The sequence below is a fragment of the Priestia endophytica genome, from assembly GCF_026790145.1.
Taxonomy (GTDB): Bacteria; Bacillota; Bacilli; order Bacillales; family Bacillaceae_H; genus Bacillus_I; species Bacillus_I endophytica_A.
This window is the reverse complement of sequence record NZ_JALAMS010000054.1, coordinates 65,747-123,417: the sequence shown is the minus strand read 5'-3', so window position 1 is coordinate 123,417 and position 57,671 is coordinate 65,747. Positions and strand designations below refer to the sequence as shown.

The following is a 57,671-nucleotide window of genomic DNA, read 5'->3' as shown; positions in this document are numbered from 1 at the left end:
AGGCTTTTCAGCGGAGCATTCGAACATTTGGAGATGTTTTCGTTCCTATTATCCCTGTATTAGTTGCTACAGGATTGTTTATGGGACTACGAGGATTGCTTACTCAAGACGAAATCCTCTCATGGTTTGGGGCAACACCTAAAGATATTCCGCCAAACTTCCTTCTATATACGCAAGTCTTAACAGATACAGCCTTTGCCTTTTTACCTGCTCTTGTTGCATGGTCTGCGTTCCGCGTTTTCGGAGGTAGCCCTATACTTGGAATTGTTCTCGGACTTATGTTAGTAAACCCTGCCCTACCAAATGCTTATACTGTTGCAGAAGGTACTGAGAAAGCGTTAACAATGTTCGGATTTATTCCAGTTGTCGGCTATCAAGGCTCTGTTTTGCCTGCTTTCTTTATCGGTTTAATTGGAGCAAAATTTGAAAAATCATTAAGAAAGCGCATACCTGAAGCATTAGATCTTATTTTAACTCCTTTTATTACACTAGCCGTTATGATTACATTAGGACTTTTTGCGATTGGTCCTATCTTCCATTCACTAGAAGAATGGGTGTTAACAGGCACAACAGCTGTTCTGAACTTGCCATACGGTATTGCAGGACTTGTAATTGGTTTCTTTCATCAAATTATCGTTGTAACAGGTGTTCATCATATCTTTAATTTCTTAGAAATCCAACTTCTCGAGAAGTATGGAAACAATCCGTTTAACGCAGTTATTACGGCTGCAATGGCTGCCCAAGGTGCTGCTTGTTTAGCAGTCGGACTAAAAACAAAAAATAAAAAGCTAAAAGCACTAGCCCTCCCTTCTTCGTTCTCAGCCTTTTTAGGAATTACAGAACCAGCTATTTTCGGAGTTAACTTACGCTTTATGAAGCCTTTTATTATGGGGTTAATTGGTGGTGCTGTTGGAGGATTCCTTGCTTCTTTCTTCGACTTAGCTGGAACAGGTATGGCCGTAACCGTAATTCCTGGTACGCTCTTATACTTGAATGATCAACTTTTTCTTTATATTTTAACAAACGTTGTAGCAATGGCCGTAGCATTCACTCTCACATGGTTATTCGGATATAAAGATGCACCTCAAGAAAGCTCTCTAAACAAACAGATGAAAGCAGAGGAAAAAATCAATAAAATAAACAACTCGCTAACATCACTAGAAATCCCTTCTCCAATTAAAGGAGAAGTTATTAAACTAGAAGAGGTTCCAGACCCTGTTTTTGCTCAAAAACAAATGGGAGAAGGAATGGCTATTCAACCATCAGAAGGAAAAGTCTATGCTCCATTTGACGGTTCAGTAGGTCTTGTAGCTGAAACCAAACATGCTATTTTCCTAGAACATGAAAGCGGTACCCAACTATTAATTCATATAGGAATTGATACAGTCAACTTAAAAGGCAAAGGATTTACGTCCTATATCAAAACAGGAGATACGGTCAAAGCTGGTCAACTGATTATGGAATTTGATTTAGACGTCATTGAACAAGCAGGTCTTTCATCCATTACACCTGTTATTATTCCTTCTGGCCTTCCATCAGTCAAAGAAGTATTACCAAAAAGAAAACATAGTGAAGAAACGGTACTCGCTGTTCAATTTGGTTAGCCTCTTCAAACAAAAAGAGTAGATATTGTTATCTACTCTTTTTGTTATAAAAATATTTAAAATACTTGTTGAAGTTTAAAAACTAGGAAGAAAAACAAAAACAATTTTTTGAATAATAGTAAGAACAACAAATCCTAGTATGAAAGATGATAGTCCTCCCCATACGATAATATTAAGGTCTTTCAATACATCCATATTGTAAACCCCCATATCATTTTTACTTACTGTTCTTCTCGTAGAGTTTTTAAAAGTCACTCTACATCATAAGGCTAATAAGCATAAAGAAGATGAATCTATTGGGCACCTATGCAATACTATAAACTTATCATGATTTAGCCTTACTTTTATTATATTTTGCAAATCGTCCCTAAATTCCTGCTCATTCTACATCATATTCTAAATTATGCTATCCTGTTCTTTGATTTTTAGGGAACGTAATTTCAAATTTTGTTCCTTCTCCTAGTTTGCTTGTTACCTTCACTTTCCCATAGTGTTTATCGATGATCCAACGAGCAATAGAAAGACCAAGTCCTGCCCCACCTTCATCTGATCGTGCTTTATCCACTTGATAAAATCGGTCGAAAATTTTTGGGATTTCTTCTTCCCGTAAGCCGATTCCATTGTCTTTTACTTCTATATTGATAGAAGAAGGTGTTTCACGGCAAGACACTTCAATGCATCCATCAATATTTGTGAATTTCAATGCATTGTCTACTAAAATAATCATTAGTTGATGAATTCGTTCTTTATCTCCTTTAAAATGAACAGAGTCCTCTACCCTCATCGTAATAGATTTGCCTTGATAAGATACAATTTCTTCATAATATTCATGAAGCTCTTCTAGCAAAATGCTTAATGAAAAGGTCTCTTTCTCCATTTCTAAACTTCCAGAATCAGACCGTGCAAGCATTAGTAAGTTGCCAACAAGTTTAGACAAACGCCGACTTTCCTTTGAAATCAGCGAGATATCCACTGCTTTTTCTTGAATGGTGGCAGACGGAGATTTCCAAAGTAAATCTGTTCGTGATTGGATAACGGCAAGCGGTGTTCTTAATTCATGAGAAGCATCTGAAACAAAGTCTTGCTGTTTTTGCCAAGCCGCTTTAATGGGGACAAGCGCTCGTCCTGCTAGTAGAAATCCTGCTCCAACTGCACAGATACTGCCAATAATCCCTCCTACAAGGAGAAGCAGAAAAAGAGTATGAAGCATTTCTTGCTCAGACGTTACATTTCGGACAAACTGAACAGTTACAGTCTCTTTGCCCATTTCTGTTTGAACAGAAAGAGCGCGAAATGAGAACTCCTCTGCCTCAATTTCTTGAAACTCGCCTATTTTTGTTGGAGCGAACTCTTTTTCATTTTCTGCAAAAATAGGCGATAATCTATCTAACTGATTAATGATTTCATTTTCATCATTCCAAATGAGAACAATCATACGAGGGTCTTTTTCAATTCGAGGAGTCTCTTCTCCCCTTACGTCTGTGAAGCGTTGAGCAGAATGTTGCAAGTCATTATTAACATCCCGATTTAATCGAGAATCAGCATAAGAGTAAATAATAATTGCAAGAATCCCCATCAAAATAATAAAGACGAGAGAGTTTACAATCGTAAGTTTAAGCCTAGTTTTGTGAAACATAAATCCCCCCCTATTATTCCTTCAACATATAACCAATGCCCCGTACAGTTTGTACGTCCTTATGATATCCAAAAGGTTCCATTTTCTTTCTAAGATGATGAACAAACACTTCAACAATAGCAATTGTTGTATCAGAGTCAAAGCCCCATACACGATCATAAAGTTGCTCTTTTGTTAGAATAGCTCCTTTATTTTGGATAATGTATTCAAGCATCTCGTATTGTTTAAATGTTAATCTAACAGGAGTTTCATCTATCATTACTTCCTTTTCTTTGCCAAACAATTCTATCCCTTTATAACGGATTGTTTGACTTCTCGTTAAACTCCCGCTTCGACGCAAAAGAGCACGAATTCGAGCTTGCAGCTCAGGAGCTTGAAATGGCTTAACAAGGTAATCATCGCCCCCAAAATCAAGTCCTTTCACACGGTCTTCTAAAGAATCTTTCGCTGTTAGAAATAAAACAGGGGTCCGAATATCTGCTTCTCTTATATGTTGAATCACTTCAAATCCGTCCATTTCAGGCAGCATAACGTCTAAAACAATCAAATCATATATATTTTGACGAGCAAGAAACAATCCATCTTCCCCATTCTCTGCTCCATCAACTTCAAATTCATTTGATAAAATACTTTTAATCGACTCAAGAAGTGATCGATTATCTTCTACAACAAGTATGCGCACTACAGTTCTCTGCTACTAAAAATATAGACAAATGTACATATTCTTAGAGTTTTCCTGCTTCTACGAACCCGACCTCGCCAATTGCTCGCTATTATCGTTTGTATAGCTCTCCGCAGGCGTAAATTCCGATGTAGCCCACCGTACATATATACGTTCTATTTAAGTTAAAATCATATATTCTTTCGCTTGTAAAAGATTGATTGAGGCATTTAACTCCCTATCCATTGTATGTCCACATTGACATCTATACACTCGGTCAGACAGTTTTAAATCCACTTTTTTATGTCCACAACATGAACACCATTTAGAAGAAGGATAAAACCTGTCTACTTGGCGTAATTCGATGTTGTGTTCTTTGCATTTAGCTATTAACCATGTTTTAAATGTATAAAAACATGGTTGCGCAACTGCTCTGGATAGGTATTTATTCTTCATCATTCCTCTTACATTCAAGTCCTCAATTGTAATATATGTTGGTTTGGTTTTCACCACGTCATTTACAACCGATTTCACATACTCTAATCGTATATTTGCCAACCGAGCATGTAAATTTTGAATTCTAAGAATGTTTTTGTTTATATTCACTCTTTTATTAGTAGCAGATTCACCCCTCTTTCGTTTCGAGTTTTCATATTTACGTGACAAAGAGCGTTGTTCACGTTTTAGTTTCTTTTCTAACTTTCTTACTTTTGTTGTTTTATTGATATTTTTGTAGACTTCTTCATCACTACAAGTAGCGAAATCTTTAATACCTACATCAATCCCTAAACCTGTTTTTCCTAATTCAGTCGTATGTTTCGCAGTATCTCCTTCACACAAGACCGATACATAATAACGACCCGCTTTTTGCGAAATAGTTCCACTTTTAACTACAGCATTCTTCGGAATGTAGCCATATTCTTTTAATCTCATCCACCCAATAGTAGGAATTTTGATTCGATGGCGTTCTACAGTCCAGTCCGTTTTGTTGTTCTTTGGAAAATAGCACCTTACATCTTGATTCTTCTTTTTCTTAAATCTGGGAAATTTGCTTAACCCTTTAAAAAACCTTTTGAAAGCTTTATCTCCATTCATAATCGCTTTCTTAACGGCTTTACTAGACACTTCTTTAATCCATTTGTTATGTTCTTTTATATGAACATTGTTAAGCCATTTAGAAAAATCATAGCCACTCATGAATTTCTTTTCTTTTTCATATAGTTCTTTGTTTTTAGACAAGTAGAGATTATAAACATATCTACACACTCCGATAGTTTGATGAATTTTAGTTATTTGTTCCGTTGTTGGTTTTATTTCAATGAAATATGCTTTCTTCATAACTCTTTGTCCTCCGACACTTTCTTTTTGTATTTTCTTAATCCATATATTCTGCAACTGAATACATGGATAATAGATACTAAGTCTTGAACAAGTTCTTCTTGGGGAGACAATTTCTCATTATCGACAACCATGATTTCTGTTCCCATCTCGCAAAGAACCCTTTAAACCAATCATAACCAAAACAAACAAATCTATCTTTGTGTGCAATGATAGTACTTGAAATTTTGCCTTCGATACAATGTTCAATCAACTTATTCCATTGTTTTCAATTGTAGTTCAATCCACTACCCATATCAGTCATACTTTCATCTACAGTGATTCCTCTTGAATTGGTAAATGTTTTTAAAAACCCAATTTGATTTTCTAAACCATTTTTTATCCTGGATTAGATACTCTCGTGTAAATAACAGTTTTACCTACTTTATTTTCTTCTTAAATACCCATATATTCTCTATACTGTTTATCAGTATAATACCTTCTTCCTTTCGAGTTTGGGTAAGCTATTAATACACCTTCGTTATCCCATCTTGACAATGTTCGAACAGCTACATTAATCATTTCTGAAAATTCTTTTGGTTTATATTGTTTCATATCCACGTTTTACTCCATTTATCTACTTATGTCTATATTTTTATTTACTGTAAATATCTCCTTTACTATTTATCATCATACCAAAACAAAGCGGTCGCAGTATATACGATCGCTTTGTTTTTCATTCATATCGCAGAGCTTGAATCGGATCTAGTTTTGAGGCTTTGTTCGCTGGAAAAACCCCAAAAACAACTCCAATAAAGAGCGAGAAACCAAATGACATGAGAATAACGGGAATAGAATAAGAGACAGCTGTTCCTGTCGCAACTGTGAACGCTTCTGCACTTACTAATCCCAATCCAACACCAATCAATCCTCCAAAAGAACTTAAAATTATAGCCTCAATTAAAAATTGAAGTAGAATATTTCCTCTTTTAGCTCCAATTGCTTTTCGAATTCCAATCTCTTTTGTTCGTTCAGAAACAGATACAAGCATAATATTCATAATCCCGATTCCACCAACAATAAGAGAAATAGCAGCACTTCCTCCAAGTAGAAGAGTTAAAGTATTATCAACAGAGTCTGCTGTTTCCATTAAATCTTCCTGACTTGATACACTATAGCTGTCTTCATCTCCAATGATCCCCCTCATTGTTTGTTCAAGTCTGTTCGTAATAAAGTTTATATTTTCTTCATCACGAACTTTCACATATACAGACTCAATGCTTGTTGTTGAAGCTAAACGTTGGCCTGTGCTTAATGGAACGATAACCGTACTGTCTCCACTTGTTCCTAATGAGCTACCAACAGATTGAAGAACTCCAATCACTTTATACGATGAACCATTAATCCCTATAGATTGTCCAACTGCATTTCCTAATCCAAAGAGCGTCTGTGCTGTGTCTGAACCAAGAACAGCTACTTTGGAATGGTTATCTTGATCAAGGGCTGCAATAAAGCGACCAGATTGAAGCTCTAAATCTCGGACATCTAGATAAGAAGATGTTGTCCCTGTCATGGACACTTGGGTATTTGTTTCTCCGTTCTTCGCTGTTACACGTCCTGAAACAGTTGGAGCTGTAGCATCTACTCCGTTTACTGTTTCGAGCTCTTGTGCATCATCTTCTTTAAAAGTCACATCTGATCCTGTAATGCTTACAGTCAAAACATCTTTACCTAAACTACCAATTTGGCTTTGTACTTCTTGAGTTGAACCTTGACCAATGGCAACCATTACAATCACAGACGAAACACCAATAATAATACCTAGCATTGTTAAAAACGCCCTTATCTTGTTCCCTTTAATGCTTTTCCATGCCATGGAGATGGAGTTCACGTTTATCCCCCCTTTCTTCATAAAGCTCACCATCATAAATATGTACAATCCTGCTTGCTTTTTTGGCTACTTCTAAATCATGGGTGATTAAGATAATTGTGTGCCCTTGCTCATGTAAGTCCTTCACAATTTTTAAGATATCTCCACTTGTTTTGTGATCTAACGCTCCTGTTGGCTCATCAGCTAAAAGGAGCGGAGGATCTCCAGCAAGGGCTCGAGCAATAGCAACACGCTGTTGCTGACCGCCTGAAAGCTGAGAAGGAAGATGATTCCATCTATCGCCAAGTCCTACCTTTTTTAAAGCTTGCAAAGCTTTTTCTCTTCTTTCTGCAACTTTTACTCCACGATACACAAGAGGAAGCTCAACATTTTCAATAGCTGTTAATTTTGATAAAAGATTAAAGTTTTGAAAAATAAATCCAATCTTCTCATTGCGAATAGAAGCTAACTGGGAGCTTTTCATTTTTCCAACATTTTCACCGTCCAATAAATACTCTCCAGCATCTGGACGATCAAGGCAGCCAATCATGTTCATAAATGTGGATTTTCCAGAACCTGATGAGCCAATAATCGAAACAAAGTCCCCTTTTTCAACTGTAAGCGAAACTTCTTTTAGGGCTGTAACAGTTTCGTCCCCAAGCTTATACGTCTTCTTCATTAAACGAACATCAATAAGAGGCTCTATCATCTTTATTGCCCACCTCCTTGTCCACGTCCACCAGCAGAAGAAGGTCCTCCATTTGGTGCCTGTCCTGGATTTCCTGACATTCCTCCACCAGATTCGTCTCCAAAGCCACCTTTCATCATTGCTTTCTCATCTTGAGAGGAAGTTTGATTTGAACTAACCTTTGGAATTTGAACTGTAGCTCCTTCGGATAACCCTTTTGTAATTTCAACGCTTGTATCGTTAGAAATTCCTGTTTCAACTGTTACTTTCTTTGTTGATTGAGAAGAGTCACTTGAACTTGTTGGGACAAGAACATATTTCTCGTCTCCACTTTCGTAAACGGCTTCAACAGGTATATATAGAGCTCCTTGTTTACTTTCAACTTCAATGCTTGCTTCTGTTGACATGCCTACTTTTAAATTTTTTGGATCTGTAATTTGCACTGTAACATCAAATGTCGATACTCCATTTGATGATGTCCCTTCTGAAGCAACCTCTGTTACCGTTCCTTCAAATTTTTCATCAGGAAATGCACTTGCTGTAACTTCTACACTCTGTCCTTCTTTAATGTCTGTAATATCAAGTTCATCAACGCTTATTGTTGTCTCAAGAGCCGTATAATCAGTAATATGAGCAACCGTTGCTGAACTTTGAACAGAGTCTCCACTGTCCACAGCAAGACTTGTAATCATCCCTTTTGCTGGCGCTTGTAAAACACTTCCGTCTGTGAAGGTCATAAGTGTAGCTCCTTTATTTACAGTCTGCCCTTCTTTCACATTCACCGTATCAACAATAAGACCACTTCCTCCTGAACTATTTCCACCGCTTTGAGTAGTTGTTTCTCCTTCAATCGCTGAAGTTGTCTCAGTCGCTCCAACTGTAGCAGTATCTTGAGTTCCTGCTTCGTTTTGTGTTTCACTAGTTTGTGATGAACTATTTGCAGTTTCTGTTGTTGCTTCAGATGATGTTGTCTCAACGGTTGTTCCATTTCCTCTTGTAATAGGAGAAACAAAACCGTCTTCATTTTCAATTCGAAGGAGAATCGTTCCTTCAGATACACTGCTTGCACTTGTTACTTTAACAGCTGTAATTTCTCCATCAAATGGAGCTGTTATCGTTTCACCGTTTTCAAAGATTAATAGCGTATCTCCTTTACTCACACTTTCTCCTGATACAACACTTACGCTTTTTACACCTAATAAAGTATTCGCGGCTGTTACATCTTGATCTGTAATGGTTGTTACAGAACCAGATCCTGTAACATTTACTTCTAAGTCTCCTTTTCTTACTGTTGATGTTTGAACAGAAGCAGTTGCCATTTGAGGTTGCTCTTCGTTATGTAGGAAGAACCAACTTCCTCCTCCTACCGTTGCCACTAAGACAGAACCAATAATCCATTTTTTCATTTCTTTTTCTCCTCCAACTTTCTTTGTTCCGCTTAAAACGTTTGATTTTTTAATTCTTTTTACGATGTTTTTTTGGAATAAAGCTAGTATGCAGATGATTCCTTAAGATTTCCTTAAGAAATAAAGGAAATCTTTCAGAAAAATGTTTTTACTTATAAATAATGGAGAATATCGTCTTCTTAAAGACTATATTGAATATAGAGCTTTCTAAGATTCAGCCTTATTTCTCTATATTTCTTCATTTTTCTCCTTTTTTGCGCGAAATCTGTCTAAACGATAGTAGAGATGCTCTATTACATTCCTCTTTTGAACCTATTAAAATTAAAATATAAAACTAGATTTGGGGGAATGATGGATGACGTTAAAAAAGAAAATTTTATCTCTTTCTCTATCAAGTATGATGGCATTAGGAACCGTAACAGCTGTAGCTGTACCTGCTAGTGCGGTTGGAAATGGACCGAATGCTGGAAATGGATCTGTTCAGACGTCTATTTTACATACATACGAAAGTATGGTCAGTTATTTAAAAGAACAAGATAAAAAGCAATCTGCCATGGACCTTGAAGTAATTGGTCAAACGGTAAAAGATCGCGATATTTATATGGCAAAATATATATCAAATCCCGACAATCCCACGATTTTATTTTTAACGCAGCAGCATGGAAATGAACAACTTACAACAGAAGGCGCTTTAGATTTTATTAAACATTTAGGAACAGGCAAAACGAAAGGTGTATTAGACAATGTAAACATCCTTATCATTCCGATGTTAAATGCAGATGGAGCAATGGGTGATGTAAACTTCTCGCTTGAGGATTATATAGCAGATGGAGACCGGCATTTAACACGTTATAATGCAAACAATGTTGATCTAAATCGTGAACATGCAAAAGATATCGGGGAAATGGAACCAGAGGCCAAATTTTTATATGAGAATGTGCTAGAAAAATATCCGATCGATTATATGATTGATCTTCACCACCAAGGAACGCTTAGTGAGACAAACGGTGAACTTGTTTCAGGTTCTATTCTCTACCCAACAAATTCAGAAGTAGACGCTGAAGTTGTTGAAAAATCAAAAAAGCTAGGTTCTGTTGTCTACAACACACTTGAGCCTAAAGGATGGGGACACATTGGGCAATATAACGGTGGCTCTGGAGCTAATATTGGCCGAAATGGAATCGCCCTCCGCTACGGCGTTGCTACCCTTTTGTTTGAAATGCGTGGTATGTCTGACCACTATATTGAATCTTATGCCCTTGGCCAAAAAAGCAACGGCTACCTTATTAAACAAACCGTTTCAACATTAGATGCGACTGTTCGAGCAATTGCAGACCGCTCAATTGAAAAAGAGGATACAAGTTTTTGGGATACGCTACCAACACAAACAAATCGTCAAAATGATGAATAGTCCTCTCGTCCAAAAGAAACCGAAAATTCTTTTTTCGGTTTCTTTCAATATGGCAATTTTAAAAGCCCTTTTCTTTCAATTTGAAAATTTTAAAAGCCTTTTTCCTTCTTTATCGAAAATAATCCCATTGACATCGTATTAAACATTTACTATGATAAGAAAATACGTAGAATAATAATTTCATAATGCAAAAGGCAATGAAAGGAACATTAGTAATTTTAATCTCCCTGTACTAGAGAGTTAACGGATGGTGAAAGTTAACACAAAGATTAGAAATGAAATTCACTCCTTGAGCTTCTTTCTCTATTAATATGAGCAAAGACGGGTAAAACTGTTAACATAAATGAAGAGGTAAATATTTATTTACAATTAGGGTGGTACCGCGATAATTTCGTCCCTGCTGAAAACTCAGCAGGGACTTTTTTATGAATTTATAACTTGGGAGGAAAGCATGAAAGAACACAACACGTCATCAACTCAACTTAAGAAACAACTATTGCCTCGTCACATTCGAATGATTGCAATTGGAGGTATGATTGGAACAGGCATTTTCAAAGGAAGTGCCGATACTGTTGGATTAGCTGGACCAGCCGTAATCTTTCCATATTTGTTTGCAGGATTACTTCTTCTTATTATTATGGGCGCCTTATCAGAAATGGCTATTGCTTATCCTGGTCACAACATGAAAGACTTAATTGAAAGAGCGTTTGGCACTCGTTTTTCGTTTATTGTTGGCTCTATTTACTGTTTCATGTGGCTATCTGTTTGTGTTATTGAAGTAATTGCAGCAGGTAGTTTCTTGCAATACTGGTTTACAACTATTCCACTATGGGTGTTATGTCTAATTTGTTCTCTTGTTTTAATTTTAATTAATGTAACAAGTGTAAAATCATTTGGAGAAATTGAGTTCTGGTTTGCAGGAATTAAAATTTTCGTTATTATTGCTTTCATTATTGTAGGAGGAGCCATTTTACTCGGATTGATTCCAAGTGATAACAGTGCTCAGCACTACTTACACAACTATACAGATTTCGTTCCAAATGGATGGACAGCTGTATTTGCGACACTTCTTGTTGTTCTTTTCTCATATGGTGGATCAGAGCTTATTGGTCTTACGATTACAGAAACAAAAGATGCAGAAAAAGTACTGCCTGGCGTTGTAAAAGGTGTGCTTGTGCGCGTTGTTTTATTTTATACTCTTCCAATCTTAATTATTTGTGGATTGATTCCGTGGAATGAGATCGATGCAAATGCAAGTCCATTTGTTCAAGTATTTGAAACGGTTGGGCTTCAGGGTGCATCACATATTATGAACTTTATTTTATTAACGGCTGTTCTTTCAGCCGCAAACTCTGGTATTTACGGTTGTACAAGAATGATGCACTCGCTTGCTCAAACAGGTGGTGCACCAAAACGTTTGTCATATGTAAATAAACAAGGTGTTCCTATTTTTAGCTTGTTGGTTACCGTTGTTGTCTTACTTTTTGGCACATATGTTGTTTATTTATTGTCTGATAAAGCATTCACATATCTTCTCGCACTTCCAGGTTTCACTGTTTCACTTGTTTGGATTTGTATTTGCTTAGCACAGCTAAAGCTTCGTCCATCATATAAGAATGAGCCTTATTTTAAACTGTGGGGCTTCCCTTATTTAACTATTTTCGCTGTCTTAGTGTTAAGCATTAGCTTTGTTACTTTCTTGTTTAGTGAAGCTAATCGTCTAAGTTCAATTGCTTGTGTAACATTCCTTATTTTAATGGTTATATGTTCATTCTTTGTCAAAAAAGAACGTCGTGCATAAAAAAAGAGGTTCCTATTATAGGAACCTCTTTTTTTATACTCCTTGCTTCTCAACGATCTTTAACCTCTTTATAATCTCATTTGTCACTTCTTCTGTTGTATAATTCCCGCCAACGTCAGGTGTTAAAATGCTGTCGTTTGTAACGCTTTCTACAACGTCTAATAACACGCTTCCTAATTCTTCTTCTCCAAAATGATCTAACATCATCTTAGCTGTCCAAATCTGTCCAATTGGATTAGCTATTCCTTTTCCAACGATATCAGGAGCTGACCCGTGTACAGGCTCAAACATGGAAGGGTATTTTCCGTTAACATTAATATTTGCCGCTGGAGCAACTCCAACGCTTCCCATAATACCAGCACCTAAGTCTGTTAAAATATCTCCAAATAGGTTACTAGCAACAATAACATCAAACTGATGTGGACGAGTAACGAAAAAAGCAGCGAGCGCATCAATATGTTGAGAATCTGTTTGAATTTCTGGATAATCTTTTGAAACATCTTCAAAAACGCTGTCCCAAAACGGCATAGAATAATAAATTCCGTTTGATTTTGTAGCGCTTGTGACATGTTTTTTTCTTTTAGACGCTAATTCAAAAGCAAAGCGCATCGCTCTTTCAGTCGCTTTTCTTGAAAAGATAGCGTTTTGAATTGCAATTTCGTCTTCTCCCTTATAAATGTTTCCGCCAACAGAGCTATACTCCCCTTCACTGTTTTCGCGCACAACAATTAAATCAAAATCTTTAGGGTTGAGGAGCGGGGAACGAATCCCTTTCAATACTTTAGCTGGTCTTATATTAATAACTTGTTCAAATTCACGGCGAATTTTAATCAACATTCCCCATAATGAAATATGATCTGGAACTAGTTTTAAATTTCCAACGGCTCCTAAAAAGATACTATCAAAATCTTGTAATCGCTCAAGTGCATCTTCTGGCATCATTTCTCCATGTTCTAAATAGTACTCACAGCTCCATGGAAAGTCTGTGAAATTAAGCTGTATCCCTCCGTGAATATCTGCAATCGTTTTCAAAACTTTGTTAGCTGCTGGAACAACCTCTTTTCCAATTCCGTCTCCTGGAATAGAAGCAATCTTGAATGTTTTCATTCTCTCTTCCCCTCTTTTAAATGAAGTACTCTTTCATAATGAAGATATTAATCAACACAGAATCCGGTCGACTGTATCTACTTCTATTTTATAGACGAATTTCCTTTCAAGCAACACTTTTCTTAATTTTTAGTTATCACAACTTAAAAAAAGAGCACGAATACATGCTCTTTTAGTTTTTTTTATATGTTTGAAACAGCTTTGTATTGTCAGGAACATTTTCGAGATAAGTGATTTTCCCATCCTCATCTAGCTTTGCGATATCTTTGCCTTCTTGTGTATAAACTTCCCCAGAAGCCCGCTTTCCACAAACGGCCCACCGTGTCTCATATGTACGCGTTTCATCTCCCTGAACTTTTTCCCATCCTTGATACATATGTTTGAGATCTTTATTTTCTGTATAAACCATCTTCACAAAATTGCGCCAGTTTTTAATCCCAGCCTGCTTGTAGCCATTTAGCACAAATTCCATATCATCTGTAAATAAATCAGCAAGCTGTTCAAATGCTTCCTCACTTGTTCTCGATTGATCAAATAGCATAAAGTACTTCTCTAAGTTTTCCATAATATCTCCTTTTTTCCTCCAGAGTTGTCTATATCTTTTCCCAAATAACAGCTTAGCATAATAAAAGAGGAAGAGGAAAAATATAAGCTTGTCGGAAAGTAAGATAAGTAAAAAGTTCACTTATCTTTATTACTTCTCGGAAAAGAGTAATCTCTCGATAATTTGGACATAATTTACAAGAGTTCAAAAATAAAATTTCTACTTAGAGTTTAATCCTAATTCCCGTAATTTATTGAATAAGGTGATAAATTGAAAAAGAAATTAATCTTAATTCTCAGTATAGCTTTTATAATTTTTATGACCGCTTTATTTATCTTTTATCTTATTAAAGGAGATTCTTCTCGTTGGGAAGTAGCGCTAGGAGGTATATTTGTAAGTGCATTACCGCTGTTATTGTTGTTTTCAAAAAACATCCCTTTTCCCGTTTTGATTATCATTGGTTATTATCTTTTTCTCTTCTGCACGTTATTTTTAGGTTCTATTGAAGAGTTTTATGGCCGTTTTAAATGGTGGGATGCGACTCTTCATTTTTATAAAGCGATCTTTATGGGCGCTGTAGCCATTTCACTTTATAAATTATGTATCCCTAAACAAACACGCGGCTATGTTTCTAAATGGATCCTCTTCCTTTTCGTGCTCTCTGTTTCAGTGAATTCTACAGCTTTATGGGAAATTTATGAGTTTGTAGGAGATTTAACTTTTACACGTACAATGCAATCAGGAGGCAATACAGATACTATGTATGACATGATTATAGGAATAGTAGGGGGTCTCCTCGTTGCAATTTATTCTATAGTACGAAGAAAAACACTATAAATAGATATGGAGGTGTAAAAATGAATCGCAAACTTGTTCTATTATTAAGTGTCGTTTATGTCATTTTCATGGGAAGTTTAGCTGTACTTCTTTATATAGATGATAAATCATTTAAAGCATTGGTTGCTATAGGAGGGGTTATCTGTGGTCTCATTCCTCTTCTGCTCGCTCTATTTACTAAGTTTACCTTTAATTTACCCCTTGTTATCTCTTACTTAATTTTCTTATTTTGCTCACAATATTTAGGTTCTATTTTAGGGTGGTATGGACTAGGTTGGTGGGATACATTTTTACATTTAATAAGTGGAGCTCTTATTGCTTTTCTTGCGATTGCTTTGTATGAAAGACTCATACATAGAAGTGCAGGGAAAAGCATATCCTCATGGTTTGTTTTTCTCTTTGTTTTTTCTTTTGCTGCTCTTGGGGGTATCCTATGGGAGATTTATGAATTTAGTTCAGATCAATTGTTTGGAATGACTCTTCAAGGAGGCGGAAATAAAGATACGATGGTTGATTTAGTTGCTGATACAGTTGGAGGGCTTATTATCGCAATATGGGCAGGAATACGAACAAAAGTGAAAAAGAATAAATTAAACTAACCCCCTTCACTTAAGATTTTACACCTAAAGAAATGACTACAGGAAGTTTATATTTGTAAAAGAAGACTTAAATAGATAAATGTCTAACCCTCTCCTTCAGTATTGCTGTAATATTAGAAAAGTAATATTACGACATCTTTATGGTGTGTAGCATGATATTTTCCAAACGTATACAGTTTATATTTCTTGTGGAAAAAAGCCTTCACTCAGAATCGTAAAGTTAAACATAGATAAAGAATATACACAATAGGAATCAAGACTTAAATGGTTGATATTCATTAAAAAATGGGGTTATAATGAAAGTAATAAAAGAGCGCTGGCTGCAACCAACGCTCTCTGTACAGTTTCACTGCTAGAAGAGCAGTGGTCCACATATCATATAAAGAGTACTGAAAAAGTAATAACTCCCTTTATACTTTAGTAGGGCTAAAGGGTGATATTACTTTTTTTTCGTGACAGCAATAATCGCAACAACAAGAGTAGATAACGAAATAGCAATTGTCATCGCTTCATACACAGTCAACATGCAGGGCACCACCCCCTTTACTCCGGGAGTACCGCTGCTCACCCTAAAAAACTGTACTCTATTATTATATCATATTGCTGTTCGTTATTTTATAAATGCGAACATATTTTCTGGTGAATATTTTTGTTTTTTAGCGGTGTTTCCTTCCTCTTAAATATTCATTTCATAGTGTTTCCACTGTGACTCTACTCCTCCCATTTTTGCGTATAGTTCTTGAGCCACAACATTATCTTTCGCTGTCTCCCATGTCATACCTGCATATTCATGTTCCTTAACATATGTAAAACATGCTTGAAAAAGCCGCTCGCCTACTTTTTTCCTCGATATGAAGGAGAAACATATAAATCATTCAAAATAGCGTTCTTTTGTAAACTAAGCGTGCTGAATGAAAAATAGAGAGTTGCAAAACCAATAAGCTCTCCTTTATGTTCGGCAACATATTGCACACCTTGACTTTGATGTGCTAATAAATATGTAAAATGTTGCTTAATTTTTTCAACTGACTGCTTTCTTTGATAAAAGTCAACAATATACTCCTTCATTAATGGAACCATTTTCAAAACATCTTCTTGAATTACTAAACGAATCGTAATAGAATTCATATAGTTTCCCTCCTAAAGCGTTAGCTTGATTTCTATAGCTCTTATTATAAAAATCCCTCTCTATCAACAAAAGACACAGTTTATAAAAATTATTTAGGTACAGAATAATGGAGGTTTTTACATTGGTTAATATAACTCCCTTTATAAAGAAAGATAGTGGTCCTTTATATGTTCAAGTATACGACGATTTAAGAACGAAAATTATAGAAGGAAAGATCCCTTTCGATAGTAAGCTTCCCTCAATTAGAGGACTTGCCAGACATTTGCATGTTAGCAACAATACCATTTCACTTGCTTATGATTTACTTGCTGATGAGGGCTTTATCGAGCGGAAACCACGAAGCGGGATATACGTTAAAAAACAAATAGAGGATGTTTTTCCTTTTTCACATTCCTCAAAAGATGATAGAAAAGTAGAATACAAACCTTCACCTCGCTATGATTTTCGCTATGGAACATTAGAATCTACTCTTTTCCCTTCTAAAACTTTTCATAACATCGCAAATGCCGTCTACAATGAGAGGCAACAAGAATTGTTTGCATATGGAGATGTTCAAGGAGAATTTGGTCTTCGCAAAGAGATTCATCACTACTTAATAAATTCAAGAGGTGTCAAGTTTGCTCCTGAACAAATTATTATCACCTCTGGAACACAACAAAGCCTAATTCTACTTTCTCAAATTTTAAATCTGCACGACAAGCGAATAGGATTTGAAGAACCTGGCTACAATGGAGCCCGAATTATATTTGAAAATTTGAATATAGATGTAGAACCTCTTCCTATAAAAAACGATGGACTTAGTATTGAAGAACTTTACAAGACTAATCCTTATGCTGTTTACGTTACACCGTCTCATCAGTTTCCAACAGGCGCCATTATGACGCAGAAAAAGCGTGAACAGCTACTTCAGTGGGCTAGGGACTATCATTCTTTTATTATAGAAGATGATTATGATAGTGAATTTAGATATGTAGGAAAACCTATTAAATCCATTCAAGGGATGGCTGAAGCGGAGAAAGTCATTTATCTTGGTACTTTTTCTAAGCTTTTTCTTCCATCAATGCGAATGAGCTACATCGTACTTCCTTCTCTTTTATTAAGTATCTATAAAGAGCGCTTCTCTCTTTATGAACAAACGGTTCCTCGCTTACAACAATGGATTATGGAAGCTTTTATGAAGACAGATTATTTAGATAAACATATTGCTAGAATGAGAAATGCTTACCAAAAAAAGCATACTACTCTTATATCAGAAATAAATAAAAGGTTTGATGCTCATAAATTTGAGATCTTAGGGGAATGTTCAGGGTTGCATATACTAGTGAAAGTGTACGGAAAGAGTGAAGAAGAACTCATTAAATTAGCCTTTTCAAAAGACGTTAAAGTTTACCCAACAAGTCCTTATTGGAAAAGAAAACCTCAATGTGAAACAGGGACTGTATTATTAGGCTTCGGATCGTTGTCTGAGGAAGAAATTCAACAAGGAGTTTCTATTTTGTCTGAGGTATGGATGTAAGATTTCTCCTATCCTTGAAAAGCCCCTATATCCTTAGCATATAGGGGCTTTATGAAATATTGTATCCTAGCTTTTTAGAAATCAAGTTTGCTCCTGAAGTGACTTTTTTAATAAGGATTGGGAGCCTTTCTGCTCCATATCTTCCTTCAATTCCAGCAATGCTAAGGCCTGCTATCACCTCTCCTTTATGATTAAAAACAGGAGCACTAACTGCTGTTGTATAATTCTCAAGTTCTGAAATGCTTACTGTGTAGCCTTCCCTTTTTGATTCCGCTAATATTTCTCTTAATTTTTCTTTATCTGTAATTGTCCCAATTCCAATTTGTTCTAGCTTTACGTGCTCTAGGTAGGCTTCTCGTTCTTCCTCTGGTAAATAAGCTAAAATAATACGAGAGCATGCTCCTGCATAAAGAGGAGATCGCCTTCCAACAGACGTGTATAGTCGAACAGGTTGAAGTGTATCTACTTTTTCGATATACATCGCTTCGTTTCCATCTTTAATAATTAAATTCACCGCTTCTTCTACATCATCTCGAAGCTGTTCCATAATGGGTTTTGCAATTATTCTTATATCTAATCGATTTGCAACAAGTTGTCCAAACTGTAAAAAAAGAAGCCCTAAAGAATAAAAGCCGTCTTTATCTTTTGTTAAAAATCCCATTTCTTCAAGTGAACGAATCATACGATGTAGCGATGTTTTTGGAATTTCTGAGTAAGTTAGCATTTCTGTAAAAGTAAGTTTAGAATGCTTAATAAAAAGATTTAAGATTTGCATAGATTTAATAACCGTTTTATTATTTGTTTGCATTTTCTCTTCTCCCTCATGTCCCTACTCTAACTTTTTTGAAGCTAACAAAATACCCGTCTTTAATTTATAAAGTTCTTGCTCCTTTTCCAAATAAAGCTTTTCTGCTTCTTTTAAAGATACATAGGTGAAAGTGACAGCTTCACTAGGCTTTTTCTGAGCAATGAGTGGCAAGTCAGTTGTAATGACTTGGGCAATTTTAGGGTATCCTCCTGTTGTTTGTCTATCTGCTAATAAAATAATGGGGTTTCCGTCAGGAGGAACTTGAATGGATCCTTGAGATACAGCTTCTGATAAAAGCTCTTTCTCCTCTTTTAATTGAAGGGAAGGCCCTTCCATTCTGTACCCCATGCGATCTGATTGTGTTGATACTTTAAAAGGCTTCTCTGTGAATTCTTGCTGACTTTTTGGAGAAAAAAAGTCAAATTGACTGCCATGTACGACTCGAATGCTATCATTATATGCTAGTGGAACAAACTTTTCATAGTGAACAGACCATTGAGACGTCACAGCCCCTTCTCCAATGTTTTGAGATAAAAAGGATGGTATTCCATTTAATACATGAGCAAAATGCAATTCATCCCCTTCCTTTAGAGCTCTTCCTTTGAATCCACCAATCTCACCGCGTAAATACGTACTTTTACTTTCTAAAACTTGCTCAAGTTTAAATCCTCCTTTAACCGTTAAATACGCTCGACAGCCTGTTTTACATTGACCGAATTTAATGGTACTCCCCTTCTCCACAAATATCGGTTTCCACATGGGAATAGCTTCATCATTGACAGTTGGCGACAAATCACCTCCTGTAATAGCAAGTACACAGTCTTTTTCTACTTGTAAAAGAGGACCCATTAACGTAATTTCCAGTCCTGCTTCATTCTCGCCATTCCCAACAAGCAAGTTTGCTATTCTAAGAGAGTAAGAATCCATTGCACCGCTTACAATAACTCCATATTTCTGAAAACCTCTTCTCCCAAGGTCCTGAACAGTTGTAAGTAATCCTTGCTTTATGACACGTAAGCTCATTTTTCTCCCTCTTTTCGCTTTATTTCTTCATATTCTTCTTGTGAGATAGAAACGAATTTCACTCTATCTCCTGCTTGAAGTAAGCTTGGTGGATTTTGATTTGGAAGAAAGAGCTGGATAGGAGTTTGACCGATAAGTTGCCATCCACCAGGGGTTGAAATTGGATAAACGCCTGTTTGCATTCCGGCAATTCCAACGCTTCCTGCTGGAATAGAGGCTCTTGGTGATGAATGTCTTGGTGTTGCGACTTTTTCAGACAAACCACCTAAAAAAGGAAAACCAGGTGCAAAACCAATCATATAAGCTAAGTATTCTCCATTCGAATGAATATGGATGACTTCTTCCTTCGTTAAATTATTATATTTGGCAACATGGTCAAGATCTGGTCCATAATCTCCTCCATAACAAACAGGAATTGACACTTGACGATGTTTTAAATCCCCTTGGTCAGACACTTCATTTAATTTTTCTTTTATAAGACTTGAAACGATTTCAAAAGGAGAGATAAAGTCTTTTATTCTACGTCCCTTATTTGCTTTTATAACTTGGAGTGGCTCGTAAAAAATCGTTACATTTGTAAATGCCGGCACACATTCAATAAATCCTTGAAATGGATGAGCTTCTAATGTATCCATAAACATTTTAATTTTCTTATGAATCTCATAGTCAATACGTTCTCCAAATGTAACAACAATAGCTGAGTCACCGAGTGGTGAAAGTGTTACTTGCTGAACTAAATCTGTTTTTGTTGAACTCATATTTTCACCTCTTTTTCTATAAAACGCCAAGCTTCTCATCGCGAATGTCTGTAATAAACATATGTCCTGGTGCATGCGTAATCATAATAAGTGGCTTTGTTTCCATTGCAACAGCTTGTGGAGTGACACCACATGCCCAAAATACCGGTGTTTCTCCTTCTTTAATTGTCACTGAATCTCCAAAATGAGGAGTATTAATATCTTGAATACCAATAACGTGTGGGTCTCCGATATGAATAGGTCCTCCATGAACAGAAGGAAAGCGTGATGTTACTTGTGCTGCTCTTACAACATCTTTGTGAGGAATAGGACGCATACTTGCTACCATATTCCCTCGGAAAATGCCCCCTTCAACACAGGGGATGTTTGTTTTATACATCGGAACATTGCACTCTTCCTCAATATGACGAACTGAAATATCGTTATTTAAAAGAGCATGTTCAAAGGTAAAGCTGCATCCAATTAAAAAACCAACCATATCGTCTTCCCAATACTCTGTAATATCTGTTACTTCCTCCGTAAGTTCTCCTTCTCTATAAATTCGATATTTTGGGATATCTGTGCGAATATCTCCTGAAGATGAAGCGAACTTTGGAAAAGGAGAGCCAACCTCTGTTACATCTAAAAGAGGACAAGATTTAGGATTACGTTGACAAAATAGAAGAAAATCAAAGGCATGTTCTTTTTTTAAGATTGCTAGATTAGCTTGAGCATATCCGTTTGCCATTCCTGCTGTTGGCTGCACAAGTTTACCTTCACGAATTAAATTCCGAATTTCTGATGGTGTTTTTTGAGATAAGTTTTCCACTAAAATCTCCTCCTAAAACAATAGTCGCCTACATATAGCAATAATCTTTACATGCAGGCGCTTAGCTTACTTAAATAGCTGTGGAATTTGATCAACTAGTGTATACCCACCCATTAAGGCCATGACAACAACAACAAAGATACCTGAAATTGTTAACCATAAAGGATGTTTATAGTCACCAACAATGCTCTTTTTGTACGCCGCAATGAGCAATGTTCCAAGGGCAATAGGAAGAATTAAACCATTGAGAGCCCCAACAAGAAGAAGTACTTTAACAGGTTTTCCAATTAGAACAAAGCAAACAGTAGAAATAATAATAAATCCGATAATAATCCAATTTGCATTTTTATCGAGTTTTTGGCTGAATGTTCTGATAAAAGAAACCGATGTATATGCTGCTCCGACTACAGATGTAATAGCCGCAGACCACATGACAATTCCAAAAATTTTGTAACCGATGTTTCCTGCTGCTAGTTGGAATACGGATGCTGGAGGATTCCCTGCATCAATTGGAAGTCCTTTTGCTACAACGCCCAGAACAGCTAAAAACAAAGCAATGCGCATAACAGACGTAATTAAAATTCCAGTAACCGAGCTTTTTGTTACTTGTGGTAATGCATCTACGCCTTTGACTCCTGCATCTAATAAACGGTGTCCACCAGCAAACGTAATATATCCTCCAACCGTTCCACCAACAAGTGTCACAATCGCTACAAAATCAATTTTGTCTGGTGCGAAAGTTTTTACGACTGCTTCTCCAACAGGTGGTGATGTTGTGAAAGCTACATAAATCATTAAACCAATCATGACAAATCCCGCAATTTGCGTAAACTTATCCATCGCTTTTCCAGCTTCTTTGACGACGAAAATTAAAACGGCAATAATAGCACTAATTGCGGCTCCTACTGTTGGTGAGATGCCAGTGATAGCATTTAACCCAAGACCTGCTCCAGCGATATTCCCAATATTAAAAGCAAGTCCACCAATAACAATTAACGCAGCTAATACGTATCCTAAACCTGGTAACACCATATTTGCGATGTCTTGTCCTCTTTTTTCAGAAACTGCAATAATTCTCCAAACATTTGTCTGAGCAAAAATATCGAGAATAATCGAGATTAAAATAACAAATCCAAAACTTGCTGCGAGTTTTTGTGTAAAAACCGTTGTTTGTGTTAAAAATCCTGGGCCAATTGCTGATGTGGCCATTAAGAATGCCGCTCCTAACATAAGTGACCAATTAACTTTTGGTGCAGCAGAAAGCTCTTTCTTTGGTGTATTTTTTTTCTTTGGCTCCAATTCCATTTCCCCCTATCTATACTTAGCTCGAAATCGCCTTCACTTCGATTTCAGAAGTTGTTAATGATCCTTGGATACGACGAGCAAATTCTAATGCATGTGCGCCATCTCCATGAATACAAATTGTATCTGCTTGCAGTGAAACATCAACGCCTTGCTGAGACTTCACTTTTCCTTCCTTCACCATCCGAACGACTTGTGCTAGGGCTTCATCGTCATTTTCAATAAGCGCATTCTTTTCGCTTCTTGCTGTTAACGAGCCATCGCTTTGATATGTCCGATCAGCAAACACTTCACTTGCTGTACGTAATCCAATTTCTTTTCCTGATTTAATAAGTTCACTTCCTGCTAAGCCGAATAAAATAAGGTCAGCGTTTATGTTATAAATAGCTTTCACAATTGCTTTTGATAAATTTTTATCTTTAGCTGCCATATTATAAAGTGCTCCATGTGGTTTAACATGCTGCATCCTAAGCCCTTCCGCTTTTAAAAAGCCATCTAGCGCTCCAATTTGATACACAACAATATCATAGGCTTCTTGAGCAGTAATTGAAAGATTACGGCGACCAAATCCAATTAAATCTTGAAGACCTGGATGCGCCCCAATTTGAACCCCTTTCTGTGCAGCAAGCTCAACTGTTTTTCGCATAACGCTAGGATCTCCAGCATGGAAGCCACAAGCAACATTCACAGATGTTACAAAATCCAAAATCTCTTCATCATTGCCAATACGATAAGCCCCAAAACTTTCCCCTAAGTCACAGTTCAAATCAACTCTATTCATCCTCTTTCCCCCTCTTATGTCCTTATAAAATTAAAGTCCGACCAAGCTCTAGCACTCAAAACAGAATATTCTGTTAAATGTTAGTAGTTTGTTCCGTTTTTCGGAACTGTAGTACCGTTATTTGGTCACTCTTAAATTCTAACACTAGCATGTAACATAAACAATATATATGTCAGAACATTTGACAAAGTCTATCTTTTGTTATGTTTTTACTTCCTATTCTTTTAAGGATTTTGTTTTATTTTTGTAGTTAAAACAATTAATCATGATTACATGTTAGATTTCCTTCTCTTATATCGGTTCGCTCTCATCTATTTAGCATTCATTATGGTCTTTATATACAAATTTATTTGTTGCAATACATAAAAAAAGAAGTTCTCTGAAAGAACTTCTTGTAAATGATTAAGAGTCGACTGAATTTTGTTTCATTTCAGGTAATAAAGGACGATTAGCAACTGAGGTGGATAAAATGATAGATGTATTTACTTGTCCAAAAGGAACCAGACGATCTACTAAATCTTCCAAGTGCCGAGTGGTAGCAACAGCTGTTTTCATAAAATAACTACTTGTTCCAGTCACTCTATGACATTCAAGAATAGCCTTTTCCTCTTTTATTTTTTCTTCAAAGTGGCGACATCCACATTTCAAATTCCCAATTTGGATGATGGCTTGCACACTTTTTCCGATAGCTTCTGGTGAAATGAGAGTTGTAAAGCCTTCAATAACTCCATTTTCATGTAGACGTTTTAACCGTTATTTATACTTGGACGACTAAGATGTAATTCTCTTGATAACTGAATAATTGTAATTCTGCTATCTCTTTGAAGAAGCTCTAAGATTTTATAGTCAATATGATCCATGTTCTTCCCCCCTTTTTCTCTTTTGCTCATTATTTATCGTATTTCTATACAAACCGGAAAGCTAAGTTTCAATATTTGTACAATTATGAATATAAATATACTGCATTTTTTACTATAATGCTATTAAACATTTAGAAATGGAGGAAATAACTTGAGTCATTCATTGAAAGAAACCATATCAACTAGTCAAGGTATTGCGTTATATGTTGGAGCTGTTTTAGGATCTGGAATTTTAATATTGCCAGGTATGACAGGAGGAATTGCAGGTCCAAACGCTCTTATCGCTTGGATTATAATGGTATTTCTAAGTATTCCTTTAGCTTACACATTTGCATTTTTATCAATTGATTATCCTAGTTCAGGAGGTGTTGCCACATTTGCTCGCAAAGCCTTTGGATATTATACAGGAGCATTAGTAGGCTGGTTTTTCTTTATTGCTGGAAGTGTTGGACAAATTATTGTATCTCTTACAGGCGGAACTTATATTGCCTTCTCTTTTGGTTTGCCTCATTCTGCCGCTTATCTTGTTGCATTTATTTTGCTTATTATATCCGTAACTTCAAACTATTTTGGACTAAAAACAAGTGGAAAGCTTCAGCTTCTAATTGCTGTGCTTACTCTTTTAATTTTGTTAGCAGCTACCCTCCTTGCTTTACCTTCTGTTGATTATAAGAATTTAAAATGGAGCCTTGAACCTTCTACTTTTCCTTCTATCGCACAAAGTATCATGCTTATCTTTTGGTCTTTTTTTGGATGGGAAGCTATTTCTAGTCTGGCTCCTGAGTTTAAACAGCCGAGGAAAAGAAATATCCTTTTATCAACGTTAGGAGCTATTATTGTTGTTGGGATTCTCTATGTAGGGGTCGCTTTTGCTGTAATTGGTACACACTCCTACTCTATGGATAGTAACAATATACATGAGGCGATAAATCATGCCGCTCTCTCTGAAGTCATAAGAAAAGGTATTGGAACAAACGGAAGCTGGATTACGGCTATTGTTGCTTTTATTATTTGCTTAGGAACGATGAATGCTTTTATCGCTAGCATGAGTCGATTAGGATATTCCTTAGCTTAAAATAACTTTGCTCCTTCTTACTTACGAAAAATAAATAAAAAGCATACCACTCCTGCACGAGCTGTATTAATAGTCGGAGGAATTGCTGGTGTTGGTTTACTCACAAGTTATGTTTTTAATATAGGATTAGAGCAACTTGTCTTTATTCCGAACTCTCTAGGAATTGCAACTTATATTGTTGGAGCTGCAGCAGGAATCAAATTAATTAAACATCTCATCGGTAAAATATTTGCCCTTATAGCTTGCATGTTATGTTTGATTTCTTATGTATTTATAGGAGCTTTTTTATTTATTCCAATAAGTGTAGGAGGATGTTGCTTGTTTTACATTTGGAGGAAGAATCGGAAACAGAAGAAAGGATTTCAAAATCTTTAATTTTTTAAGCTATGAACGTATGGAAACTTAGCATCATTTTTTATTTATATGTATTCATTTAGAACAATATTCAACTAAATAATATTAGAGTAACTGTTCACTAACTTTACTATACTATTGCTCCTTTCTTCATATTTCTTTCTTAGAGAAATATGAAGAAAGGAGCTCTCACAGATTTTCACTCTTAAAACTTAAAAAGAGAGTTTGTGTAGAAAGCAACTCATCAAAAAGAAAAGCCTTTGCTCAATAGGAACGAAGGCTTACTTTGTTGTGAATTTATTTAATTATTCCAAGTGCTATCTAATTCATATGCGTTTAAGGAAGAGATATGAACCTCTCCATTCCTTGCATAAACTTCCAAATTGTCACTTTCAGGTTCAGGAAAAATTTGATTTGTAAGCACTCTTTCTCCATCATTTCCAAAGACTTCAACAGAAGAACGATCAACAAAAATATGCATTTTAACTTTGTTACCTGCAGATTTTAAGGGGGCCGCATAAATGCCAGGAAAATCCTCGCTGAAGTTTGTCTGTCCAGATTTTGTACGGTCAACAAATAATTCTTTCCTTTTTACATCATATCCAATTTTCGTAAATTCTCCATGTCCTTTTCGAACATAAAAGCCAAACTCATCTGCTGACCCTAATTCAAATTCAGCTACAATTTCCTGCGTTTGTCCGTCTATCTTTGGAAACCTAATGTTGCCTGATTGAATATTACGGTTTTTTAATTGGTATTTTTTCTCTCTTATTTTCTTCATTTCCTGTACTGGCTTCTGAGTAAGTAAAACTTCACCATTTTCTATGGTCTTTAATCCTACTTCTCGAGGAAGCGTCATAGCGCTACGCCAAGGAGATGTAGGGATTTTTTCCGCATAATTCCAATTATTCATCCAAGCCATTAGAATCCGTCGCTGCTTCGTATTATCCCAAGATTGAGCAGCATAGAAATCCTTTCCATAGTCCATCCAATTGATTTCTTCTGCTTTCTGCTCAGTTTTAAAGGTTTCCCCATCAAAATCTCCTACAAAATATTGTCCACCTGAACCACCAGCAACTGCCCCTGGATTAAGGTCTACTTGTAATACCCATTTTGTATGATTTGGGTTTCCATCTACAGGTATTTCAAATAAATCAGGGCATTCCCAAACGCCCCCTTGAGCCCCCATACCTTCACCAAATTCACTCATATATTCCCAGTTCTTTAGATTTTGTGAAGAGTAGAGTTGTATACGTTTACCAGCTGCTATTACCATAACCCACTTGTTTGTATCATCGTGCCAAAAAACCTTTGGATCACGAAAATCCGCAATCCCCGGATTTTCAATAACAGGATTTCCATTATATTTACTCCATGTTCTCCCATTATCTTCACTATAGGCAATGCTCTGCTGTTGCGTATCTCCTGCATGAGTAAAAATAGCAACTAATCCGCCCGAACCTTTTTTGAAAAGTCCACTCGTATTATGTTTATCAACAACAATACTACCTGAAAAAATCATCCCTAATTCATCAGGTTTCATAGCTACATCAAGATGCTCCCAATGTAAAAGATCCTTGCTGACGGCATGACCCCAGCTCATATTTCCCCATGTGTTTCCTTTGGGGTTGTATTGATAAAAAAGATGATATTCCCCTTTGTAATAAACCAATCCATTAGGATCATTCATCCAATTCTGATTTGGAGTAAAGTGGAATTGTGGACGATAAAGCTCATTATAATAAGGATTTTTAATATTCATTTGAAGTCCTTTTAATTCCTGTATTCCTTTGACTTGTCTAGAATCTTTGGCTGCCGAACTTGTGGGATAAGAAAACAAACTAGATACTAATGTAACACTCGTAATAACTGTTCCTAAACGATAAATATTTCTCATCATCTCTCTCCCTTAATTTAGTACTTCATGTACGATAAATCTCTGAGATGACTAAAATCATAAACTTAGTAACTATTGTATTTAAAAACTGGTACCACGCTAAATTAAAGCGCTTTCAATTAGTATGATATGTCAACCGATACCATATGTCAACCGCTTTCACAAAGATTGTTCTCTTATTTACATAAGATAAAAAAGTCGAATTCCTCTATGTTAAGAACCGACTTTTTTACATTATCTTATCAACTATCAAACTCATTATCTTAATAAACCTATTACAGTTTCATTTTTAATCCTTCATGTGTTGCTTGAAAACCTAAATGTTTATAAAAGCGCAAAGCATCATCTCTTTTTTTATCTGTTGTTAATTGTATTAAGTGACAACCACGTTCTTTTGCACGTTGAATAGCCCACTTGATAAGCTTAGTGCCTACACCTTTACTGCGTACAGAAGACAAGGTTCTCACGCCCTCAATTGTAGCTCTCCATCCACCTTGATGTGTAATATATGGGGTAAAAGTAACTTGTTGGACGCCAATAATTTTATTTCCGTCAACAGCTACTACTAACTCATTATTAGGGTCATCCCTAATAGCCTGAAATGCTTTAATATAACTTTCTGGAAGTGGTTGCTCATAACGCTCACGCTTATTTCCTAAAACATCGTCAGCAAGCATTGCGACAATCTGCACTAAATCCTGTTCAGCAGCTATTCTGAACTCTAGTTTCTGCTCCAATTGAGATGCCTCCTTTAGCAGTCAAGCGTTTCATCACTTTTACGCTTTCCCACATCAATATATAAAGTAAGTGTACTAGTACTTAAAAAGCATATTATAGAGCCTCTTTATATATATCTGTTAACATTTCTAAGGAATGAAGCATATGCTCAATCACATTTGGAATATCTTCCATATGATTCTCGTTTATTTTACGATCAAAATTGATTTCTATTGTATTATGAATAGTCTTTTCTCTGCCGTACTGATATTGCAAAGTCTGCTTTGGTGGGTTTTGCTGTGTCCAAATATCTCCGAGCCCTTTTTCAATTTTCGAACACTGTGCTTCTACCTTATTTCGATCGATGTCTACGTAAAAGAACAAACGAAGCGTGCAGCTCGGGTTGCTGTTAGGCTCTTCTAAAATCTCACTAGCGAGGTCTTGTAAGGAAGCGTACAAACACACCTCCGCAGTAACCGCATGCTCATCAGAAAGCTGGAATCCTAGCCGAAATTCCTTTGCCATGATCGACATTTCCAATGTATCTTTACGAGAAACAATGGTGATTTCCTCCTCAAGATTATCAAGGTCATATAGTTCGTTTTCAAATGCAACTTTTAAATTATCAAAAACAGTTGGATCGTACATCGGCAAACATTTCCTTTCAACAAGTTTCCTCCTATTATATATTACTTTTTTCGAAAGCACTTCCTATTTCTCAAATCATGGAAAAATTGTCAGGCGATTTTTATGAACATTACGTTCCTATTCCTTTTCACTTATTCATTAATCTATATAGCCTCTAATGTTAACTCAATAAATTTTTCAACTGCAGGAGCCTGCCACTTCTTTGATTTGACAAGTAAGTGTGAGTAAATAGGCTCGAATTTTTCATTGTGCTTCATCACATTTAATAACCCCTGTTCAACCTCATTTTTCACTGTAACATAAGGTAATACAGCAAACCCTAACCCACTTATTACAGATTGCTTAATTGCTTCTAAACTCCACAGTTCCATTGTTTGAAATTTAGGAAGCTTATGATGAGTAAGGTATGTTTCAAACATAGAACGATAGCTACATCCTTTTTCATTTGTAATAAAGAAGTCTGTGGTTTCTTTGTTTTTATAATAATCAAAGTGTTGATTTTTATCTGGACTCGTTATTATAACGATTTCTTCTTTGTGTAATTGATGATGAATACAATCATTTACGTCTAACTCTGGCCAAATCATAAAAGCAACGTCAACATAGCCACTCATAAGGTCCTTTTGATTTTTCCCGCAAGTTCCGTTACTCAATATAATCTTAACGTCTGGATATTTACTAGAATATTCTCTAAGAATAGGGCCTAGACGAGAAATCGTTAATGATTCAGGGGCAGCAATCTTTAACTCTCCGCTTATTGTGTTATGATTTTTCATTTGAGCTATACGGTTATACGTTTGCAACAATTCATCAGCTAAAGGAATTAATTCTTTTCCTAAAGAGGTTAAGTTTAATTCTCGTTTAACATAAGTGAATAATTCTCCGCCAATCTCCCTTTCTAACGCTTGAATATGAGAAGTAATAGTTGACTGAGTGTACCCTAATTTTGCAGCAGCCTTTGTATAACTTCCAACATCAACAATCGTTCGAAAAGTGAGAAGTTGTCTTATTTCCATCCTTCATAATCTCCTTTCATATATTCAAAAAAATGATATTAGTTATTTATAATTTCAATTTCACTAATAGATAAATGCATATTACAATAAGTCACGTAACTTATTCAACTATTTTTTATTGAGAGGACAGATTAACGAAATGAATTTTACAGCATTCCTTTCCTATATCATTATTACATCGATTACACCTGGTCCAAGTAATCTTTTGATGATGAATGAAGCAAGAAAATTTGGATTTAAAAGATCTCTTCCTTTTAACATTGGTATACTTTCAGGATTTATTGTTCTAGGGATTTTGACCTCATTATTAACTACAAGTTTGTACAAATGGATGCCAATGATAGAACCTTATTTTAAAGTCGTTGGAGCTGTATATTTACTCTATTTAGCATGGAAGATTGCTTTTTCTAAGGGGGGAAAGGACGAAGGTATTGATAATCAGTCTTCTTTCTTTTCAGGTCTATTCTTTCAAATTCTTAATGTAAAAAGTATATTGTATTTTTTAACGGCTATGTCAACGTTCGTACTTCCTTATAGTCGTTCAAATATCACGATCCTCTTTTTTATGTCTTTAACGATCGTAATAGGTTGTGTAGCACTACTATTATGGGCCGTGTTCGGATCGGCTTTTAAAAAGATTTTTTCCAAATACAATAAGACCATAAATATAGTAATGTGTTTATTGCTCATTTATTCCGCTATTACGATTTTCTAAAAAGCAAGCTCGTTCCTTTATAAAGGAACGAGCTTGCTTTAACATTTATAATGAAATGCATTTCTAGAATAAGTTCACATAAAGAGATGAATTTCTTCATTTTGACCTTAAAGGGGCATTACAACAAAAAATCGCTCTCCTGCTTGATATAGGATAAATTAACTTTATATTAGGAAGTATTGATATATACAATTAAAGTTTGTTTATTCATAACGATGTTTAATCAATAAATGCCTCGTTTAAACGTACTAAAAGCTCACCAAACAATTTTTGTTCTTCACTAGACCAGTCTTTCAACATATCTTGATAGCGCTGTATTCTCATTCTCTTATCCGCTAAAAGCTTTTCTTTCCCTAGCTCTGTAATTTGAAATAAACTCCCACGCCGATCTGAAGGATCTGAAAAACGGGAGATTAACCCTTTAGCTTCTACGGCAGAAGCTTGTCTAGATAGTGTTGAAATATCTAATTTAAAAGAATCTGCCAACGTTGTTAAACGGGCTGGTCCAAACTCTTCTAACTGCCTTAGTAATAAATAAACAGCTCGCTCTAAGTCCCCTATTTTATTTTCTGAGTTATCTTTGTAAACCGCTCGTCTTATAAAAGTTGTAAGTTCATATTCAATCTGCTCAATTGCTTTTTTGTTTTCTCTTTCCACAGAATTCCCTCCAAAAGAATAGCTCTGTTGCAGTTCGTTATTGACAAATAAAGATCTACTTGTATAATACAACTATATACTTGTATCATACAAGAAAAAAGATGGAAAATAAAGCGAATCTTGATTTTTATCATGTTTTGAAAGGAGGCAGGTTGTTCTTAAGGGAAGAACAACTTTTTCTTATGAAAGGAATACGCATTATCTTACAAATTATCATTTTATATGTTTTTTCAATCGTTGGAGAAGCTCTTCATCACTTTTTTCATATCCCTATTCCTGGTAGTATTATTGGTCTTATTTTGTTAATTATTTGTTTATCATACAAAATTGTTCCTGTTAAAGTTGTTGAAGATGGAGCAAGTTTTTTATTGTCCTTTTTACCGTTATTATTTATCCCCTCTATGGTCGGTATTATCAACTATCCATCTCTATTCTCCATTAGCGGCGGTATCTTATTTATAGTCGTTATAATGAGTACGATTATAACGATGATTGCTGCTGGAGTTGCTAGTCAATTTATCGAAACTAAAACAAAAAAACGAAAGAAGAGAAAAGAATGCAACAAACACTTATCGCGATCAGTATAATTCTAGTAACCATTAGTGCTTACTTAGTCATGACAAAACTATACACGCGTTTTTCATATCCTATTTTTCTTCCTGTTATTACAACAACGATCACCATTGTTTTACTTCTATTAGTTTTTCACATTTCATATGAAAATTATATGGTTGGTGGCAAATGGATTAATTCTTTGCTTGGACCTGGCGTTGTAGCATTAGCTTACCCACTCTATAATAGCCGCAAAATTTTAATGAATAATATTTTCCCTATTTTTACTGGTGTGTTTATTGGCATGCTGTTTGGAATGGTAAGCGGACTCTTGTTTGCAGAAGCATTTGGGATTAATCGCGATTTAATTTTATCAATTCTTCCAAAGTCCATTACAACTCCTGTAGCTATCCAAATTACGACAAGTTTAGGCGGAGTTCCTTCTATGACAGCGGTCTTTGTCATGATTGCCGGTATTTCTGGCGTTGTTATTGGGCCATCCATTTTAAAATGGGTGCGTATCCATAGCTTTCTTGGAAAAGGAATTGCGTTCGGAAGTGCCTCACATGCGCTCGGTACTGCTAAAACAATTGAGTATGGTGAATTAGCTGTTTCGATGAGTTCTGTATCTATGACACTAAGCGCTTTGCTTGGATCTATATTTGGCCCAATTGTAGTATGGGTTTTTCATATTTAACGAACAATAGGTAAGGTTTCAATTGAATCACAAGAAAAAAAGAGCTTCGCTCACCATGAAAACTATTTTCTACGTCTTTTTCTCAACTAAAAAACACCTTTTTGTTATCTTCTATTAACAAAAAGGTGTTTTTATTATACTTCATTGAGAGGTCTTTGATTTGATTACAATTCTACACTTTCTCCAACTTCAAGCACTTTCCCTTTCAAGCCACGCTCTTCCAATGCTTTCACAAAAGCATCTCCATCTTGTTCAATAGCAGGAAAAGTATTGTAATGAATAGGAATAATTAATTTAGCTTGGTACCATTCAGCAGCTTGTACAGCATCTTCTGGTCCCATTGTATAATGGTCACCAATTGGTACAAACGCGATATCAATATCATGTCTGTCTCCAATCATTTTCATGTCCCCAAAAAGCCCAGTATCTCCAGCATGAAGAATTGTTTTTCCTTCAGCTTCGACAATAAACCCACTTGGCATGCCGCCATAAAGAATATTCTTATTCTCTTCATCAATAATACCTGAACTATGGAAAGCATGAGTCATCTTTGCTTTTGCAAACTCAAGATCTAAAGTTCCTCCAATGTTCATCCCAATTGTTTTCTCTACACCTTTCCAAGACATATATGCAGCCAACTCTGGATTAGAAACAACTGGAGCATTATTTGCTTTAGAAATAGGTGCTGCATCCAAGATATGATCTGCATGAGCGTGTGTCAAAAGAACAGCATCTGCTTTAATATCTTCAACGCTCACTTTTGCCGCTTCATTGCCGCTAATAAATGGATCGATAATAAGAGATTTTTCATTCGTTTCGATGATAATAGTTGATTGGCCATAATATGTAATTTTCATTATACTGCCTCCTTTATTTATCTTTCTAATATATGCTGATCCTTATTTATATTTATAGTAAAACAGTTTGTCCATACTTGCCAAATAATATGTTTGGGATACTATTCAACACTTACTAGAATTTGAAATGCTGCCCCTATTTACAACAAGGAGGCTAATCTATTGAACGCAATACCTCAAGTAACATTGCTTTAAACGCACTCCGATCAATAGATTCACAAACTCTTACATTTTTGAAGCGTTCTAAACGATTATTAATATCCACAAGACTGTACCCTCTTGTGAGTTCACCAACTGTTTCAACATCTACGTGATATAGATTTGACTCTGTCATAATTCCTTCGTTTGCTGCAACAGCAGCTAGTAATGTATCTGGATGAGTTGTTCCATTTAACTTATGAACGCTTTTATTAAATTTCATAACTACTTTATTTACATCTTTGAAAAATTGCGCACCCTTTGTTGAAAGAGCTTCAATTTCACGATGGTCATTATCATCCATAATGGAATACTTTGTACACATTTCCCAACCAACCATTGTAATAGGAATACCTGAATGAAGCACAATTTTTGCTGCTTCAGGATCCACAAAAAAATTATATTCTGCGCTTGGTGTAATATTTCCTAAAATTCCTCATTTGTACCACCCATAATGTACAAATGAGGAATTTTAGGAACGATAGCTGGATCTTTTTTTATTGCCATTGCAATATTTGTTAACGGCGCAATCGCTAATAAATGAATTTCTCCTGGATTTGTATGAATGGTTTCAATAAGAAAATCTACCGCATGTCCTTCCTCAGGAGGCTGGATTGCTTTTTCAAAAAACGAATCTCCCATTCCATCTTTTCCATGCACATCTTCAACTGTTCGATGTTGACTTTCATCAAATCCCATTATTGGGCCTTCACATCCTTTATAAACAGGGACTTTTCCGCTTTTCCCCCCAACTTGAATGGTGTAAAGTGCATTTTCAACTTGTTGCTGAAATTGAACGTTACCACCTGTTATCATAATTCCTTCAACTTTAAAATAATGAAGAGCCATTAAGATTGAAATTGTGTCATCACCAGCTGTATCTGTATCAATAATAACTCGTTTTTTCTCTAGCATGGAACATCCTCCATCACTTTCTTTGCTAATCCTGTTATGTATTCGAAGAAAGCATCGCGATCAACGTCATACACTACATTTACAGGTCGCCCATCAGAAGTTTCAACTGTCCGCCCTTGGCTTGGTCCCTCTCTATGTACGATGCTGTTAATTCGCTCCACTTTCACAAGCTCAGGATTACCAACAAACGCAGTTGTTAACACATCCCATAGATAATAAGTTGAATTTGTTGAAAAATGAACAAGCGGTGGCACCATTGCGTAGCACTGACCAAGAAAATCAACGCCAAGATGTTTACGCTCCGCTGCCCAGCGCTCACGTACATCTAAAGTGAGTGGTACTTGATTTGTACTTTCAAGTGCGACTAAATCAATCTCTATACTGCTGTCCCAAACACGTCCAGCTGCTTCGGGGTCCCAAAATACGTTCCATTCTGCTGTTCCATCATGTTCTGGTTCATGAACATTTCCCTCTTCACGAAACGTTCCGCCCATCCAAACAAGTCGCTCAATTTTCTTCTCAATTTCAGGTGCTTCGTCTAATGCACGAGCAAGGTCTGTTAGTGGACCTGTAAATAGTAACGTTGTCTTTTCTTCAGTTGCATAAAGTGTTTCTATTAGATGAAGATGCGCCGGTTTATCCGCTACTTTTGTTACCACTTTCCCAGATTCGTTTAAGATAGGTAGAGCGTCAACATAAAATGCGTGCATACGCCAGTCTTTTGGAAAAGGGTTTTTCCCGCGTGAATTTGATTCAGCTACACTTAGATTACCGTCACCAAAACGGTCAACTATTTTACGACTTGCAAACATCGCAGGTTCTAAATAACAATCCGCTGGAATAACAGAAACGCCTGTAAGTTCCACATTCTCCATCTGTAGTAATAAAAATAATGACACTAAATCATCGGCACCGCCATCATGATTGAAGTATATTTTCTTTTTCATCTTATCTTCATCCCCTTTTATGAACTTTTTAAATAATCCTAACTTTATAAACGTATAATGTATCATTAAATTATGTCAATATATTTTCAGAAAATATTATAAGTAAAAAGCCACGAATTTATTATCCAAAATAAAAAGCTTTTAAGGGGTACCATCCTTAAAAGCTTTTTGTTTTACAATACTCCGACAAAAACGATATTTCTATAATTAATGACTATGATCTCTTCTTTTTCTCGATTGTTATCACTATTGTTATATAAAAATTTGTTTACTCTTTTGATTCCTGATTAATTTTCATAACTTTCTGACTTCCGTCTCTTAAAGTTACTGCTATAAATAAGCGTGACAATCACAATTAGGACAGTGAGAACAGCATAAATATTACTGTAGTTCAAGCTATTATGTTCTAGTAAGAATGGATTAAGTTGAAGACTTGCATCTTTAATTTCTAGTGCTTTACTAATTAAGGTTGTTGCCGTTGCTCCAGCAATAAAATTCATCATCATGAAAATCCCCATGCCTACTCCTGCTTGTTCTTTTGGAAGTGAACGCGACACAGTGTTTCCTAATGCGATTTGAATAAACGTTTGGCCAACATAAGCAAGAAGAAGAACAACCATAATTAAATATGGAGATGAACCTGCAATAATGGATAAAACTCCATAGCCTAAGAAAAAGCATAATAAAGCTGTATATGCGACAAATCCATTTCCTTTCTGATCTGCTAACTTACCTCCTTTTCTCCCTAGTAGAGCGGCTAAAACAGCTCCAGGAAACATAACAAGCCCACTTAATAATGGGGACAAGCCATTGATTCCTTGAAGTAATAAAGGGGTGAGATATGGAATACCAAAGCCAATTCCTGAACTTAAAGCTGAAACAAGAAGTCCTGCTGAAAAGCTTCTATTCTTAAATAAAGAACCTTGAATAAATGGATTTTCTGTTGTACGAATTCTCCAAAGAAATAAAGCAAAAAAAACAATTCCAATAAACGCAAGCAATAAAGATCCTTGTGTAATGGCCAGCAGAAGAAAAGCAAGCGTTCCTGCCAGTAAAAAGGCTCCAATTAAATCTGTCTTACTTTTCACTTTTTCTTCCTCACTATCTAAGAAGCTTCGAAAGAATGGGAGTGCAATAAGAATAAGAAGCGAAATTACAAAAAGATAGTGCCAGCTTATAAAGTTTGTAACAAGCCCTGCCACAATAGGTCCGACAGCTGTTCCAAACGCTGTTGCAGATGATGTAATTCCTAATGCTCTTCCTCTTGTTTCAGGTGTAAAATAGCGAGTTGGAATAATCATTGATGTAGCAGGCATAACAGAAGCACCCATAGCTTGCAAGATACGGCCTGCTAAAACAAACCAAAAACTCGGGGCTAAAAATCCGATTAATGAACCAACCGCAAAAATAAGTAATCCAACGGTTAATAAATTTTTCAGTTCATACTTGTCAGCAAGCTTTCCAAACATAACAGATCCAATTGCATATACAACAATATAACCTGTTACAATCCACCCTGCTTGTGATGGCTGAAGGTGAAATTCCTCTGTAATCGTTGGAAGAGCAATATTAAACATCGTTGAGTTCATGACTGAAATAACCATTGCAAAGGCCAAAATTAAAATAAGTTTTCTTTTCCGACTTTCATTGTTTTCTAGGATCGTTTCTTTCATTGTTTTCCCTCTTTCTAATTTAGAACAACGTTTAATTAAATAAGGTTAGAGAGAACTCTCTCTCTAACCTTTATCATTTTCATTTGTTCTCTTGATTCGCCATCTTTAAATCAAGATTATGGATATTTGCAACTACTCGATCAAAACGAAGTGGCTGAGGTTCAGCTGGGAAAATATGACCCTCGTACTTATCACCTAAAGTACGGAAAAATGGTTCGAACAGACCTGATACAAGTACTCCTACCATTTTTGTATATGGAGAATCTAAACGGTATGAATGAACAGTATGAGCTGGAACGTGCAGAAAGTCTCCAGGATTCAACTGAATTTCCTCCCCATCTGCCCACATTGTCATTTGACCTTCTAGGCAATAAAATGTTTCTGTATGATGTTCATGATAATGATCAACGATGCGATCGCCTTTTGGTCCTTCAGATGAAACAACGATAAATTGTCCATCTGTATTTGTTTGTGCCGCAACAATTCGATGAAGCTGGTCACCTGTTAGAAGACGATCACCTTCTCCAGATTCAAGGACATATGGAACAACTTCCTCAGGACGTGTTGCATTTGTTACAAGTTTTGCTTCTCCTTCTACGCTTTGTTCGTTTGATACAAACTCAATGTCTGAAACAGCTGCACCTTGCAAGAAACGCTCATATGCTAATTCTTCTCCATATGGAGGATGTTCCACATGCTCATAAGGTGTCCCAATTTCAGCATAGAAGTTCGCAACATTTCCTTTCATTGTATATGAAACAAGACGAGTACGATGGCTTTGCATTGTATAGCTGTGAGTTGTGCCTGCTGGAATTTGAGCATAATCTCCTGATACAAGAAGATGTTTTTCTCCATTAAGGATGAGTTCTACTTTTCCATCTAAAACAAGAATGCCTTCATGTGTTTCTTTATGAAGATGAAGGGGAAAAGCATCTCCTTTGCCACCTGCAAGTAAGACAATTTCAAACATATCGCCTGTGCTTTTTCCATTTGCCATAATTGTAGCTACTTGACGTCCAAAGAGATAGCGCGGACCCTCCCCATTTCGTAATAAATAAGGTACTTTTTCTTTTGGTAATTTACTTGTTAATGTTGCCATTATATTTCCTCCTCTATATTAGACCGATCTATATAGTTATATTTATAATAGACCAATCTACATATTTTTGTGTACCGACCGGTCTACAATTTTTGATTATAAAGCAAAGAGTAACAAAATGCTACCCTTTTTTTCGTAAAATATATGGGATTTGATTTGAAATAAGAAGAAGCGGTTCTTTATCTTTGTGTGCTAGCGAAAACATAACGCCGCCTTCAATCATCGAGTTGATAGTCATTCCAAGCTCTTCTGCTTCGTCCTTTTCATATCCATATTGCATTAATTTATCAGCAAAAATATCAGCCCAAGTTTTAAAAACTTCCACACATGTACATCGTAAAGGTTCACTAATGAGGGCTGTTTCACTTGCTAATAATCCAACAGGAATTCCTTCAATATGTTTTGGATCATTAAACTGGTTAGCTGTTACACTTATAAAATGTTGAATGGCTTCAACAGGATCTAAGCTTTTTGCCATGCTCTCTTTAATTTGTTTTTCAATATATTCACCTGTATATTTTACAGCTTCAATTGCTAGCTCCTCTTTTCCATTAGGAAAGTGATAATAAACAGAGCCTCGAGGTGATCCACTTTCTTTTATAATTTGATTCAAACCTGTTGCGTGATATCCTTGCAATTGAAAAAGATATGCTGCTGTTTGAATAATTCGTTCTCTTGCTTCACCTTTCACTTTCATCAAACTTCCTCCTACCCATTATGAAGACCAATCGGTTTAAGTATAGAAAACGAACGTTCAAATGTCAAAAACTACTCTTAATAGCCAAATGCAAGCTTTTTTCATCTCTTTTAGGCAAAGGCCTTATATTTTATGTTTTCTTTATAAACCTTATATTCCACTTCACTCAATAAATACCTTGATATAACTACGATAGTACATATTTTTTTATCTTTTGGCAAAGGATCTTCCTTCTTTATCTTAAAATTCATTACAATACTAGTAGGGATATAAACAAATGAATACAGACAAAGGGGGATCATTATGAATCATCAAGAGTTAGATCACTATTTACGAAAACTGGATCGAATCGAAGAAATTCAAATAAAAACAGGAGAAAACGTTAACGATTTTGATGGAAATGAATTAGTTGTAGAATCAGAAGGCACAATCCCTCGCATGCAAGACTTCTACTTTTTTGATAACGGACCTGTCTTTATTAATAAACATCACCGCTTCGCTAATATGCCACTTCACATTCATTCCTTTATAGAGCTTAATTATGTTTATTCAGGCATATGTTATCAACAAATTAACGGCCAAAGTGTTTTATTAGAGCAAGGTCAAATTTGTTTATTAGATCAAGATGTTCCGCACAGTATTTCAGCACTTGGTGAACAAGATATATTAGTAAATATTATTATGAAAAAAGAGACCTTCTCAAAAATCTTTTTAGGACGACTTAGTAACAGTGGAATTGTGGCTGATTTTTTAGCAAATGCGGTTTCAGAAAATCAAAAGCATGACAAGTATCTTTTATTTCACTCTCAGCATAACGAAAATTTACAATATATTATAAAAAATATTTTTTGTGAATTTTTCAGTAAACAAGAACACTCTCTTGCAATGGTAAACTATTACCTCCCTATTCTATTTACTGAACTTATGCGCGTCTATCAACTCGATAAAAACTTTGAATTTCATAAAAAAACAAGTCGAGCAAACATTGTTGATATTTTATCTTATATCGAACATCATTATCGAGACTGTACACTAACAGCTATTGCAAAGGAATTTAACTTTAATCCAAACTATCTTGGAAACATGTTGAAGGAGCGAACAGGAAAAACATTTTTAGAGCTTGTGCATACCCAAAAAATGATTCACGCTTCTACCATGCTACAACATACAGATAAAAGTATAGATGAAATTGCCTATGAAGTTGGCTATGAAAGCCCAAGCTTTCTCTACCGTAAATTCAAAAAACATTTTGGTCAAACGCCAAGTCATTTCCGGAAAAATAAGAAATAACCTCTCATGTAGAGGTTATTTCTTTTGATTTACATATTATATTCGCGAATAAAGTAAGTTGGTGTGCAACTCCAAGCATGACAATAGCTGTTAATGAGTGGACTTCCATATGGAGAAAAGCTTTTATTTTCTGGGTTATAAAGTTCCCAAAACGTGTCAGCTCCATCTTTAACCATTTCACCCCAATATGTTTTGATTTGTTTAACAGCTTTTTCTTTCTCATTTACTAATAATAAGGCTTCTACCAAGTAGTGATACATATACGGCGTTGTAATCCCGATTTCAGGTTTCTCTGAAAGTAAACGATGGAGGAGTTCGTTATTCTCTTTTGGACCTAGTACTTCGGCTAACACCATCCAAATTTGACTTGCCCATGAAACTTGACGATTTTCCCCACTTATAAAAAACTTCTTATCTTCATCCCATAAATGACGTTTAGTAGCTTCTGTAATTTCCTTTAACTGTTGTTTTAGACATGTCACTTTTTCATCTTCTAAAACTTCTGCTAATTTAATCGCATGCTTGATCGCATAGATTAGAATAGCTTGAGAGGCGGCTTGCTTATTTAAATCATCATTCCAATCAATAAACGACCACCATGTCTTACTATCTTGGACAATGTGTTGTTCATTGAGTCTTGTTAGAGCAATTTCAATTTGTTGATAAGCAGTAGGCCACAAGTCTTTTAACGTATTTTCATCTTTCACATAAAAGTAGTAATCATGCAGTGTTGTCACAAAGAGCAATGAATAATCAAACAGATATGTGTCATCTGGAATTAACTTTGGTGAGATGAATAGATTTGCCGTTACTTGACCATTTGTATTTGTTACCCCTGCAAATAAATATAAGCATCGCTTTACTAAATCATTATTTTGGAATGTTTTATAGTTTGCGAGTGCTTGTAATCTTAAATCACCTAGCCATAACCGTCTATCACGCTTTGGCCCATCTTCAAACACTTCTTGCATACAATCTTGTAATGTTTTCATACTTACTTTGTCAATTGTATGAATCAGTTGATCCTTATAAGAAAAAGAAGGAACCTCACTAGGATTAGCAGACGTTACAGTATGACACTGAATATCGTCAAATGTGACCTTATATTTTGTAGACGTATCTAATACTTCAACTTTGACGTAGCGGAAACTGTAGCGACGGGATAGCTCGATATCATTTGGTAACACATCAATATACATCGTTTCTTCTTGAAGCCAAGAGCTACTAATCCAGCCGCTATAGGTTGAAAAAGGCTCTGCCATTTCAATAGGCATCTCTCCAAATGTTAACTTAAGATGTAATGGTGCATCTGGGGGGCTACCGATAGGCGTGACTGTCATTTTAATATAACCTACTTGGTGAGTACCGAAATCAAGAATAAACTGATCTCCTTTTCCGTAAGTTTTTGAAGAAAGTGAAGAAGCCTTTTCTTTCTTTTTTACTTCCCAACCATGAACAACATCCACATTTCTTACTACTTCTACAAAGTGACTGGGATAAATGATGTCACGAATTAAAGCCGGTTTTAAATCTTTCGCCTTTTTTATAAAATCCACATTGTGTTCAATTGTATGTTGTTTAGCTTGTTGAATGCTTACCATTTTGTATTCCCCCTCTATATTTATATTGCTGGATTCTCTTTTTCCTCTTCTTTCATACGATGATCAAGTTCAGCACGAATGGCTGGATACATTTTATCTAATCTATAAAAACACATGATAATCATAGAGATAACAACCATAATTGCAGGGATAATGAGAAAATTCAATTTAATAGCTAATAAAGCAGAAGATGTCTGCGTTTCATTTGGTACATAATTTCCCTTCGTTAATAACCAGCCTGAAATAGCTCCTGTTCCAGCCATAGCGACTTTCCCAAGAAACCCGTTAAGAGCTGAGATAACGCCTGCTGCACTGATTCCTGTCTTCCACTCTCCATAATCAACAGGATCTGCTTGCATTGAAAAGTAAATACTTTGTCTCAATCCATGCCCTAAAGCTAACACAACGGCTCCAATAAGCAATAATGGTACATTCACATTTGCAATCAACATGATCAGTATACCTGCTAAATTAATAGTACTAGCGATCATAAATACTGTTCTTTTAAGCATTCTCTTTGCAAAAAGCGGCGTGATAAAGGTTCCGATAATAGGAACAAATGCCATAATACTTGCTACAATAGCAGCTAGATCAGCACGTCCTACATTATAAGTAAAATAGTAAATTAAAGCCCCTTGTTGAAAGAAATAAGATCCCCACATAAAAAGAATATTGAAAGCGAAAATGTACCATGGTGTATTTCCTCTCAAAGTAGAAAATGCTTGTTTTACAGTTATCTTTTCTTGTCGGATTTTCACTTTCTCTTCTACTGTTTTAAAGGTAACGAAAAACAGCATTGTGCCAACTATCGCAAAAATAACAATCGTCCAAAAGAATCCTTGCGCCTGCGATCCATTCCCAAGAGTTCTTACCATTGGAAGTGTAAGAGCACTCACTGCTGTAGCTCCAATTGAAGCAAAGATAATTCGAACGGTTGCAAGCATCGTTCGTTCTTGTCCATTACTTGTTAAACTAGGTAAGATAGAGGCTAAAGGAATGTTTACCATTGTATAAGCTAAGGAAAGTCCCAAATAAGTAAAATAAGCATAAACTAGCTTTCCTACTGGTCCAATGTCCGGTACATAGAACGCTAGAATGGCTAGCAATCCGAAGGGAATTGCTCCAATTAGAAAATATGGTCTTGATTTTCCCCACTTTGTATTTGTTTTATCAATAACAACTCCCATTGCAACATCTGCTATACCATCAATAACCCTTGTTAAAAGAAATAATATTCCAACTTGAGCTGCGGCTATCCCTACAACGTCCGTATAAAAGAACATTAAATAGAGCGTTATCGTTTGCCAAATTAAATTGCATGAAAAGTCCGCAATTCCGTATCCAATCCTTTGTGGCCATACCCCCGTTTTTGAAATCATTCAAATCTCCCCACTATTTATTCAACAATTTTCTTTCTCTAAAAAATGTTAGCTAACATCTTACACTTATATTAAAACGTTTTCTGAATGCGCTAACAATAATCCTTTCACAGAATAATGTGGTCATTTTACAGGTTAGTATGACATAAAAAATAAAACAATATAGAAAAAAACATCCCTTATAGAGATTTTTCATCCGCTCTATCAATTCCTGACTTTTTGCCACTAGCGTAAAATCCTTGAATGATTTCAAGTGCTCTACGTGGCCCCGCGCGCATTGCGATGTCCAAGGACGATTGTTTGCAAGTTCAATGACTTCATCTAAATCTTTGAAAATCATCGGTAAAACCAGTCCGAATATTTCTTCTTGTATAATCTGAGAATCTTGCTTTACATTAACAAGAACAGTTAATTCATCATAGTATCCTGGTGTTATATTTACACGCTTTCTACGTGTTAATCCTTACGCTCCTTCTTTAACCGCTCTTTTAACCCCCTCTTCTCTTAAACAATGCTATCTCCATATTAAGTTAATGAGAAAGGGGGAACTTTTTCTCTCTTATACGTTTGCCACTCAAACAAAGGAATTTATAAAATTCTCTCTCATAAATTATTGTAGAATCATTTTTATTAATATACAATATGATAGATAAAACGCAAAGAGCTTCCATATATCTCTTATAGACACAAATACGAGATACTTCGGTATCCTTTTTCAACTGACTTTTCTTCCTGTTTAAAAAGGGGTTCTCTTCATTTTCTACTTGACTGGCTTTTCCGAAATAAAAGCTGAAACTTATGAAGCCTTATCCCTTCTATTCAGCATAGAGAAAGTTTTTTACTATATTGGAGAATGTATTTTAGTAAACTTAAAAAGAAGATATTGATTTGCCTTATTTGCTCTACAAAGGGAATGGTTCTCTTTTTGCAAAACTTATGGAGGGATATATGAAATATTTAGTGGGGATTTTAGGTCTCCTTATTGTATTCGGACTAGCTTTTTTAATAAGTAAAGACCGGAAAGAAATTAAATATAAACCACTTTTGGTCATGGTCATTTTACAACTTTTGTTGGCAATTGTGCTTCTTAATACAAAGTTTGGGTTTGTTGTGATTGATGCCATTGCCACAACATTTTCAACGCTATTAGATTACGCCAGCGCAGGGATTGTTTTTGTTTTCGGTGGCATTGCAAATGACGGGGAAGCTCCCTTTTTCTTAACTGTTCTTCTTCCGATTGTGTTCATTTCAGCTTTAATTGGCATCCTGCAGCATATTAAAGTACTTCCATTCGTCATGAAATGGATTGGGCTTGGCCTTAGTAAAATTAATGGCATGGGAAAACTTGAATCTTACAATGCCGTTGCTTCAGCAATTGTTGGGCAATCAGAAGTATTTATTACAGTTAAAAAGCAGCTTGATAAATTACCTCCACACCGACTTTACACACTTTGCACGTCCGCAATGTCGACGGTTTCAATGTCAATCGTCGGAGCTTATATGACGATGATTGAACCTAAATATGTTGTAACGGCCATTGTTTTGAACTTGTTTGGTGGATTTATGATTGCTTCAATTATTAACCCATATAAAGTATCACCTGAAACAGACCTTTTAGAAGCGGATCAAGACGAAGAAAAGCAAACGTTTTTTGAGATGCTAGGTGAATATATTTTAGATGGATTTAAAGTAGCGGTTATTGTGGGTGCTATGCTTATTGGATTTGTCGCACTAATGGAAGGAATTGATAACGTTTTTGAGATGATTTTTGGCGTTACATTCCAACATTTGCTTGGCTATGTTTTTGCTCCATTCGCCTTTATAATGGGGATTCCTGCATCTGAGGTGGTTTCAGCTGGAGGGATTATGGCAACGAAGATGGTAACAAATGAATTTGTTGCCATGATGAACTTATCTGAAATGGCGTCTGAGTTTAGTCCAAGAACGTTAGGTATTGTCTCTGTATTTTTAGTTTCATTTGCTAACTTTTCTTCAATCGGAATTTTATCCGGAGCTGTTAAAGGACTAAGTGAAAAACAAGGTAACGTTGTAGCTCGTTTTGGGCTTCGCTTACTATCCGGAGCTGTTCTTGTTAGTTTCTTATCAGCCATTATCGTCAGCTTCATTTTATAGCCTATAAAAAAAGAACTTCATATGAAGTTCTTTTTTTCGTTTCAGTACTTTTTATCATATAATTTCTAAGTTTTCTTTTCCTATTTTATCAAGTGTATATCTTAATTTCTGCTCTGCTTTTGGATAATGCTAACGAACATCAGTAGAATGTCGCTTAATAATCTGATGCTCAACAGTAATCTTCTTACGCTCCTTTGAAGATGTTGCAAGCTGTTTCAACAAGCAATCTGCAGCTTCATATCCTAATTTGTAGATATTGATATCGACAGATGTTAAAGAAGGAGTTGAAACCTCTGCGAGCAAGAGATTGTTGAAACTTATCACAGAAACAGCTTTTGGAACAGAAATATCTAATTCAGCTAAAATATAAAGTACTTTAAGCGCTACAAAATCATCTGCAACAACTAGAGCTGTTGGACAGTCTTCTAAACTCATAAGATATACTATCTCTTTTTTCATTTCTTTTTCTGTTAGCTCTTCATGGACAATATAACGACTACTTAATGAAATCCCTTTCTGTTGGAGAGCTTTTTTATATCCTAGTAAGCGATCGTTTGTAAACATAAAGCTTATATCTCCGCCAATAAAGCCAATACGCTCATGACCGAGTCCAAGCAAGTAATTTGTAGCTTCTTTGCCTGCTTTGTAATTATCATTATCAATATATGTAATTTGTTCTTCATTTTGAAACGGCTTGCCAATTACCGTAAAGGGAAAATTGACTTCTAAAAGATAATCAATAATCTGGTCGTCCTCTCGTGAATAAAGCATCACAATCCCATCAACCCGTCTTCCTTGTACCATGCCAACAACAGCTTCATAAATTTCTTTTTCTGTTACTCCTGTTGAAATGAGTAGTGCATACTTTTCCTCATGTGCTTTCGTACTTATGCCCCGCAACACTTCAGGGAAAAAAGGATTTTGAAAGGCCTTTTCAGCAGAACTTGGCATCACAAGACCAAGCGTTTTGGTTGAGCTATTCGCAAGACTTCTTGCGTTCAGATTAGGATGATAACCTAATTCCTCCATTGCTTCTCTTACCCGTCTTTTTGTTTTTTCACTTATTCTTGTATTGTTTGCAATAACTCTTGAAACCGTTGATGGTGCTACATTGGCTAGTTTTGCTACATCCTTAATCGTGACTGCCATAATCCTTCCTCCTAATCTATCTTCTACATATTATTGTAAACGAAATGTCCTTACTTTTTGTAGTTATTTTTGGTTCTTTTCCTCCGAATGCTTGAGAATTTTTTAAAAAGAACGTTTATAGGCGTAATGATTATTATTCTAATTCATTTGTTTATTATAAAAGATGGGTTACATATAGAACTAATTAGCCTTAAACTTTTTCTTATTAGCGCAATAATAGTGGATCTTTATTTTCGCTTAACATGAAAATATCTTATAATACGTAAAAGCCACTGGATACAAAGATTCCAACGGCTTTCCACATAATAATATACCCCACTAGTACTTTAAAACTTTAGCTTATCTTTTAATAATATCTATCTTCCTTATCTTGATAATGTTTTCTTTCAAAATAATATTTATCTTCTTTACACCATCTGTCTTTCTTATTACATCTACCAAACATACATTCATCTCAATTCATACGGTTACGCTTACCAAACATACATTTATCCCAGTTCATACGGTTACGCTTACCAAACATACACTCATCCCAGTTCATACGGTTACGGTTATCAAACGTACATTCATCCCCGTTCATACGGTTACGCTTACCAAACATACATTTATCCCAGTTCATACGGTTACGGTTACCAAACATACACTCATCCCAGTTCATACGGTTACGGTTATCAAACATACATTCATCCCCGTTCATACGGTTACGCTTACCAAACATACATTTATCCCAGTTCATAAGTTATCACTCCTAAAGTGAAAAATGATTTTCAATGTATTATACGTTTTTTTAAAAAAATACGCTTGTACTCATAACTAGTTTTAAGCATTGCTCTCTTTAGAGATAAGCTCATATCAATGAACCCTTCTATCTTACATGAAGAAGTAGGATAGAAAGGTTCATCAATTATTCATATCTTTAAAAATCATTTTCTTTTGATGGAAGAGCAGAAAATCATAGTGAAGTTAAGTAATGAATCATCATCTTAAATTCATTTGTACGATTTCCTTCGCTATCAAACAAATAATCCATTCTTAACAATGTAAACCCATCAAACTCATGAGCAGAAATCTTTTCTGCTGCATTTTTAAATCCCCACTCGTTTCCTGTTAAAGCAAGAGCATTTTCTCCATTCAACGAAATTCCTCGTTCCTTTGCTAGATTAGCAATTTGAGCAACTAATGTTTCAGGAGCACTATAATTAAGGAGATTCGTATGCTTGACTATCCTTCATCTCTAGGCATGTAAAAGTAAGGGCTAAACGAGATGCTTTAAATTGAGCAAGCAGTTTAGCATAGTTATAGTATCCTGCACTATATTCAGCAGAGTGTGGCATAACGGGATCGTTCATCTTCCAATGAACACCTGAAATTTTAGCTCCAATTGGAACATTAAAAAGAGGATCAAATCGCTTATGAGCGGCTTTCGCTATTTTTGATAAGTGCTGTTCAAGAGCTCCTTGATACCACATCATAAAATCTTTTCCATATTGAGAATGATAAACTTCACCAGTTGTGAAAAAAGAATCTCCATTATTTGGTGGCTTTATATCTTCCCAACTTCTTAGTTTCTTTCCCCAAGCATTGTTCACATTTTTTAATGTAGTATACTTTTTACGCATTGCCTTTTGAAAATCTCGTTCCGCTCCTTCTGAATAAGCTTGAAGCTTCCCTCGTTCAGGATACTCCCAGTTGTCCCCACCTTGATATGAAGGATATCTTATTTCCCCTGCAGGCCCTCCACTTAGATAGATTTTTACAATAAGCTCTCTTTTATCTACGAAATGATGTGCGAACGATTTATACAATTCATCATATTGCTTTTCCGTTCCTTTCCACCATGGTGCAAGAGATTCTTGATTGATATAGCCGCTTTCACTTTTAAAAGCCATGTTTTCTATTTTATCTTTATTCCATAACCACGCTGGAATAGGATAATCACACTGATCTCCAACATTTCCACCACATTGGTGAGTAGATAAAATCGGAACCCATTTTAATCCAGAATCTTCAACAACTTCAGCATACTTTCTATAATAACTCCAATCAAACTGATTATCTCCTTCTCCTTCAACAAGCCCCCACCATATATCTGTTGTTAAAGCATATACGCCATTTTCCTTTAATTGATCTAACTTTTTCTTAAAGTCTTCCCAATCTGCAATCTTTTTTAAAGGAGCCATAACATATAGCTTATAATTTTCGTTAGTTTCAGCTTGTGCTGGTGAAAGAAAAGCGGTAAAAACGAGTGAAAGAGCTAAGCAAGCACACCATAATTTTTTCATTGATTAAACTCTCCTTCTTTAGTGTAGTGGAAAACTAGTTTATGAATTGAATAAGAAAAAACACAAGCCACCCCCTTTAACAGGAACCTTTACTTGTGTTTTCTCTGTGCTGAACTGTTTATATTTTTACTTCTACTCCAAAATGATCAGATACAATAGGTTGCTCTGTTCCATTAAAAACCGTTTTTGAACAACGTGGTTGAATTGAAACGTTCGAAAGAATAAGATCAAGACGGAGGTTTTGTGTGTTTTGCCTCCACCCATCTATCTTTCCCCCTACTGTTATTCCATGATCTTTTTCTTCTGCCTGATTGTATAAGTCGTAAAGCCCCTGACTTAGTAAGTAATCATAGCCTTCTCCTTTTATACTCGCATCATTGTTGAAGTCTCCCATTAAATAAAAAGCTTGCTCTCTTTTAACATTTGCAAGAAGGGTATCAACTTGAGACTGAAACGGCTCTTCTTTATCATCCCACCAGCCGAGATGACAAGAATAAAACGTCATGTTTTCTCCGTTATAAGAGATGCGAGCTCCAACAACTTTTCTTGTTTTCCAGAAATTCCGGTCTTCACTTTTAGAAATGAAAAAGGAAAACCATTCATTAACAGGATGTCTTGTAAGAAGAGCTACTCCTTCCTCAAATACGCTGTAGCCCATATGAGAAAGATCCCATATAAATTCGTAGTGTTTCTTTCCTATTCTTTCAAGCTCTTTTTTTAATAAAAAAGCATAGTTGTCTTCTCTTACATTTTCATGGATGAATGCTGAATCTTTATGCTGACTAACCTCTTGGAGAGCAATCACATCATACTCTTCATTGCTAATTTTTTCAGCGAGTAGGGCTAGTTTATCTAACTGATTTTCTTCCTGCCATGAATGACAATTTAATGTAAGCAGCTTCATCCTGCTATGCTCCTAACACATCTTGAATATCTGATTTCAATACATCTGCTTTTGGTCCATAAATAGCCTGAACACCTTTATCTTTTAGAATAAGACCAAGCGCTCCGTTCTTCTTCCATTCTTGTTCATCTGCTACAAGGTTTGTATCTTTTACGGTTACGCGTAAACGCGTCATACAAGCATCAACTTCTTCAATATTCCCTTGCCCTCCTAAAAGACCAATAATAACAGGTGCAAGTGAATCGTTTTTGACAGAAGTGCTTTCCTTTCCTTCTTGTTCTTCTTCAATATAGTTTCCGTTTCGTCCTGGTGTTGGGAAATTAAATCGTTTGATCATAAAGTTAGCAACAGCAAAGTTTAATCCAAAGAAAACAAGGCAGGCTAGAACGAAGTTGAGTAAATCGAGCCATAATCCTGCTTTAACAATCATTGGTGTTCGCGTAATAAGTTCGATAACCCCAAATGCATGAACACGGACATCAATGATGTCAACGACTGCAAATGCAAGCCCTGTCATAATAGCATAGATAATATAAAGAATTGGTGCTGCAAACATAAACATAAATTCAATTGGTTCTGTTACTCCTGTTAAAAATACAGCTAAGCCAGCAGATAAAAACATTGATTTATATTTTGAGCGTTTCTCACGATCAACATTTCGGTACATCGCAAGTGCAATTCCGATTAATGCTGCGCATGATAAAATCATCTGTCCAACTTTAAAGCGGGCAGGCGTTACATCATTTAATAATGCTTTATAGCTTTCTGTATCTCCTGCTGAAAGGAAGTTATTTAAGTCTCCAACCCATGCAAGCCATAATGGATCTTGCCCTGCAACAATGGAACCTGCTCCAGGACCCGTTAAAATTTTATATGTTCCTCCAAGTTCTGTATAGTTCACTGGAACCGTTAACATATGGTGAAGCCCAAATGGAAGCAGAAGTCGTTCTAATGCCCCAAAAACAAACGGAGCTAGGATTGGCGCACTATCACGAGATGTTGCAATCCATTGTCCAAAGCTGTTTAATGACCCTTGAATAAATGGCCATATAATAGAGAGAATAAGAGCGGTTACAACAGAACCTGCAATAACAACAAATGGTACGAATCGTTTTCCATTAAAGAATGAGAGCGAATTTGGAAGTTTATCATAGTTATAATATTTATTAAAAAGATTAGCACCTAAAAACCCAGCAATAATTCCAACGAAAACTCCCATGTTTAGCGCTGGTGCGCCTAAAATAGATGTGAAGTAATCTTTTACAATAAGCTCTTGCCCAAATAAAGATTGAACAGTTGCATCAGGATCTGTAAGCATCTCACTTTTCACACCAAATATTGCCCCTGTAATTCGGTTCATTAAAATGAATGCGATTAAAGCAGCAAATGCTCCTCCCGCACGTTCCTTTGCCCATGAACCCCCAATTGCAACAGCAAATAAAACATGAAGGTTGTTAATTATCCCCCAACCGATATCCTCCATAACTAGTGCAATCGTTTGCGCAAAGGAGACGTCTGCTCCCATCATTCCGACAAGCTTTCCAAGTGATATCATAATACCAGCTGCAGGCATGACCGCTACAACAACTAATAATGCCTTTCCAAACTTTTGCCAAAAGTCAAACGAAAGAAACTTTTTCATCTTCATTTCTCCTCCCTTTTGAAAAATCTAACCCCTATGTCTGCGCTTACATTTATTAGTCATTTGAAACTCAGTTTTTTCTTTCAATCTAGTCTATACACTCTTGCTTCATACGGTTGTAATACAATATGATTAACATTTTGTTCTTCCTTTATATCATAGTTGCTTAATAACAACTGATATGCGCTCCCTTTATATTCTAAAGGTAAATGGAAGTGAGCACATTCTTTAAATAAATTTACCATAACAAGTACTTTTTCTTCTCCTAGTGTTCTTGTATAAGCATAAATTTTGTCATCTTCTTCAAGAATAAGATGGTAGTCTCCATAAACAAGAACCTCTTTTTCTTTTCTAAGACTAATAAGCTTCTTATAATAATGATAAAGAGAATAAGGATCATCTAAAGCTTTTTCTACATTGATATTTTTATAGTTTTCATTGACCTTTATCCATGGTGTTCCTTCCGAAAATCCTGCATTTTCTGTTCTATCCCACTGCATCGGAGTTCTGGAATTGTCACGCCCATTTTTCCAAATGATTGGCATGATTTCTTCATGAGACTTTCCTTTTTCTCTTTCTTCCTTATATAAGTTTTTAATTGCTACATCATTATAATCTTTAATGGAAGAAAATTGAACATTTGTCATCCCAATCTCTTGTCCTTGATAAATAAAGGGCGTTCCTTGCATAAGAAAATACATTGTTGCTAAAGCTTTTGAGGATTCTAACCAATAGTCACCGTCGTCTCCCCATGTCGAAACAGAACGTGGCTGATCATGATTTTCTAAAAAAAGCGCATTCCATCCGATATTGTGCAATCCTTTTTGCCACTTTGTGAGTACTTCTTTTAATGTACGGATGTCAACCTTCCCGTCTATCCCTTTTCCCCAAAGATCTAAATGTTCAAATTGGAAAACCATATTAAACTTTCCTTCTTCTTCTCCAACCCAAAGGGAGCCATCCTCAACACTTACACCATTTGCTTCTCCAACCGTCATAATATCATACTTGCTAAATGTTTCTCGTTTTAACTCTTCTAGAAAAGCTTGGATTCCCTCTTTGTTCATGTGCCCGTCAAAAGAGGAAACATAGCGTTTACCATCGGGATTAGGCAGATCTGGTAATCCTTTAATTTTTTTAATATGAGAAATAGCGTCAACCCGAAAGCCATCAATTCCTTTATCTAGCCACCAGTTTACCATCTCGTACAAATTCTCTCTTACAGCAGGATTTTCCCAATTTAAATCGGGCTGTTTTTTTGAGAAAACGTGCAAATAATAGTCGTCTGTCTCTTCATTGTATTCCCAAGCAGAACCTCCGAAAATAGACTCCCAGTTGTTTGGCTCTCTTCCCTCTTTTCCATCTCTCCAAATATAGTAGTCTCGATATTTATTATCTATTGAAGAGCGAGACTCGATAAACCAAGGATGTTCATCTGACGTATGATTAATCACAAGATCCATAATGAGTTTCATTCCTCGTTTATGTACCGCTTCTAACAATTCATCAAAATCGTCTAATGTACCAAACTCTTCAGCAATTGCCTTGTAATTGCTAATATCGTAACCGTTATCATCGTTAGGCGATTTGTAAATCGGACTAATCCAAATCACATCAATGCCAAGCTCTTTCAAATAATCTAACTTTGATAAGATTCCTTTAATATCCCCAATTCCATCACCATTAGAATCCATAAAGCTTCGAGGATAAATTTGATATGCAACCGCTTCCTTCCACCATTGTTTTTTCATATGAACCTCCCTTTCTATATTTTTAAAATACCACATTCAAGATACTTAGCGCAATCGTTTGCACAAATTTATTATTGAAAAGTTTTACAAAGTTCGAAAGACACACAACTAGTGTCCAAACACTTTTTTTCACGATGAATATTGTAAAAAGAAAACCTTTATAAGGAGTGGTAGTATGGCTATAATCTCAAATTTTCCGGAGCACTTCATCCGTGAGCATGAAACATGGCACCATGAGCATATGAACATGGGGAATCTTCGCGCGGGAGATGGCATCGAATTTCTTTCATTTCACCGTGAGTTTATGAAAAGATGTCTCGAGTGGTATAACAGTCAAAGATTAAATCCAGACTGGGTTGAACCATGGCGTGCTGTTCCTAATCAAATTAAAAGACATGAGGGATGGACAAGAGAACTTGAAGAAGCTGAAAACCGTATTCGAAACAACCCTTCTTCTTTCCGCTCTGGCGACGAACTTGGACGCTTTTTACAGGAAACGTCTTTGCACGATGCTGTCCATGTATTAGGAAGCGAAGTATTTGATGAGCCTGATTTTGGTCGCATTTCTCTCTCTCCAAGAAGCACGCTTTTTTATAACTGGCATCGCCTTATTGATAATTGGTGGAGAAGTGTTGAAAGAGGATAAGGAAAAGGGGAACTTGGTATCCAAGTTCCCCTTTTTTCATTGAAGAAGTCCTTCTCTTTTTAAATACTCTTTTGCGACTGTTGAAGCTTTTTCTCCTTCCACGTTTACTTTATAATTCATTTCACGCATTTCATTGTCGTTAATTTTTCCACCGAGTTTGTTTAACGTATCACGAAGTTCAGGATACTCTTTTAATGTTTCTTCTCGCAATAACGGAGCGCCTTGATATGGCGGGAAGAGATGTTGATCATCCTCTAGCACAACAAGGTTATATTCTCGTAATTCACTATCTGTTGAATAAGCATCTACGACCGTAATGTCTCCTTTTTTTACCGCATTGTAGCGCAGCTTTGGAGCCATCGTCACAACACTCCCAAGCTCAAGGTTATATTTCTTTTGGATTCCTTTATAGCCATCTTCTCGGTCTGTAAATTCACCTGTAAATCCAGCTTTCATGCTGTTTTCAACGGCTTTCAAATCTGAAATTGTTTTTAAGTTATATTCTTGTGCAAGCTTTTTCGGAACAGCAAGCGCATACGTATTATTATAGTTCATCGGTTTTAATAACACTAAATCGAATTTTTCTTTCATTCCTTCTTTAGCTTGATTATACACTTCTTTTCGATCCGTACTTATAGGAGGCTCTTTCAAAAATTCATTAATTGCTGTTCCCGTAAATTCAGGATAAAGGTCAATACTTCCTGATTTTAGAGCGCTATAGACAAAGGATGTTTCTCCAAATCCAGGCTTAGTTTCTACTGTTAAATCTGTATCTTGCTCAATCAAAAGCTTGTACATATTAATTAAAATTTCGGGTTCTGCTCCTAGCTTTCCTGCAATTACAAACTTCTCTTTCCCACCATTTGCTGCAAAAGGAATGATAATAACAAGTGCAATAGCTACAATAAAGGTCGTTAAAACAACAATAGACTTCTTAAATGAAAGCTTTTCTAAACGACGCAATATCACATCAAAAAGAATAGCTAAAATAGCAGCAGGTACAGCTCCAATAATAATGAGGTTTGTGTCATTCCGATCAATTCCAAGCATAATAAGTTCCCCAAGACCGCCCGCTCCAATGAAAGCGGCAAGCGTCGCTGTTCCGATAATTAATACGGTCGCTGTTCGAATTCCTGCCATAATAACGGGCATTGCAAGCGGAAGTTCTACTTTTAACAATCGTTTTCGACCGTTCATTCCCATTCCTTTGGCAGCTTCAATGAGTGAGGAATCTACTTCTTTTATGCCTGTATATGTATTTCTTAAAATAGGAAGTAGGGCATACACAATAAGTGCAATAACCGCTGGAACTTTTCCAATCCCCATTAAAGGAATAAGTAATCCAAGAAGAGCGAGTGAAGGAATGGTTTGCAAAACAGCAGTAATACCAATTACCACCTCTGCTATTTTCGGCTTTCTTGTAATGTAAATGCCGAGCGGAATAGAAATCACGACGGCAAAAAGTAAGGCGATAAAAGAAATTTGAATATGTTCTAGTAGGGCGCTTAAAAGATCCCCTTTTCGTTCTCCTACTGCATCAATAAACTGATTCATGTTTGTCATCCTTTTCATCTTCTGTTTCTGCTAAATATTGAATAACCGTCTTTCGATCGATTTTCCCTATCACGAAACCTTCTTTTTCAACAGCTACTTCCTCTTCAATTTTTAAAGAAGCTAGCACTTCTTTTAAAGAAGCAGTAGCGGAGATTTTAGGTAAGGACTGAAGAGTATCGTTTTCTAGAAGTACTGAGCTTAAAAGCTGCTCTGCCTTTATTTCTTTTTCTAATGAAGTTTTCTGCAGCCCAACAAACTTTTTCACAAAATTGCTCTTAGGATGATGTACAATCTCCTCTGGTATTCCAATTTGTTCTATTTCCCCATCTTTCATAACGCAAATACGCGTACCGAGCTTTAACGCCTCTGACATGTCATGCGTAACGAAAATAATGGTTTTGCGAATCTTTTGCTGAAGACGAATAATATCATCCTGTAGCTTTTCGCGACTTAGAGGATCAAGCGCACTAAAAGGCTCATCCATCAGAAGAATATCAGGATCTGCTGCAAGAGCACGAACAACACCAACCCGCTGCTGCTCTCCTCCTGAAAGCTCATCTGGTTTACGATTTCGATACTGCTTTGGATCTAATCCAACCATTGTTAACAACTCATCAACGCGTCCTTTAATCTTCTCTCGACTCCATTTTTTGAGTTCAGGCACAATCGCAATGTTTTCAGAAACTGTCATATGTGGGAAAAGAGCAATTTGTTGCAGCACATAACCGATATTGTAGCGAAGTTCATGGATATCATAACCTTCAATACTTTTGTTATGAATATAAATGGTTCCATCTGATAAATCGACTAAACGATTGATCATTTTAAGTGTTGTTGTCTTTCCACATCCACTTGGTCCTACTAATATAAAAAATTCGCCTTCTTTTATTTCTAAGTTTAGAGAATGAAGGACTTCCTTACTATCGTATCTTTTAGATACATTGGAAAATTTGATCATCTTGTTACTCCTTGTTAAGTTGTGAAATAATATGCTAAAATTTCTCTCATCTTAAAGTGTTAGATAAATAAGTATAAATTTATCTGTTTTACTTTTTAGTATAACAGCATATAGTCTTCTCTTTTTAATAGAATAAAATAGTTATCCTCTTTCTGCTAGTTTAAATAGGTAATCAACTTGTTGTTTATGAACAAGTAGGAAGATCATAGCTCTATTTTTGAAAATGCTTCCCAAGAAGTTCTTTTAAAAAATACATGTTCCGTATAGGATTATTAAGAAAGTGTGTCATAAGCTAAACCTTTTAAAAAAAGCCTGTTTGATAAAATCAAACAGGCTTTTTCACCGTGACTTCTCTTCTAAATTCCCATCAAAAACAAAGATTGTCATCGCAATATCTTCTCCGATATTAATGTCCGAAAACATTCTAATAATCTTTGCTCCAACAAGTTTTTCAAATTTCTTGACCAACTCTGGATTCTCATAAATTTTCTTAATTAAAGATGTTCTTGCTTCACGTACCATCCGTTCTCCCTCTGGGCTTTTAATCATAAATTTCTCCACGTTTGTAAGGTTTCCCTTCATCTCACTAATTGCCCATGTACCAATAAAACGAGTCGTAATTTCTCTTGGTCCATTCCCAACATGTTCTTTACGTGTTTCACGTACTAAACTGCTGAATTCATGTTCTAGTGCTCGACTCATGCCTCTATTTCCCCTTTTCTTGTTTTCTCTGTTTTCTTTGTTAACAGTAAATAACTAACGGTAAGAGCCACAATCCCGATTGACAAAAACAAACTTCCAATTTGATAGCTATTGTTTACAATAATAAAGCGTATTGTAGCGGTGATACCAATATACAATAGATAGCTTAACGGAAAGTGGTGACTTTCTTTAAAATAAGTCATAATCGTTGAGATAAAAGCAAAGTAAAGAAAAAAACTTAATACTTTTCCAAGAATATGGTGAACGTTAGTGTTTCCCTCTATTACATCATTTATAATTTCAAAAAGCTCTTTAAATAGACAAAAAATAAGAATAAAACTGAGTAAAATTAAAGAAAGGTTTAATATCCATTGATAAAGCGAGATTAAATAATTCCTTCGTTTCATCACAATCATTTTTAACATGTTTCTTTCTCCTGTTCTATAAAGTTCTTTAACAAGAAATAATGCTGATAGAATTCGTTTAACTCCCTCCTCTTT

Annotated in this window: 51 protein-coding genes, 5 pseudogenes and 1 other annotated feature (1 of these 57 cut by a window edge); of the genes and pseudogenes, 13 read left to right on the top strand and 43 right to left on the bottom strand. The window is 35.8% G+C overall.

Annotated features, from left to right (window positions below; genetic code table 11):
• Positions 1-1,604, top strand: the 3' portion of a protein-coding gene (locus MOC86_RS25380) for a sucrose-specific PTS transporter subunit IIBC (protein WP_268586677.1). 298 nt of this gene lie to the left of the window's left edge; the window shows 1,604 of its 1,902 coding nt (coding positions 299-1,902); its start codon lies beyond the left edge, outside the window; it ends in the stop codon at positions 1,602-1,604.
• Positions 1,605-2,010: 406 nt separating this feature from the next.
• On the opposite strand, the gene MOC86_RS25375 is transcribed toward MOC86_RS25380, so the two are convergent.
• The 7 genes and pseudogenes from MOC86_RS25375 to MOC86_RS25345 form a co-directional block, all read right to left on the bottom strand.
• Positions 2,011-3,240, bottom strand: a complete 1,230-nt coding sequence (locus MOC86_RS25375; RefSeq protein ID WP_268586676.1) for a sensor histidine kinase — start codon at positions 3,238-3,240, stop codon at positions 2,011-2,013.
• Between the two features lie 13 nt (positions 3,241-3,253).
• Positions 3,254-3,922, bottom strand: a complete 669-nt coding sequence (locus tag MOC86_RS25370) for a response regulator transcription factor (RefSeq protein ID WP_268586675.1) — start codon at positions 3,920-3,922, stop codon at positions 3,254-3,256.
• 159 nt (positions 3,923-4,081) lie between these two features.
• Positions 4,082-5,239: an RNA-guided endonuclease InsQ/TnpB family protein gene (locus MOC86_RS25365; protein ID WP_268586674.1), complete on the bottom strand. Its 1,158-nt coding sequence runs from the start codon at positions 5,237-5,239 to the stop codon at positions 4,082-4,084.
• A pseudogene (locus MOC86_RS25360) lies at positions 5,236-5,833 on the bottom strand (IS607 family transposase). The gene MOC86_RS25365 and the pseudogene MOC86_RS25360 overlap by 4 nt, the downstream one beginning before the upstream one ends.
• Positions 5,834-5,954: 121 nt before the next feature.
• Positions 5,955-7,109, bottom strand: a complete 1,155-nt coding sequence (locus MOC86_RS25355; protein WP_326847764.1) for an ABC transporter permease — start codon at positions 7,107-7,109, stop codon at positions 5,955-5,957.
• Positions 7,075-7,797, bottom strand: coding sequence for an ABC transporter ATP-binding protein (locus MOC86_RS25350; protein ID WP_268586673.1), 723 nt, complete (start codon positions 7,795-7,797; stop codon positions 7,075-7,077). The genes MOC86_RS25355 and MOC86_RS25350 overlap by 35 nt, the downstream gene beginning before the upstream one ends.
• A 2-nt stretch (positions 7,798-7,799) precedes the next feature.
• Positions 7,800-9,182 carry an efflux RND transporter periplasmic adaptor subunit gene (locus MOC86_RS25345; RefSeq protein ID WP_268586672.1) on the bottom strand — a complete coding sequence of 461 codons (1,383 nt, stop codon included), beginning with the start codon at positions 9,180-9,182 and terminating at the stop codon, positions 7,800-7,802.
• Positions 9,183-9,537: 355 nt separating this feature from the next.
• Here MOC86_RS25345 and MOC86_RS25340 point away from each other — a divergent pair, with 355 nt between their 5' ends.
• A complete protein-coding gene (locus MOC86_RS25340) occupies positions 9,538-10,593 on the top strand; it encodes a M14 family zinc carboxypeptidase (protein ID WP_268586671.1) in 1,056 nt (351 codons plus the stop codon).
• 188 nt (positions 10,594-10,781) lie between these two features.
• Positions 10,782-10,995 (top strand) — a binding site (T-box leader).
• A gap of 49 nt (positions 10,996-11,044) precedes the next feature.
• Positions 11,045-12,394, top strand: coding sequence for an amino acid permease (locus MOC86_RS25335; RefSeq protein WP_268586670.1), 1,350 nt, complete (start codon positions 11,045-11,047; stop codon positions 12,392-12,394).
• A gap of 33 nt (positions 12,395-12,427) precedes the next feature.
• Here MOC86_RS25335 and MOC86_RS25330 read toward each other — a convergent pair whose 3' ends face one another.
• Both MOC86_RS25330 and MOC86_RS25325 read right to left on the bottom strand, forming a co-directional pair.
• A complete protein-coding gene (locus tag MOC86_RS25330; protein WP_268586669.1) occupies positions 12,428-13,501 on the bottom strand; it encodes a tartrate dehydrogenase in 1,074 nt (357 codons plus the stop codon).
• 172 nt (positions 13,502-13,673) lie between these two features.
• Positions 13,674-14,066: a nuclear transport factor 2 family protein gene (locus tag MOC86_RS25325; protein WP_268586668.1), complete on the bottom strand. Its 393-nt coding sequence runs from the start codon at positions 14,064-14,066 to the stop codon at positions 13,674-13,676.
• 249 nt (positions 14,067-14,315) lie between these two features.
• Between MOC86_RS25325 and MOC86_RS25320 the strand changes: the two genes are divergently transcribed.
• Positions 14,316-14,882 carry a membrane-spanning protein gene (locus MOC86_RS25320; protein WP_268586667.1) on the top strand — a complete coding sequence of 189 codons (567 nt, stop codon included), beginning with the start codon at positions 14,316-14,318 and terminating at the stop codon, positions 14,880-14,882.
• Between the two features lie 20 nt (positions 14,883-14,902).
• A complete protein-coding gene (locus MOC86_RS25315) occupies positions 14,903-15,481 on the top strand; it encodes a hypothetical protein (RefSeq protein ID WP_268586666.1) in 579 nt (192 codons plus the stop codon).
• Between the two features lie 439 nt (positions 15,482-15,920).
• Here the strand turns inward: MOC86_RS25315 and MOC86_RS25310 are convergent, their stop codons facing one another.
• Entirely contained in the window at positions 15,921-16,019 is a 99-nt protein-coding gene (locus MOC86_RS25310) for a putative holin-like toxin (protein WP_220693719.1), read from the bottom strand.
• Positions 16,020-16,259: 240 nt separating this feature from the next.
• Positions 16,260-16,549, bottom strand: a pseudogene (locus MOC86_RS25305) (GNAT family N-acetyltransferase); the annotation flags it as partial.
• 182 nt (positions 16,550-16,731) lie between these two features.
• Here MOC86_RS25305 and MOC86_RS25300 point away from each other — a divergent pair.
• Entirely contained in the window at positions 16,732-18,126 is a 1,395-nt protein-coding gene (locus MOC86_RS25300) for a PLP-dependent aminotransferase family protein (RefSeq protein ID WP_268586664.1), read from the top strand.
• 49 nt (positions 18,127-18,175) lie between these two features.
• On the opposite strand, the gene MOC86_RS25295 is transcribed toward MOC86_RS25300, so the two are convergent.
• From MOC86_RS25295 to MOC86_RS25265, 7 genes and pseudogenes are all read right to left on the bottom strand, one after another.
• Positions 18,176-18,934: an IclR family transcriptional regulator gene (locus tag MOC86_RS25295; RefSeq protein WP_268586663.1), complete on the bottom strand. Its 759-nt coding sequence runs from the start codon at positions 18,932-18,934 to the stop codon at positions 18,176-18,178.
• Positions 18,935-18,955: 21 nt separating this feature from the next.
• Entirely contained in the window at positions 18,956-19,957 is a 1,002-nt protein-coding gene (locus tag MOC86_RS25290) for a biotin-dependent carboxyltransferase family protein (protein ID WP_268586662.1), read from the bottom strand.
• Positions 19,954-20,715 (bottom strand): 5-oxoprolinase subunit PxpB, encoded by a 762-nt coding sequence (gene pxpB / locus MOC86_RS25285; protein WP_268586661.1) that lies wholly within the window; start codon positions 20,713-20,715, stop codon positions 19,954-19,956. The genes MOC86_RS25290 and pxpB overlap by 4 nt, the downstream gene beginning before the upstream one ends.
• Before the next feature lie 16 nt (positions 20,716-20,731).
• Positions 20,732-21,523, bottom strand: coding sequence for a putative hydro-lyase (locus MOC86_RS25280; RefSeq protein WP_268586660.1), 792 nt, complete (start codon positions 21,521-21,523; stop codon positions 20,732-20,734).
• Between the two features lie 66 nt (positions 21,524-21,589).
• Positions 21,590-22,822 (bottom strand): NRAMP family divalent metal transporter, encoded by a 1,233-nt coding sequence (locus MOC86_RS25275; RefSeq protein ID WP_419146685.1) that lies wholly within the window; start codon positions 22,820-22,822, stop codon positions 21,590-21,592.
• 22 nt (positions 22,823-22,844) lie between these two features.
• A complete protein-coding gene (pxpA, locus tag MOC86_RS25270) occupies positions 22,845-23,606 on the bottom strand; it encodes a 5-oxoprolinase subunit PxpA (RefSeq protein ID WP_268586659.1) in 762 nt (253 codons plus the stop codon).
• 402 nt (positions 23,607-24,008) lie between these two features.
• A pseudogene (locus tag MOC86_RS25265) lies at positions 24,009-24,466 on the bottom strand (Lrp/AsnC family transcriptional regulator).
• A 151-nt stretch (positions 24,467-24,617) separates the two neighbouring features.
• Here MOC86_RS25265 and MOC86_RS25260 point away from each other — a divergent pair.
• Positions 24,618-25,916: pseudogene (locus MOC86_RS25260) on the top strand (APC family permease).
• 280 nt (positions 25,917-26,196) lie between these two features.
• Here MOC86_RS25260 and MOC86_RS25255 read toward each other — a convergent pair.
• The 4 genes from MOC86_RS25255 to MOC86_RS25240 form a co-directional block, all read right to left on the bottom strand.
• Positions 26,197-27,792 (bottom strand): glycoside hydrolase family 32 protein, encoded by a 1,596-nt coding sequence (locus tag MOC86_RS25255; RefSeq protein ID WP_326847763.1) that lies wholly within the window; start codon positions 27,790-27,792, stop codon positions 26,197-26,199.
• Between the two features lie 275 nt (positions 27,793-28,067).
• Positions 28,068-28,469 carry a GNAT family N-acetyltransferase gene (locus MOC86_RS25250; protein WP_419146687.1) on the bottom strand — a complete coding sequence of 134 codons (402 nt, stop codon included), beginning with the start codon at positions 28,467-28,469 and terminating at the stop codon, positions 28,068-28,070.
• 154 nt (positions 28,470-28,623) lie between these two features.
• Positions 28,624-29,157, bottom strand: coding sequence for a hypothetical protein (locus MOC86_RS25245; RefSeq protein ID WP_268586657.1), 534 nt, complete (start codon positions 29,155-29,157; stop codon positions 28,624-28,626).
• A gap of 143 nt (positions 29,158-29,300) precedes the next feature.
• On the bottom strand, positions 29,301-30,173 hold the full coding sequence (locus MOC86_RS25240) for a LysR family transcriptional regulator (RefSeq protein ID WP_268586656.1): 873 nt from the start codon (positions 30,171-30,173) through the stop codon (positions 29,301-29,303).
• A 139-nt stretch (positions 30,174-30,312) separates the two neighbouring features.
• Between MOC86_RS25240 and MOC86_RS25235 the strand changes: the two genes are divergently transcribed.
• On the top strand, positions 30,313-30,888 hold the full coding sequence (locus MOC86_RS25235; protein ID WP_268586655.1) for a LysE family transporter: 576 nt from the start codon (positions 30,313-30,315) through the stop codon (positions 30,886-30,888).
• A 219-nt stretch (positions 30,889-31,107) separates the two neighbouring features.
• Here MOC86_RS25235 and MOC86_RS25230 read toward each other — a convergent pair whose 3' ends face one another.
• Positions 31,108-31,545, bottom strand: coding sequence for a MarR family winged helix-turn-helix transcriptional regulator (locus tag MOC86_RS25230; protein ID WP_268586654.1), 438 nt, complete (start codon positions 31,543-31,545; stop codon positions 31,108-31,110).
• Positions 31,546-31,727: 182 nt separating this feature from the next.
• Between MOC86_RS25230 and MOC86_RS25225 the strand changes: the two genes are divergently transcribed.
• The gene (locus MOC86_RS25225; RefSeq protein ID WP_268586653.1) at positions 31,728-32,132 is read left to right on the top strand and encodes a CidA/LrgA family holin-like protein; all 405 of its coding nucleotides are present in this window, start codon (positions 31,728-31,730) and stop codon (positions 32,130-32,132) included.
• On the top strand, positions 32,102-32,794 hold the full coding sequence (locus MOC86_RS25220) for an LrgB family protein (protein ID WP_268586652.1): 693 nt from the start codon (positions 32,102-32,104) through the stop codon (positions 32,792-32,794). The genes MOC86_RS25225 and MOC86_RS25220 overlap by 31 nt, the downstream gene beginning before the upstream one ends.
• Before the next feature lie 164 nt (positions 32,795-32,958).
• Here the strand turns inward: MOC86_RS25220 and MOC86_RS25215 are convergent, their stop codons facing one another.
• The 6 genes and pseudogenes from MOC86_RS25215 to MOC86_RS25190 form a co-directional block, all read right to left on the bottom strand.
• On the bottom strand, positions 32,959-33,651 hold the full coding sequence (locus MOC86_RS25215; protein ID WP_268586651.1) for a metal-dependent hydrolase: 693 nt from the start codon (positions 33,649-33,651) through the stop codon (positions 32,959-32,961).
• Positions 33,652-33,805: 154 nt separating this feature from the next.
• Positions 33,806-34,764 (bottom strand): annotated as a pseudogene (locus MOC86_RS25210) (nucleoside hydrolase).
• Positions 34,758-35,711, bottom strand: a complete 954-nt coding sequence (locus MOC86_RS25205) for a nucleoside hydrolase (RefSeq protein WP_268586650.1) — start codon at positions 35,709-35,711, stop codon at positions 34,758-34,760. The pseudogene MOC86_RS25210 and the gene MOC86_RS25205 overlap by 7 nt, the downstream one beginning before the upstream one ends.
• A 287-nt stretch (positions 35,712-35,998) precedes the next feature.
• On the bottom strand, positions 35,999-37,384 hold the full coding sequence (locus MOC86_RS25200) for an MFS transporter (RefSeq protein ID WP_268586649.1): 1,386 nt from the start codon (positions 37,382-37,384) through the stop codon (positions 35,999-36,001).
• 79 nt (positions 37,385-37,463) lie between these two features.
• Positions 37,464-38,483 carry a quercetin 2,3-dioxygenase gene (locus tag MOC86_RS25195; RefSeq protein ID WP_268586648.1) on the bottom strand — a complete coding sequence of 340 codons (1,020 nt, stop codon included), beginning with the start codon at positions 38,481-38,483 and terminating at the stop codon, positions 37,464-37,466.
• Between the two features lie 121 nt (positions 38,484-38,604).
• Positions 38,605-39,180, bottom strand: a complete 576-nt coding sequence (locus tag MOC86_RS25190) for a TetR/AcrR family transcriptional regulator (protein WP_268586647.1) — start codon at positions 39,178-39,180, stop codon at positions 38,605-38,607.
• 303 nt (positions 39,181-39,483) lie between these two features.
• Between MOC86_RS25190 and MOC86_RS25185 the strand changes: the two genes are divergently transcribed.
• Positions 39,484-40,470: an AraC family transcriptional regulator gene (locus tag MOC86_RS25185; protein ID WP_268586646.1), complete on the top strand. Its 987-nt coding sequence runs from the start codon at positions 39,484-39,486 to the stop codon at positions 40,468-40,470.
• A gap of 29 nt (positions 40,471-40,499) precedes the next feature.
• On the opposite strand, the gene MOC86_RS25180 is transcribed toward MOC86_RS25185, so the two are convergent.
• The 3 genes from MOC86_RS25180 to MOC86_RS25170 are packed head-to-tail and all read right to left on the bottom strand — an operon-like array spanning position 40,500 to position 43,823.
• Complete coding sequence (locus MOC86_RS25180) at positions 40,500-42,071, bottom strand: sugar hydrolase (RefSeq protein WP_268586645.1); 1,572 nt, start codon at positions 42,069-42,071, stop codon at positions 40,500-40,502.
• A gap of 20 nt (positions 42,072-42,091) precedes the next feature.
• A complete protein-coding gene (locus MOC86_RS25175; RefSeq protein ID WP_268586644.1) occupies positions 42,092-43,450 on the bottom strand; it encodes a glycoside-pentoside-hexuronide (GPH):cation symporter in 1,359 nt (452 codons plus the stop codon).
• 52 nt (positions 43,451-43,502) lie between these two features.
• A complete protein-coding gene (locus MOC86_RS25170) occupies positions 43,503-43,823 on the bottom strand; it encodes a hypothetical protein (RefSeq protein WP_268586725.1) in 321 nt (106 codons plus the stop codon).
• A 575-nt stretch (positions 43,824-44,398) separates the two neighbouring features.
• Between MOC86_RS25170 and MOC86_RS25165 the strand changes: the two genes are divergently transcribed.
• Positions 44,399-45,583: a NupC/NupG family nucleoside CNT transporter gene (locus MOC86_RS25165; protein ID WP_268586643.1), complete on the top strand. Its 1,185-nt coding sequence runs from the start codon at positions 44,399-44,401 to the stop codon at positions 45,581-45,583.
• Between the two features lie 129 nt (positions 45,584-45,712).
• Here MOC86_RS25165 and MOC86_RS25160 read toward each other — a convergent pair whose 3' ends face one another.
• From MOC86_RS25160 to MOC86_RS25130, 7 genes are all read right to left on the bottom strand, one after another.
• Positions 45,713-46,732 carry a LacI family DNA-binding transcriptional regulator gene (locus tag MOC86_RS25160; protein WP_268586642.1) on the bottom strand — a complete coding sequence of 340 codons (1,020 nt, stop codon included), beginning with the start codon at positions 46,730-46,732 and terminating at the stop codon, positions 45,713-45,715.
• 454 nt (positions 46,733-47,186) lie between these two features.
• The gene (locus MOC86_RS25155) at positions 47,187-47,468 is read right to left on the bottom strand and encodes a hypothetical protein (RefSeq protein ID WP_268586641.1); all 282 of its coding nucleotides are present in this window, start codon (positions 47,466-47,468) and stop codon (positions 47,187-47,189) included.
• A 216-nt stretch (positions 47,469-47,684) separates the two neighbouring features.
• On the bottom strand, positions 47,685-47,900 hold the full coding sequence (locus tag MOC86_RS25150) for a family 14 glycosylhydrolase (protein ID WP_268586724.1): 216 nt from the start codon (positions 47,898-47,900) through the stop codon (positions 47,685-47,687).
• Between the two features lie 31 nt (positions 47,901-47,931).
• Positions 47,932-49,014 (bottom strand): family 14 glycosylhydrolase, encoded by a 1,083-nt coding sequence (locus tag MOC86_RS25145; RefSeq protein ID WP_268586640.1) that lies wholly within the window; start codon positions 49,012-49,014, stop codon positions 47,932-47,934.
• Between the two features lie 118 nt (positions 49,015-49,132).
• Complete coding sequence (locus MOC86_RS25140; RefSeq protein ID WP_268586639.1) at positions 49,133-49,918, bottom strand: endonuclease/exonuclease/phosphatase family protein; 786 nt, start codon at positions 49,916-49,918, stop codon at positions 49,133-49,135.
• A 4-nt stretch (positions 49,919-49,922) separates the two neighbouring features.
• Positions 49,923-51,560: a PTS transporter subunit IIBC gene (locus MOC86_RS25135; protein ID WP_268586638.1), complete on the bottom strand. Its 1,638-nt coding sequence runs from the start codon at positions 51,558-51,560 to the stop codon at positions 49,923-49,925.
• Positions 51,561-51,643: 83 nt separating this feature from the next.
• Positions 51,644-53,311 (bottom strand): glycoside hydrolase family 13 protein, encoded by a 1,668-nt coding sequence (locus MOC86_RS25130; protein ID WP_268586637.1) that lies wholly within the window; start codon positions 53,309-53,311, stop codon positions 51,644-51,646.
• 175 nt (positions 53,312-53,486) lie between these two features.
• On the opposite strand from MOC86_RS25130, the gene MOC86_RS25125 reads away from it, so the two are divergent.
• A complete protein-coding gene (locus MOC86_RS25125) occupies positions 53,487-53,957 on the top strand; it encodes a hypothetical protein (protein WP_268586636.1) in 471 nt (156 codons plus the stop codon).
• A gap of 36 nt (positions 53,958-53,993) precedes the next feature.
• Here the strand turns inward: MOC86_RS25125 and MOC86_RS25120 are convergent, their stop codons facing one another.
• The 4 genes from MOC86_RS25120 to MOC86_RS25105 form a co-directional block, all read right to left on the bottom strand.
• Positions 53,994-55,511: an ABC transporter permease/substrate-binding protein gene (locus tag MOC86_RS25120; RefSeq protein WP_268586635.1), complete on the bottom strand. Its 1,518-nt coding sequence runs from the start codon at positions 55,509-55,511 to the stop codon at positions 53,994-53,996.
• A complete protein-coding gene (locus tag MOC86_RS25115) occupies positions 55,495-56,469 on the bottom strand; it encodes an ABC transporter ATP-binding protein (protein WP_268586634.1) in 975 nt (324 codons plus the stop codon). The genes MOC86_RS25120 and MOC86_RS25115 overlap by 17 nt, the downstream gene beginning before the upstream one ends.
• Before the next feature lie 339 nt (positions 56,470-56,808).
• Positions 56,809-57,171, bottom strand: a complete 363-nt coding sequence (locus tag MOC86_RS25110) for a DUF2294 domain-containing protein (RefSeq protein ID WP_268586633.1) — start codon at positions 57,169-57,171, stop codon at positions 56,809-56,811.
• The coding region (locus MOC86_RS25105; RefSeq protein ID WP_268586632.1) for a phosphate-starvation-inducible protein PsiE at positions 57,168-57,671 on the bottom strand (504 nt) is incomplete at its 5' end. The genes MOC86_RS25110 and MOC86_RS25105, both read right to left, overlap by 4 nt.

Bases quoted from the DNA above. Each gene is read 5' to 3' on its own strand.
- MOC86_RS25330 (WP_268586669.1), bottom strand. From the start codon at position 13,501: ATGAAAACATTCAAGATTGCTTCTATTCCAGGAGACGGAATTGGAAAA.
- MOC86_RS25225 (WP_268586653.1), top strand. From the start codon at position 31,728: ATGAAAGGAATACGCATTATCTTACAAATTATCATTTTATATGTTTTT.
- MOC86_RS25375 (WP_268586676.1), bottom strand. From the start codon at position 3,240: ATGTTTCACAAAACTAGGCTTAAACTTACGATTGTAAACTCTCTCGTC.
- MOC86_RS25365 (WP_268586674.1), bottom strand. From the start codon at position 5,239: ATGAAGAAAGCATATTTCATTGAAATAAAACCAACAACGGAACAAATA.
- pxpB (WP_268586661.1), bottom strand. From the start codon at position 20,715: ATGAGTTCAACAAAAACAGATTTAGTTCAGCAAGTAACACTTTCACCA.
- MOC86_RS25180 (WP_268586645.1), bottom strand. From the start codon at position 42,071: ATGGTAAGCATTCAACAAGCTAAACAACATACAATTGAACACAATGTG.
- MOC86_RS25250 (WP_419146687.1), bottom strand. From the start codon at position 28,469: ATGCTTGCTGACGATGTTTTAGGAAATAAGCGTGAGCGTTATGAGCAA.
- MOC86_RS25155 (WP_268586641.1), bottom strand. From the start codon at position 47,468: ATGAACTGGGATAAATGTATGTTTGGTAAGCGTAACCGTATGAACGGG.
- MOC86_RS25110 (WP_268586633.1), bottom strand. From the start codon at position 57,171: ATGAGTCGAGCACTAGAACATGAATTCAGCAGTTTAGTACGTGAAACA.
- MOC86_RS25235 (WP_268586655.1), top strand. From the start codon at position 30,313: ATGAATTTTACAGCATTCCTTTCCTATATCATTATTACATCGATTACA.
- MOC86_RS25295 (WP_268586663.1), bottom strand. From the start codon at position 18,934: ATGCAAACAAATAATAAAACGGTTATTAAATCTATGCAAATCTTAAAT.
- MOC86_RS25350 (WP_268586673.1), bottom strand. From the start codon at position 7,797: ATGATAGAGCCTCTTATTGATGTTCGTTTAATGAAGAAGACGTATAAG.
- MOC86_RS25290 (WP_268586662.1), bottom strand. From the start codon at position 19,957: ATGAGCTTACGTGTCATAAAGCAAGGATTACTTACAACTGTTCAGGAC.
- MOC86_RS25135 (WP_268586638.1), bottom strand. From the start codon at position 51,560: ATGAAAAAGTTTCTTTCGTTTGACTTTTGGCAAAAGTTTGGAAAGGCA.
- MOC86_RS25255 (WP_326847763.1), bottom strand. From the start codon at position 27,792: ATGAGAAATATTTATCGTTTAGGAACAGTTATTACGAGTGTTACATTA.
- MOC86_RS25315 (WP_268586666.1), top strand. From the start codon at position 14,903: ATGAATCGCAAACTTGTTCTATTATTAAGTGTCGTTTATGTCATTTTC.
- MOC86_RS25345 (WP_268586672.1), bottom strand. From the start codon at position 9,182: ATGAAAAAATGGATTATTGGTTCTGTCTTAGTGGCAACGGTAGGAGGA.
- MOC86_RS25165 (WP_268586643.1), top strand. From the start codon at position 44,399: ATGAAATATTTAGTGGGGATTTTAGGTCTCCTTATTGTATTCGGACTA.
- MOC86_RS25140 (WP_268586639.1), bottom strand. From the start codon at position 49,918: ATGAAGCTGCTTACATTAAATTGTCATTCATGGCAGGAAGAAAATCAG.
- MOC86_RS25195 (WP_268586648.1), bottom strand. From the start codon at position 38,483: ATGGCAACATTAACAAGTAAATTACCAAAAGAAAAAGTACCTTATTTA.
- MOC86_RS25160 (WP_268586642.1), bottom strand. From the start codon at position 46,732: ATGGCAGTCACGATTAAGGATGTAGCAAAACTAGCCAATGTAGCACCA.
- MOC86_RS25245 (WP_268586657.1), bottom strand. From the start codon at position 29,157: ATGTACGATCCAACTGTTTTTGATAATTTAAAAGTTGCATTTGAAAAC.
- MOC86_RS25240 (WP_268586656.1), bottom strand. From the start codon at position 30,173: ATGGAAATAAGACAACTTCTCACTTTTCGAACGATTGTTGATGTTGGA.
- MOC86_RS25335 (WP_268586670.1), top strand. From the start codon at position 11,045: ATGAAAGAACACAACACGTCATCAACTCAACTTAAGAAACAACTATTG.
- MOC86_RS25130 (WP_268586637.1), bottom strand. From the start codon at position 53,311: ATGAAAAAACAATGGTGGAAGGAAGCGGTTGCATATCAAATTTATCCT.
- MOC86_RS25205 (WP_268586650.1), bottom strand. From the start codon at position 35,711: ATGAAAAAGAAAATATACTTCAATCATGATGGCGGTGCCGATGATTTA.
- MOC86_RS25115 (WP_268586634.1), bottom strand. From the start codon at position 56,469: ATGATCAAATTTTCCAATGTATCTAAAAGATACGATAGTAAGGAAGTC.
- MOC86_RS25175 (WP_268586644.1), bottom strand. From the start codon at position 43,450: ATGATTTCAAAAACGGGGGTATGGCCACAAAGGATTGGATACGGAATT.
- MOC86_RS25120 (WP_268586635.1), bottom strand. From the start codon at position 55,511: ATGAATCAGTTTATTGATGCAGTAGGAGAACGAAAAGGGGATCTTTTA.
- pxpA (WP_268586659.1), bottom strand. From the start codon at position 23,606: ATGAATAGAGTTGATTTGAACTGTGACTTAGGGGAAAGTTTTGGGGCT.
- MOC86_RS25325 (WP_268586668.1), bottom strand. From the start codon at position 14,066: ATGGAAAACTTAGAGAAGTACTTTATGCTATTTGATCAATCGAGAACA.
- MOC86_RS25340 (WP_268586671.1), top strand. From the start codon at position 9,538: ATGACGTTAAAAAAGAAAATTTTATCTCTTTCTCTATCAAGTATGATG.
- MOC86_RS25220 (WP_268586652.1), top strand. From the start codon at position 32,102: ATGCAACAAACACTTATCGCGATCAGTATAATTCTAGTAACCATTAGT.
- MOC86_RS25190 (WP_268586647.1), bottom strand. From the start codon at position 39,180: ATGAAAGTGAAAGGTGAAGCAAGAGAACGAATTATTCAAACAGCAGCA.
- MOC86_RS25125 (WP_268586636.1), top strand. From the start codon at position 53,487: ATGGCTATAATCTCAAATTTTCCGGAGCACTTCATCCGTGAGCATGAA.
- MOC86_RS25215 (WP_268586651.1), bottom strand. From the start codon at position 33,651: ATGAAAATTACATATTATGGCCAATCAACTATTATCATCGAAACGAAT.
- MOC86_RS25145 (WP_268586640.1), bottom strand. From the start codon at position 49,014: ATGAAAAAATTATGGTGTGCTTGCTTAGCTCTTTCACTCGTTTTTACC.
- MOC86_RS25185 (WP_268586646.1), top strand. From the start codon at position 39,484: ATGAATCATCAAGAGTTAGATCACTATTTACGAAAACTGGATCGAATC.
- MOC86_RS25200 (WP_268586649.1), bottom strand. From the start codon at position 37,384: ATGAAAGAAACGATCCTAGAAAACAATGAAAGTCGGAAAAGAAAACTT.